Source organism: Photobacterium sagamiensis, assembly GCF_050337085.1.
Taxonomy (GTDB): Bacteria; Pseudomonadota; Gammaproteobacteria; order Enterobacterales; family Vibrionaceae; genus Photobacterium; species Photobacterium sagamiensis.
On record NZ_JAKJSP010000055.1, the window covers coordinates 1 to 48580 of the forward strand.

The following is a 48580-nucleotide window of genomic DNA, read 5'->3' on the forward strand; positions in this document are numbered from 1 at the left end:
CCCTATGGGAACCCTTTTTTTATAAGTTTTAAACCCAAACCACGTTGAGGATATAGAGTTACTTTCTGCGCCGGAGCAGGCCGACAGCGGCAAGAGAGAGCAGGCCAAGTAGTGGGACAGATCCTCCGCTGCTGTTAGTATTAGAGCCAATTTCAGTCTCAGTGTTACTTTCAGTCTCAGTGTTACTTTCAGTATCAGTGGCACTTGCAGTCTCAGTGGCACTTGCAGTCTCAGTGTTACTTTCAGTATCAGTGTTACTTTCAGTATCAGTGTTACTTTCAGTATCAGTGGTATTTTCAGTCTCAGTGTTACTTTCAGGATCAGTGCTAGTCCCTTTCTTTAGTTCGTCATTAAGTTCGAACGGGTCCAGGCTGAAAGTGGCTGGTGCTTGACCCGTTAAATCAACGCCCGTTGTCGATTCTATCCAATCCAGATAAGTTGATAATTGCGTATACAAGCCATTAAATTGTTCACCTGAAACGCCTGAATTTTTCCCATCACAGTCTGGGCCATTACTGGTTACCCCGACAACACGCAGGCCTTTATCAGAATCTGATATATGGAGCGGATTTTGCCAGATTAACGGACCGCCTGAGTCACCGATACAAACGTCTTTTTTCAGTGCAGGATCATTAGAGTCAGCGCAGACAAAATGAGCTTCATCTTTTACGGGGTACGGTGTATCACATAGTAAATCGGGGATACCGGCAAGTTTTACGACTTGTAATTCACTTGGCGGCAAATCAGTCTCGGTGGTATCACCCCAGCCTGATGCAATCAGGGTTGCTTGAGAATAAGCGCCAGAGACCCAGGTAGTGGCAAATTCTTCATCAGCCAGAGCTTGTTCGGCTAAGGTGGCCACTTTTATCGGCTTAGCCACATTATAAAGAGAACGATCAACCATCATAACGGCAACATCTTTATCTAAACTTTCATCATGAACAGCTTTATAGGTAATATTGAAGATGTATTTATTGTCAATACTCGCGGTATTGCCCTGCGGTATGTAGCTGGTACCGGCAATGAGGGTGTTAGATATTGATGGAGCAATACAATGCGCGGCAGTGACAACCCAGTATTCGGAAATAACCACAGCGCCACAGCCGGAGATATAACTGTCCGCCGTGAGGATCGCTGCTTGCCAAGGCAGCAGGTTATTCGCATAGTCTGAAGCATTGTCACCGTTGAGAACCTTAGCTTGTGGAGTAGCCAGGGATTGCTCGGTTTCCTGCGCCATGGCTGGTGGCAGCATCATGGCCATGAACACCGCGGTTAAAGAGAGTTTTTGATTTATCATCCTGATACCAAATGTACTGCGTTTAATGAGAACATATAGACCTGTGGTCCTAATGACTATGATGGCTATACCCGGACCACTTCAAAATGCAGAGTTCAGCGAGAATTCAGTGGCTTTTAGGCAAGGCGGTATTATTAACGAATAGCAGCTCTCTATGTAACAGGATGCATTACTTTTGCGAATAGCACCTTGCATAACTGTAAAACGCCTCAATTGTTTGCTTTTTTTAATATTTAACAAAGATTGATTATATGAGGGGGGAAATTACGTTTCCGTGCGGTGAATATGACGTCCTGGTCATTTATTCTGGGTATTTTGCCGCTGATATTTGCGTCAGGTGCCGGTCATATCAGTCAGAACTCTCTGGGTATCTCACTGACGGGCGGTCTGTTATTTGTGTTGCTTGCCGGTACTTTCCTCATTCCGGGCTTCTTTGCTGTTATTCAGCGCCGCCGTGAAAAAATCCATAGTGGCTCAACCAAGCTGGTGGAATTAGCTGACGAGTAATATCAATTAGCGTTATTAAATAAAAAGGGTTCCCAATGGGAACCCTTTTTTTATAAGTTTTAAACCCAAACCACGTTGAGGATATAGAGTTACTTTCTGCGCCGGAGCACGCCGACAGCAGCAAGAGAGAGCAGGCCAAGTAGCGGGACAGAGCCTCCGCTGCTGCTTCCGGTATTCGAGCTAATTTCACTAATAGTACCAATTTCAGTCTCAGTATCAGTATCAGTATTTGTCTCTTTCTCATTCTTTAATTCTTCATTAACCAATTCGAACGGATCCTGGCTGAACGTGGCAGCTGCCTGATTCGTTAAATCAACGCCTGTTGTCAATTCCATCCAGCTTAGATAATTCGATAATTGCGTATATAAGCCATTAAATTGTGAATCTGAAAGGCCCGAATTTTTTCTTTCACAGTCAGGCCCATTACTGGTTACCCCGACAACACGCAGGCCTTTGTCAGAATCTGATTTATGGGCCGGGTTCTGCCAGATTAACGGCCCGCCTGAGTCACCTGCACACACATCTTTTTTCAGTGCAGGATCATTAGAGTCAGCACAGACAAAAAATTGATCGCTTGCAGGGTTATACGATGTTGTACATTGTGAATCGGGGATGCCGGCAAGCTTTACGACTTGTAATTCACTCGGCGGTAAATAAGTCTCGGTGGTATCGCCCCAGCCTGATGCAATCAGTGTTGCTTGAGAATAAGAACCAGATACCCAGGTAGTGGCAAATTCTCCATCAGCAAGAACCTGCTCGGCCAAAGTGGCGACTTTTATCGGCTTTGAAACAGTGTAAAGTGAACGATCAACTTTCATCACAGCGATATCGTTATCAAGTTGGCTCGATACATTATGTCCATTATAGAGCGGATGCCGGTATTTCTCCGTCTCGATAATGTTAAATACGTATTTGCTGTCAAGACTTGCGGTGTTGCCTTGCGGGATAAAACTAGTACCTGCAATGAGAGTGTTAGAGATTGATGGATCAATACAATGTGCGGCTGTGACAATCCAGTATTCGGAAATAACCACAGCGCCACAGCCGGAGACATAACTGTCCGCCGTGAGGATCGCTGCTTGCCAAGGCAGCAGGTTATTCGCATAGTCTGAAGCATTGTCACCGTTGAGAACCTTAGCTTGTGGAGTGGCCAGGGATTGTTCGGTTTCCTGCGCCATGGCTGGTGACAGTGACAGAGCCATGAATATTGCGGTTAAAGCCAGTTTTTGATTCATTGTACTGATACCAAATGTACGATGTTTTAATTGGATGGTATAGAAATGCGTCATTTATATCTATTAGGAATATTATTTCTGTGAATGCCATTCAAGTTAATGTGAAATCCCTCAATCATTCGTATTTTCACAAGATCGAACAAAGATAGATTATCTTGCGCTGGCACAAAGTTAGGTGTGCTGACCCTCGCAACGGGTGGGGCTCCTCGGTAGAATAGGGTCTGTTCAATGCACCCTCAATATAAATAGGCGATTATGACTTTTAAACGTGTGATTGGTTTTGGCGTGGCGGGTAACTTTGCCGGCCATTTAGAGCAGGCTGGAGAGGCGAATGATTTCCTGACTGTTGAAGTCAAAGAACAAATTCAGCCGAAAGCCATTTTTCCGTTCTATGTGCCTTCGGAGAGCGCCGGGTTCTTATCCACTTATCCGCTCTCAAGCGATACCATTATTCCGCCAAATGATGCCGATAACTTACAAATAGAGCCTGAAGTTGCTCTGCTATGCGATATTGAATATCAGGATAACCGTGTTGTTGCTCTCAAGCCGACACGGTTTGCCGCTTATAATGACTGTTCGATTCGCAAACCGAATGCGAAGAAAATCAGTGAAAAAAAGAACTGGGGTGCGCATACCAAAGGTATCGCAGCCACCATGTTTGATATTGACGGGTTATCACAAGGTGGTGTGCTTGACCGCTACCGTATAGCTAGTTTTCATAAACGTGGAAATAAAGTTTCTCGTTACGGTGAAGATAGCCCTGTGGTTGGCTATAGCTACTTCCATGAAAAACTGCTGAACTGGATTGTTGATCGTATGAACCATCAACAGGATGTCGGCCCGACAGAGAACATTGCTGAGCATTTAGCAAACGCGCATTACCCTGAGCAGGCATTAATCAGTATCGGGGCAACGCGTTATACCGAATACGGTGAAACTCATTTTTTGCAGTCGGGTGATACCAGTATTGTCGTTGTTTATGATGGTGAGAAATACAGTCAGGAAGATGTTTCTCGAATGGCAACGAATAATGTTTTCGCTGAAGATAGCCTGTCAGCGCTTGTTCAACAGGTTGCTTAAATAGATTTGATTTTGAAAAAGAAAAAGCCTGACTTTCAGGCTTTTTCTATTGGTAGAAACGATGAATAACGTCCACTCTGAAACGAGATCAATCTTGCTCCAGGATGATTTTAGGATGGCTTGCTTAATCGCAGCCCGAGAAGTGAATTTGCCTGATTGGTATCTCGGGGCTGGTTTTTTGCGAAATGCTATTTGGGACCATTTACACCAAAAAACTGAGATGACACCGCTCAATGATGTTGATCTGGTCTATTTTGACCCGAGTGATACGTCTCTTAAAACCGAACAAATTATTACGGCAAAGCTGGTGGCAATGTGCCCTGATGTTGAATGGGAAGTTCGCAATCAAGCTCGCATGCATGAAAAGCATGGCCATTCGCCTTACCAAAATACTTCTGATGGTATCTCGCGGTGGGTTGAAGTACCGACTTGTGTCGGAGTAAGACTTGAACTCAGTGATGAGTTTACCTTTACGGCACCGTTCGGGCTGGAAGAAAATTGGTTATTAGATGTAAAAATAAATCCCCAAAACCCTCAACCGGCGATTTATCAGCAGCGTATTCAATCAAAGAACTGGCAGCAGATCTGGCCGAAGCTGAATTGCATCTTTTTCTAGATTCGCCAGAAGAGCTCAAGGGAGCCATTGGAGTGGGTGGAGTGCCTGTCTTCCTTAAACTCGCGGGTGCCTGTTGCAAGGCTCAGACTTAAGCCCCATTTAGGTTTGTAATAGACAAAGCCGGCGACAGCGGTCGCTTGTAAATGCTCAATGTTATTATCTGGAACTTCATCGGGACGATCCCCTTCAACGGTGATGTCATTAAAGCGGTAACGACCTTCAATACCCGTAAACAGATAATAGCCCGACGCGCTGGTCGAAAGCACGCTGACATCGAAGAACTTGCCAGGGGTAAAACCGACACTGCCAAAATTGGAATCTAAATGGGTGCCCCAGCGTCCAACAGCACCTAAAGCTGCTTCACTCTGATAGTTGCCGACATTGATCCGGCCTACGCCACTTACATCATATTGATCCATTAACCACGCCTGACTGCGGCTTAGCAGGCGGTGTCCCTGATAGCCCAGATTAAAGACGATCTGATTTTCAACCTGGTATTCCCACCCCTTGGGTTCATCCGATCTAATAAGGTAATGGATGAATTTCTGTCCTTCTTCCGCAAGCGCATTGGGACCGACGGTACCGAACATGAAACTATATTTATCGACCTGTGCCGGGGAGTATTGATAGATACCCGTTTCGAAAAATAATAACCCTGCGTAAGGATGTTCGTCGGGTACCGGCTCGGTTGCTTCAATATCCTCCGGCGTCCACATCTGCTGGCCAATACGGAAATTCCAACCCTGCGATGCGGCTGAATTTAACGGTAATAAACCGGCTATTTGACGAACAGGCGATGGTGCGGCCAATTCAAGCATATTGCTGGCCGCTGAGTTAAACTCAAGAAAAAGGCCGTTGGTATAGTTCTGATCGGTAGTGACAATACCATCGTTATCAATAGCAAAGGAAATGCTACCTGAGTTGTATGCCATAACTGTTGGTGAAAACAGAGAAGAAACGGTAAGGATACCCAGATAAATTTGTTTCATTTACAATCCTTGGCTACAACAGACAGGGTAAAAGATCAGACCGGGTTGATTGACGTTGCTAATTGGTCAAATATTTATCTAATTGTCTATTCAATATAGCGAATATTATTATCAGGCTGGTGAACAAAATTGTAACTTGATGCGAATACTAAAGTTACCAGTATACAAATTATTAAAGGAATACGGTATGTCGACAACATCCTCATCATTAGTCACGACTAAGTGGGTAGCTGAACATCTGAATGATTTAAACCTGGTTCTACTTGATGCCAGTTGGTATATGCCGGGCTCGGAAAGAAACCCCGAACAGGAATGGATAAATTGCCGTATTCCCGGTGCCAGGTTTTTTGATTTTGATACCAAGGTCAAAGATCCAGATGCTGAGCTACCCCATATGCTGCCTTCTCCCGAGCTGTTTGCTCAAGAGGTTTCTAAGTTGGGTATTACTAATCAGAATATGATCGTGGTATATGACAGTCATGGCCTGTTTTCAGCCCCGCGAGTGTGGTGGATGTTTAAAGCAATGGGGCATAAAAGTGTCGCAGTGCTTGACGGTGGATTGCCTGCCTGGTTGGAAGAGCAGCGCCCGACTGAAACCGGTGAGGTAATAAAACCCGTTACTTTTCATTACGAAGCCAAGTTGTTACCGGAATGGGTCATCAATGCCGATAATCTGAAATTGGTACTTGATGATCCTGATACGGTTGTTTTAGATGCACGTTCGGCTGCACGCTTTTATGGTACTCAGCCTGAACCGAGAGCTGGTGTAAGAAGCGGACATATGCCAAATGCCAAGAGTTTGCCTTTTAGTCAGTTGATTAAAGACGGACATTTTCTTGGATTAAAACAGTTAGAATCAAGGTTTGAGGCGGTTTCAGATTCTGAACAGCGTTTAATTTTCAGCTGTGGATCTGGTGTCACAGCTTGTATTCTGGCATTAGGCGCCGAACTGACAGGGCGTAAATTACTGACCGTTTATGATGGCTCTTGGACAGAGTGGGGCGCAGCGTTGAAGTATCCTGTTGTTCGATAGGTAGCTTTAACGATAGAGGTGGTGCGATATAGTTACGAGAGGTGAGAAAGCCTTTCGCATTATCGCTTAAGTTCTTTTCTTTATTCGCGCGACTGTTGAGTTCTCTCGGTTTTTTCTTTGTACATTGCCCTGTCAGCTCTTGCCAGAATGACGTCGGGATCACTCAAATTACCGGGATAGTAGGGAGCAAGGCCGATACTGAGATCGATGTTAAATGATTTTCTGGTATCGGTTGTGGCTTCGTAGAGTTTATCGATCCATTCATGGTAAAACGTTTGATCTTTTGATGGCATTAATACCACAAACTCATCTCCGCCTATGCGGAAGATCTGACTGCCTATTGGGGCCGTTTTGATCAATTGCCTGGCTATTGTGACGAGCAGTTTGTCACCTTGTTTATGGCCGTAGTTATCATTAACCTGTTTAAAATTATCAAGATCAATATAGGCTAAAATACCGCGCTGCAGATTAATGGCCATGTTGTCGAACTGGCGAAACAGCGCCCGGCGGTTTTGCAATTCTGTGAGGTCATCTTGTAAAGCCTGGCGGCTTAGCTCTCTTTCTAATGTTCGTGCTTTAATGATCTGAGAATTAAGATCGTCGATCAAACTTCGATGTTGATGCAGCATTTTAATAAAACAGAAACACATTAAAAAAACACCGATCTGCATAAAAGCATCATCAGTTTTATTAAGAAGCCAGTGGTCATCGAGTTCGGGGATCTCATCTAATAAATCGGCAATGACTCCGATACCGTAGCTTCCTAACGCGAGCAAAAGCCATAACTTCATCTCTGTGCCAAAATCTTCACGTAACAGCATGGCAATGAGGCTCAGCGTCAGGATTGAAATAACAACTTCAAAGCTTTCACTCGATGCGACGAAGGCAAAAAGCAATATACCGACGCAAGCAAGGATGGTTAATCGCATTGGGAGTTGAGAAATCTTGTGCATGATCTCCCTTAGAACACTAATCATTAATAATTCAGCGACATACTGTCAAAGTGAATGAATATGTACAAGTTGTTTACAAAATCATGTGGGGAAATCACGTGCAGGTCTTTTGTCGCGTTAAAAAAGAAAAATAAATGGGTCGAGATTGACTCTTCCATTTGTTGGTTATTGTACAAAATACAATATTGCTGGCAAAACCGAGGATGAGAAGTGCTCACGATTTGAGCGTCTCATCATAAAAATGAAAATAAGGCTTCAAATCAAAATAAGTTCAAAAACTATACAATCACTTTGGCCCAACTCTTACACTAAAGTTAGTTGATTGATTTTAAAGAAATAAAATACAAACCCTTCTTTCCTATTTTTTTATTGTATGTATGTTGTCGTCTCTTATTTTTGCAATCAATGTTTGATGGGTAGTTGTTTGTCGATCTCTCTGATATATAAGGGTTGTAACAAAATATTTCAGTTAACAACATTGTAACAGAGTGTGTTTTATGTTTATCCTAAGTAATGACTAGGAATTGTTGTGCTACAGCACATAGACATAACAATTAGAGAGGTCGGGAATTATGCTGACAATGGCTAGATCAATGCAACCGAACAAAGCGCTAATTTCTGAAAGGATCCAAAAACTGATTAAAGCGCTATCGAATGGCGTTTATGAACGCGAAGAAACCATCAAGCTTTGCTTGCTTGCCGCACTGGCAGGTGAAAGTGTGTTTCTTTTAGGCCCTCCAGGTATCGCTAAAAGTTTGATTGCTAAGCGTTTGATCCAGGCTTTTGATAACAGTAAATTTTTCGATTATCTGATGACCCGTTTTTCAACACCTGAAGAAGTGTTTGGCCCTTTGTCGATTCAGGAATTGAAAGATAATGGCAAATACGTTCGCCTGATCGATGGTTACTTACCGACTGCACAAGTTGTTTTCCTCGATGAAATCTGGAAAGCAGGCCCTGCCATCCTGAATACCCTACTGACTGTTGTTAATGAACGTACCTTTAAAAATGGTCAGGATGTACTTCCTGTTCCAATGCGTTTGCTTATTACGGCATCCAATGAATTGCCGGAAGAAGATAGCGGTCTGGATGCCTTGTATGACCGGATGTTAGTTCGCGTATTTGTTAATCGAATTCAAGAAAAACACAATTTTAAAGCGATGTTGATGGGTGAGAGCTCAGCGGCTCAGGAGATGGATCCGACCTTAACCATCAAAGATGAAGAATATGAACAATGGCAGGTGCATATTGACGAGGTAACGCTGTCAGAAGAGATCTTTGAAAAGATCTATCAGCTCAAATCGATGATCGAACAGCGTGCTGAAGCTGGTACAGATATGCCGTCTGAAGATAGCGAGTTATATATTTCTGACCGCCGCTGGAAAAAGTCTGTTCGTTTATTGAAAGCCAGCGCGTTTTTTAATGGTCGTGACGCCATTAACCCGCTTGACTTGTTGTTACTGCAAGACTGCCTGTGGCACAGCCCTGAATCACGCCATATCGTACGGTCTCTGTCCCAAGAATTTGCCATTGAAAAAGCCTTTGATCAGAGTATTTCTAAAGCCAATGCAACAGAAGCGCAGAACATTATCGATGAGGTTCATGATGATATTGCCGCGCAGCTGTGTATGACTTTCAGTCGTGAAACCATGATGCGTAAAGAATGCTTTAAACATGACTTCAGCACCGCTAAGCGCTACAACGTAAATCATAACCCGCGAATGATTAAGCTGGTTATGTTGCAGCAGAACCCGTCTGTTTCAGAGAAGGAAAAAGGGGACAGCCGTTGGGTATACGTCGACGGTGATGAGTTTGAGAAGAAGATTAAAACCGGTCAGTGTGATGTGTATGGTTTTGTAAATAAAAATACCCACCTGTGCCGTCTGCAGTTTGAAATTGATGCTCAGCAGCGGCTTGTGATTAAAGATATTGCGAACCGCTCTGTGCTGGTAGGTCTTGCCGGAGCAAAAGGTATTACTGCAGCCCAGCAGCAACAATGGCAACAAGACGTCGATAAAGCTTCAAGCAAAACACTCGATGCAGATCATAGTATTAAGGTATCTCGCAGCAGTTTCCGTGGTGCGCTTCCACATAATTTTATCGATAAAGATCTGCCGGTCATGATCGAACAGAGCATTGCCGATGCTGCTGATTCAGTATCAGATCTTAAACGGGTTATTGATAAAAGTGCCTTACGTATTTCGCATTTATCAGAGTACTTTGAATAAGAAAGGGGGCGGCCGATGGCAGTATCAGAAGGTATTAACCTAGCATTAATGCTCTCCGAGTCAGGGATCATCGATAATGCTGTACATGAGATGATGATGCGCCCCCAGCTGTTAATGGCGGCTGAAGCAAACTCTGGTGTTAAAATGGCGATGAAAAACCAGATCATGAAATGGCGTGGTCAGGTAAAACATCGTATGACCAAGACCAGTGTGGAAGAGCATTTTCAACAGGAAATGGATCTCTACCAAGAGGCCAGAAATTGGGAGCCGGATTATTTCTTTGATCAGGCAGACAAGATCGTAAAGAAGCTGGAAGGGCATTCTGCGTTTTACTTTAAGGCGAAAAGTCTGGTTGATAAAGAGCACCAGAAACACAATCCAATGTTTCAAAGTTATTTTTGTAATTTGTGGTATCAGCATTTATCACGGGCATTGCAAGAAGCGCAGTTGACGGAGCTGGAACAGCATAAAGAGAAGCTGCTGGCTGATTTATATCAGCGTATTGAAACCATGCAGCAGATGGAAGATGTCACTGAAGCGGGGGATGAGAAAAAAGCAGGCCGATTATGGGATATGGCTAAAGCAAACCTGACCCGAACAGATGTCGATACCATGAAATCCATCGCCTGCTTTTTGAAAAAAAATAATGGCTTGAAGGAAATTGCCGAAAAACTTGGCCGTATGGCGAATGAAATTGATGACCCGAATAAAGAGCGGGTGAAGTCAGAAGATTTGCGCATGGTCGAAGAGCGCAGTGACAGTGTCACTGATGATATCGTCGGGATCCATGAAAGTGATGATTTGTCGAAATTGTTGCCCAATGAAGCTATGTTTCTTGCGTACCCTGAGTTGGAAGTTGTCTTCTATAAGCATCTCGTTGATAAACGCCTGATGAATTACCGTGTACAGGGCACACAGCGAAAGCTCCGCAAAGTGAAAGCGTATAAGCGCCAAACCAAACAGGTTGAGCAGGACAAAGGCCCGTTTATTGTTTGTATTGATGCGTCAGGTTCTATGTCCGGTTTCCCTGAACAATGTGCGAAAGCACTGGCTTATGGCTTAATGCAGATTGCTTTAGCTGAGGATCGCGACTGCTACGTGATTATGTTTTCGACCCAGCAAATCACTTATGAGCTGACCAAACAGGATGGTTTAACAGAAGTACTGAACTTCTTATCTTATTCTTTCCATGGCGGAACTGATCTGGGTCCTGTGTTGGATCAGTCGATTGATTTGATGAGTAGCGGGAAATATAAAAACGCTGATTTGGTTGTACTATCAGATTTTATTGCCCCGTCACAACCGACAGAGATGCTCAAGCGAATTAATAAGCTTAAAGAGCAGAAAAACCGATTCCACGCTGTGAATTTATCCCGTTATGGTAATCCGGCATTAATGTCGGTATTTGACCACTGCTGGTCTTATCATCCATCGCAACTCGGTCGCTTATTGAAACGGCGCTGAGAAGCGCCTTTATCATTTTCTTCTAATGATACAACGACCTCAATTCGTTATTAAATTTGACTGAATTTCCAGCAGTCAGTTATGTCAGTACTTGTTGTTGTGGCGTCTCATGCTAATCTGCCTTAAGACATACCATTAAATCAAATAAAGGGTGAGGGAAGATCATGGATTTTAACTTTTCACAGAATGAAGCTCGTGTGATCGGTTGTTTGCTTGAAAAGGAAGATACCACTCCTGATCAATACCCATTGACATTAAATGCGCTGACAACAGCCTGTAATCAGAAAAGTAACCGTGACCCGGTATTGGCATTGGATGATGCCACGGTACTTGATACTGTTGAACAGTTAAAAGAAAAACGTATTATCAATGATGTTTCAAGTTTTGGTAGTCGTGTAGCCAAATTCCAGCACAGATTCTGCAATACTGAATTTGGTTCATTACAATTTACCAAACAAGAACGGGCAGCGATTTGCGTTATGTTACTGCGCGGGCCGCAAAGTGCTGGCGAAATTCGCACACGTACCAATCGCTTATGCAGTTTTAGTGATGTTAAAGAAGCGGAGGCTGTACTTGACGGTCTGGCTTCACATCCCAAAGGTCCATATATCGTTAAGTTTCCTCGTGAAGCGGGTAAGCGAGATTGCCGCTATATGCATTTGTTCAGTGGTGAGATAGATCTTGAAGCGTTAGCGACGCAAGCGTCACCGGTCGCAGCTTCATCCGCTACGGCTGAACGTCTGGCTCAGCTAGAAGAACAGGTATCGGCGATGAAACTTGAAATCACCGAACTAAAAGAGATGCTTGAGTCGTTGACATCATAATTTAGCTTTTAGTATTTCATCACAGAAGTTTTGACGAGTGCAGTCAGCAAGCTTCGTCATTCCGTAAAGTGAGGAACGAACTTATACGGAATCTAAGGTGTACACGGTTAGAATTGGATCCCGGATATCTCGTTCCTCAATTCCGGAATGACGTATTTAGGAGCTTCAACTGTTCAAAATACCACCAGAGATGCAACAGCTGCGCAGCTGGTCATTGTACAAACAATGATTGATGACCCCACTGAGTCTCAACCTGTATTGTGGTCTGTTTATCTCATTCGAACGGCGTCGAACAGTTTATATTGTGGCGTAACAACTGACGTACAGCGCCGCTTTACCGAACATCAGGGCAGTAAAAAAGGGGCGAAATACCTAAAGGGGAAAGGTCCTCTTACTTTAGTCTGGTCTGAAGCTGTCGGGGATAAGCGGAAAGCAATGCAACTGGAATACCGGATCAAGCGCTTGTCGAAGGCGAAAAAAGAAGCGATTGTGGCTAATTGTTTTCCGTTAGAGGCGATATAAACTGCAGGAATAGCGCTGCGTTGAACCGAGAATTGTTCATGCTGACATAATAACGTATCATCGTGTATCTGCTATGGATTGGTTTGATATTGTGATTATTAAGCTTCGACTGTTTATTTTTTCGTTATGTTGCTTACCTTTAACTGTAATGGGAACAGTGGTCGGTACTTCAGACAGCTCGCGAGAAACACGTGATGTGCTGAGAGAAAAGTTGATAGGGATCTATACAACGTTTCAATTGAAAGAATCGATTATTCAGGGCTGTGATCGTTTAGATAATGATGTGAGTAAACAGCTGAAACTAGCTTTTACTGAATATGGCACTGTTGCCAAAGATTATATTGACGAAGGAAAGAGACTTTTGACGGAAGAGCTTTCTGCCGTCGATGCGATGGAATGGAAAGCGGTACTTGCTGATTCTCAAAAGCATTTCCAGTCAAAATTTAGTCAAATGCCCTTATCCCAACTGACTCTTGAATGTCAGCAACTGACAAAAGAGATGACTGAAATTAATCAACGCGTTATCACATTGAAAAAACAATAAAAATTGCAGTATATTCTTCTCGTTACTACACTTATTTATATACCGGTTAGGTGTTACTCTTATGGCGCAAAAAGCCACGATTTACAAAGCCAATATCAATATTGCTGATTTGGATCGTCATGTTTATCTAGATATGACCCATACTATTGCCTGTCATCCTTCAGAAACGCTGCAGCGTATGATGCTGCGTCTTTTAGCGTGGGGCTTGAATGCTGATGAAAACCTTACCTTCACAAAAGGGGTAAGTGCTGCTGACGAACCTGACCTTTGGTGTAAGAGCCTGAGTGATGAAATTGAATTATGGATTGATCTTGGCTTGCCGGATGAAAAGCGTATCCGTAAAGCATCCAATAAATCTAAGCAGGTTATTATCTTCGCTTATGGCGATCGAGCGGCACCAATCTGGTGGCAGCAAAACAAGAACAAAATTACCCAGTTTGATAATATTTCGGTAGTCTACATCAAGGATGAAACTCTGGCTGAGCTTGAAGCACTGATTGAGCGTTCTATGCAGATTCAACTGACTATCGAAGGTGAACAAGGCTGGTTAAGTTCAAATAACGGGGATTGCACTATTACACCTGAATGGTGGCATCGCTAGTTCTACCTTGCTTAAATCGTATCGCAATGAGGGGATTTACCTGTAGCGGTTCGCATTGATACGTTTTTCAATGATAAATACAGACACCGCATACAAAACATTTATGTTTTGTATGCGGTGTCTGGCTTTTGAGCACATTACATCAATCAGGATAAATCCTTTTATGCTTGTACAGACGGTCGTTGCGAAACGCGCTCGTACCAATCTTGAATATGAGGAAACATTTCATCAATTGTGATTTCGAGATTTTTAATAAATCCGCACATCACAAAAGCTGTGATGTCGGCAACAGAAAATTTGTCTCCTGCAATATAAGCCGAGTTAGCTAACTGTTCATCAAGCGTCGGAAGGAATTCAACCACGCGCTGGCGCGACTCATGCCCCCAGCTTTCAACACAATTCTCTCTGTCTTTATAGATACCGGTAATATTTCGAAATGCTTGCATGGCCGTGCACAATCCTTGAAGTTCGACGACACGTTGCCACATCTCTACGTTAGCACGCTCTAGCGGGGTATCACCGAAAAGAGAAGGGGGCGATGGATAGATTTCATCGAAATAGCGACAAATAGCAATGGATTCGCAGATCGTCGTGCCGTCATCCAATTCTAATACCGGAATGCGGCCATTTATGCTTTTGGCTTTGAATTCATCAAAAAGGTTTTCTCCGCCACGAATATCAACGTTAACCCGTTCGATCTCAATTCCTTTTTCAGCAAGAAAAATACTTACTCGACGAGCACTCGGAGCGGGAGCCAGTTCGTAAATCTTCATGTTGTTCCCTTTATCTGATGTTCGGCTAGATTAAAACTTATGCAATGGTGGAGTGATCAGTCAAGAAATAGAGCGAATTTTAGAAGCTTAGGATTGGTGATGGCATAAGGCCGATGCTCGCGGAATAAGCACCGGCTTTTTATATAGTGTCTTATGCCGATTGGCATTCAGCCTTAACGGCATTTAAGCCTTGTTGCCAGAAAGCCACTTCCATACGGGTCGCAGTCTTGAAGATGTCGCATAAACGCTGACCTCGCGGGCTGTTTAGTGGAATATCTGCGATCATTAAATCAAGACGTTCCATACCAGATTTTGCCCCATTCTGGAAATCGTCACCACTGTATAGCTCGATCCAGCTATGGTAGGGATTACCTTCCATAACTGTATCTTCATGTTTGATCAGCTGCTGACCAATTTCTGCATAACCGACTGCACATGGTGCAAGGGCAACGTACAGATCAACCAGATCACCAGCCATGCCGGTTTCCAGTACATAGCGCGTGTATGCCACGGTGCCAAAATCTTCCTGCTCAGCTTCCATGTCCCTTTCAGTCAACCCCCATTGCGCGCAGTAGGTCATATGGTGGCAGGTTTCATTTTCGATTAGGGCATGCAAGCTAGGCAATGGCGCGCGCATTTCTTCTAGGGTCTGCGCTTTATAAATTGCCAGCGCATAGGCCCGGGCATAATGCTTTAAGAACAGAAAATCCTGTTTCAGATAGTGCAGATAGGCTTCGTGGTGTAGTTGTCCGTTCGCAAGCTGATTTACAAAACTGTGTTGCGTATAATCAATCCAGTTTTGCTGACAAGCACGAATTAGATCCTGATGATTCATTTTTGATTTAACCTTTAGAACAACGAGGGGCTTCGTACTGAGTGCCGAAGCCCTGATTGATAACTGACTGAGCTGTTGATTTACAGAACTATAGTTATAGCGTCGGCACGTAATCCTTTGCTTGCGGTGCTTTATCGATAATTTTGTGCTGATACATAAATTGTGCGAAGTCATCGTAACGCGCTTCATCAACGGCTGACGGACGCAGTGCGAAACGAGGCAGGGTGTCTCGCCATGCGCGGCGGTTCAGTTCGTTGTTTAGCGTATCGGGAGCGTAAGCAACAAACTCTTTCCATGCCTGGTCGGGGTGATTGATAATGTACTGGGTTGCCAGTTCAATAGCCCGGTTAAACTTCTTCAGTGTGACTCGGTCGTAGCTGTTTTTGTTTGCGACGACGATTAACTCATCGTATGGAGGTACACCGTGCTCTTCGGGGAAGAACGCCTTGGCTTTGTAGCCTTCCAGCTCAAGCTGATTAGTTTCAAAGTTACGCAGCCCGCCCCAGATAGCGTCGACTTTGCCTGAAGCCAGCGATGATGACAGCGCCCAGCCAACATTGATGATTTGAACATCTTTGTATTCGACGCCTTCGCTGTTTAGCATGGTACCGATCGTTGCTTCTTCGTTACCCGCAATGGCGATGCCTATTTTCTTTCCTTTTAAATCTGCCAGTGAGTTAATTTTGTTGTTATCCAGTACCATCAACGTATTCAGTGGCGCGGCGATTAATGTGGCAGAGCGGATCAAAGGCAGACCGGCTGCAACATCCATAGTGAGGCTGGCTTGGTAGGAAACGGCTAAATCAACTTTGCCAGCCGCCACTAATTTGGCCGGCATACTTGGATCCGCCGGTTCCTGGATGGTGATGTTTAGTCCTTGATCTTTGAAAAGACCTTTCTCTTTTGCTATTACAACCGGGCCATGATTAGGATTGACGAACCAGTCGAGCATTAACGTCATATTTTTTGTTGATGCGCTAAAAGCGGGTGCACTAAAGACAGTTGTGGAAAGCGCCAAAGAAATCAGGCTTTTAGCCAGCATTTTTTTCATAGTTAATGTCCTTTTTAATTTTATTAGTATTGAGGTTGTTGCTTATGTTGTTTCTAACTTGCTGTGTAGTTGAAATATTTCGTTAATTTCGCGGTTTAATTTATTGCTTGGATTGCCATGGTATAGCTCGTTTAAGCAGCCAATCGGCAGCAAAGTACAAGCCGATCGAAAAAGTGGCCAGGATCAATAAAGCGGCAAACATTTCATCGATCATCATGCGGGCATTGGCTTGCAACATCAGGTAACCCAAACCTTCACTGGAGCCCACCCATTCACCGACAACGGCACCAATTGGCGCAACAACAACCGCGACACGGATCCCCGATGCCAGAGCTGGTAAAGCCGCAGGTAAGCGCACATGCCATAGCAGTTGCCACTTTGAGGCGCCCATGGTTTTAGCCAGATCCAGATAGCCCGTAGGGGTGTGTCTTAATCCGTCGTAACAGCAGGTAGTCACGGGAAAAAAGATGATTAATGCCGCCATCACGATTTTGGAGGCAATGCCATAACCCAGCCACAGCATCAGAATAGGCGCGATGGCAAAGACAGGGATTGCCTGGCTGGCAATTAAAATAGGCAGCAACCAGCGACGCAGCGGATCAAAGAGCAGCATCTGGAGAGCAAAAAACAGGCCCATAGACAGGCCGAGCAATAATCCCAGCACCACTTCAGAGGCGGTTACCCAGGTATGATTGAGCAGAACGTCATAGCGTTGGATCAGCTTTTCGAGTACAGCCATCGGACCCGGTAAGATAAAACTCGGTAATTCAAATACCATCACTGCCAGTTGCCATAACCCGAGGATCACTGCGCTGCTGATAACCATGCGAGTGAGAGGATGGGAAGACGACTGCGACAGAGTTTGCTTTCGCAACACAGACTGGACATTCAGCTGTGGGTGTGAAGATTGCAAGTCAGCCATAATCTTGCTCCAGTTGCTCGATAATCTGTTGCTGGAATATCGCCAGTTCAGCATCAAATTGGCGTGGGGCAGCTGATGACGGTATCGGGAGTGAACTGACAGCAGCAGGAGAGCCTGTCATCAGCAATATTTGGTGACCCAAGCGCAGCGCTTCTTGAGGATCATGGGTGATCAGCAAAACGGTTTTATCAGCCAACAGCTCAGCCGCCAGGTTCTGCAGTTTATGGCGGGTAACAGCATCGAGGGCCGAGAAGGGTTCGTCCATTAACAGCAGCGGTTTATCCTGCATCAGGGTACGGGCCAAAGCGACACGCTGACGCATTCCGCCAGACAAGCTATCGGGATAAGCACCGGCATAATCGGCTAGGCCAACTTTGCGTAATAGATCGAGTGCGCGAACTTTATCATCAGCACTCGGCTTACCTTTCATTAAACGAACACTGAAACAGACGTTATCTAACACACTCAGCCAGGGCAGCAGTAAATCTTGTTGCGCCATATAGGCCACCTGGCTTGCTGGTGTTTTTCCATTACAGGTTGTGAGCTCTCCTTGCCACTGTGCTTTGTCGTCCAGCAAGCCGGCCAGTAAACGCAACAGAGACGTTTTTCCACAACCACTTTTGCCGAGAATACAGGTCCACTTACCCTTCGGTAAGGTTAAATTCAAATTCACAAACAACGGAGAGTGGCTGTTGTGATAATGGAGCTGTCCGTGAGTTAAGCTCACTTCAATCCCGGATATTGCCGATACTGCTACCGTCATGGTTTTACCGTCATGCTTCGTTATTTTTTAGTTAGGCGTCAGGGGTGAAATGACCGGCGAAGAAATGGTGCACAGGGCCATGACCGGAACCAATTTCCAGCTCATCAGCATGAAGGATCGCGTTTGAAATATAGTTTTTGCCATGGGCTACCGCGTCGAGTAGTGGGTAACCTTGTGCAAGATAAGAAGCGACTGCCGCAGACAAGGTACAACCAGTGCCATGGGTATTTCGGGTGGCAATGCGCTTAGTACTGAATCGGTGCACATCATTAGCCACAATCAGAAGATCGGTGCTATTTTCTTCTTGTTCCAGATGTCCGCCTTTTAGCAGTACAGATTTAGCACCCAGATGGCGCAGTGCCTCAATCATGGCCTCCATGTCACTTTCAGCTGTGGGACGCTCGCAGTTAAGCAGGGCGGCAGCTTCAGGCAGGTTAGGGGTGATCACATCGGCAAGGGGGATCAGTTCATCTTTTAGGGTTGAGATGGCATCTTGCTGTAAGAGTAAATCACCGCTGGTGGCCACCATAACAGGATCGACAACCAGATGTGCAGGCCGATACTGGCGCAGTTTTTTCGCAACAGCGCGAATGATCGTGGTATCACTCAGCATACCGATTTTCACGGCTTTAACGTCTAAATCGCTAAATACCGCATCAAGTTGTTGTTCAACAAATTCTGGGGAAACAGGGAAGATGCCAGATACACCTTGGGTGTTCTGGGCTGTTAGTGCGGTGATCACCGAGCAGGCATAACCGCCAGTAGCAGAAATGGCTTTAATATCGGCTTGGATCCCTGCACCGCCACCGCTGTCAGAACCTGCGATGGTAAGTGTAATTGGTGTTTTTGAAATTGCTGTCATGACTACCCCTAAAAATGCTGCGCAGGGGTAACAGGTGCCGTGGAGACTGTGCCAGGAAAACTTGGCCAGAAAGAGAGGACACTACTGTTAGTTCCCTACGCCAGTGTTAACTGGATCAGGTTCAACGGGTCCCACCGAAGTGGTCTCAGCCTTATGGCTCCCCGACTAACTACTTGTTCAATAAACGGTATAAATTATATTCAAAAGTGGAATGTAAACCGTTTAGGCATATATCCTAACACCTTTTTCTGGCTTGGGACCATTTTTATTATGATGCTCAATAGCTTCAGCATCATTCCTGATTCGTTTGAACTATTTTTAGATTCAGATGGCATCCATCGACCATTATTTATGATTCACTTACTCAAGCCCACTCGATTAAATGGGCAGTAGCAAATCAATGTCATGTCTTCGTTGAGCCTGTAATTAAATCTTGGTAAACCACCGCCTCTGGCGGTGTGCCTCGAAAAGACTCCGCCGTTCAGGCGTGCAGAAATGAGAAAATGGCAGAGCCGAGCTCTCATAACACATTATTGCAACTATCACGTCGTATTTGTGCCTAAATATCGAAAGAAAGCCATTTATGGCTCTATTCGTCGAGATATAGGCAAGATTTTGAGAGAGCGGTGTAGGCAACAAGGCGTGGAGATAGTGGAAGGAAATGCGATGAAAGATCATATTCATATGCTTTTGATGATTCCACCGAAATACAGCGTTGCAAACACAATTGGCTTTTATCATACCACCGGCTTTGCCGGTGGTTCATGATTAACAGAGTCTTTTATAATAAAAGCGCCACTCTGGAGTAAGTAGAATGGCGCTATGCAATGTATCTTTATGACTGATTATCTATGTACTTGTCGTTGGTCAATAACTCAACAACGATATTTACATTATCGCTCACTTGTTTTGTTACACGGCCAGGGAACGCTTCCTCTAGTTTGTCCAACTTGTCATATTCTGTATGCCAAATTTTACCCCACTTGGTTTCCGTTGCTCGGTCATGCATGACTATTCAACCCGAGGTAGACAAAAGGCCCGCCAATTAATGACGAGCCCGACAGTTTAAAGTTTGCCCTCAAGCTCTAATTGCAGGGCATTAAGAACGATAAATTCTTCCTCTGTACAACAACGAGCTATTGGAACCCATTGATCCCCCGTCTCGTCTGTTGCCCGAAACTCAGCTCGAAGCTCATACTTTCTATATGTTAAAAACACAAAAGGCAGGCAGATGAAAAAAATCACGAAGCCGGCCGGGGGGACAAAAGCCCAGGTAGCTGCTGAGAGCACCAAAGCCAACGATAAGCTCCTTAACAGATTGTCCTTGAGACTCAATTCTCTTAACTCAATCTTCTTGATTTTTCGTAAGCTATAGCTATCTTTCCTGACTTTCAGATCAAATGAAGTTACCTCAAAATCTTCAGCTACGTACGGCTTGCGAAACCGGATAACGTTCATCAATGTTCGCCTGTTCAGGTTGCTTCTTTTCACCTTCTTTCTCCATGTAGTAAATGTTTTGAAAAACTAATCTAATCATGGAGTTATGCAGCAAACACTAGAATATATAATACATGTGTATTTAAAAGTCTATTGGGATAGCTCACATTTATAGGAAAGTGGAGCTTATTTGACGTCCTTGCTGCTTGTTTTTTAGCCGCTTAGATTTTCTACCGCCACATAGTGCTACTAAATCGAAATGGAGGTGGGATCGGCATGACAGAATGACGTCATTAATTAACTGACGAGTGGTTATTGAAGGCGAATGGAAAAACAAGCAACTGAACTTGACGTTATTGTCGTACTGATTTCTAAAAATGACGGACTGCCTCATGTACCCTGCTTCAGAACTTAAACGTTCACAATAACCAACTGAAATTAAAAGGAAAAAAAATGTATTATTTTTGCAGCATAACCTGATTATTTCTGACTATTATTAATATGCTGGTCGTTTTATTCTTGTCATATAAACATCGACTTAGCATGCAGTTTGCAGTGAACAGGTCACAATTATCTTACTTGTTCATTCATTTTATGTGTGATGCCAGTTGGAGATAGATTATGAAATACAAAATTGTCTGCGATAAACATGAGTTTGAATTTGAGAATAAAATAAACCTTCTTCTTGGACAGGGTTGGAAACTCTACGGTGAAATTGTCGTTAGCCTGGTTGGTTCAGAAGATAAATTAACCTGCTGGTATACCCAGTCGATGGTTAAAGATGATTAAAGAATGTGACAACAATTCTTGTAAGGATACGGTTTTGCTGGCCATCATATCGAGAGCGTTCTCATGTCTGTCTATACCATGATTTTGGAGTATGATGCTGCGACATATATATCACAAGTGGAAGCCAGTGATGAAAAGGCGGCCTTGATAGAATGGGCTGAAGAATTAGATGTCTGTGCTATAGATGGTTTTCCCTTAGATAATGCGGAGCAACTATTAAAGAACCTGGAAGAACAAGTCCTGTCACCGGTAAAAAAGCTGGTAAATGTGTGGAATTTAACTTTTGTGGTAGGGCATGATCTTGCAATATTGCATCTGATTAAAACTGAATTGCAGATCAATAGTTGAATGATACGAGTTAGCCTTTGTTGAATCATGCACCACAAGGTGCAGTGTTGTTCAAAGTAAAAGAAGTTGTGGAGGAGGGGGCCAGCCCCCCTCCGGATAGTTGGTCTCTGAATTAACGGATAGGTGGGGCGTACAGAATCCCGCCATCTTGCCAGAGTGCATTAACACCGCGTTTCATTCCAAGCGGAGAGTTCGTTCCGACCGTACGCTCGAAACTCTCACTGTAGTTACCTACTTGTTTGATAATGCGGTAACCCCAGTCGTCACTTAATCCCAATCCTTTGCCTTTCGGCCCATCTAAACCAATGAGGTGGCGGATATTCGGATCATTAGAACTCTTCATATCATCGACACTAATAGAGGAAACACCTAGCTCTTCCGCTGCTAGCATGGTGTAAAGCGTCCATTTGACAATGTTGAACCACTGATCATCGCCTTGACGGACGACCGGGCCCAACGGCTCTTTAGAGATGATTTCAGGTAAAACGACGGCACCAGAAGGATCCTGCAAGTTCAGGCGTAGCGCATAGAGGGCTGACTGATCGGTTGTCAATACATCACAACGTCCGGCATCAAAACCTTCAACCGTTTGAGTCCCTGTATCATAGATGACTGGTGTATATTTCATTTCTCGATAGCGGAAGTATTCTGCGAGGTTAAGTTCTGTTGTGGTGCCAGACTGGACACAAATTGTTGCACCATCAAGCTCTGTTGCACTGTATACGCCAAGGTTCTTTTTAATCATGAAACCCTGGCCATCGTAGTAATTCACGCCAGCAAAATTGACCCCCAATGTGGTATCACGATGCATTGTCCAAGTGGTATTACGAGCTAACAGGTCGACTTCTCCTGACTGCAGAGCAGTAAAGCGTTCTTCCGTTGTTAGCGGGATATACTTTACTTTTGTTTTATCACCAATGGTTGCAGCTGCAACCGCCTGACAAAACTCTACATCCAGCCCTTCCCATTCGCCTTTTGCGTTCGGGTTAGAGAATCCCGGTAAGCCATTGCTGACCCCGCATTGAACATAGCCTTGTTTTAGGACTTTATCTAAGGTTTGAGGCTTATTGGTACTGGTAGGTTTATTTGCCAGTTGCTTTTCAAGGCTGACAATTTTGTCTTGTAGTGGTTTGATGATATCCGGTTCAGAAGTTGTTGCAGCAGGCAGCTCTGATTGCTTCATTTGCTGCTCAAGCGTTTGGATTTTTGCTTCGAGTGATTTGATTAGTTCTTTGTCCTGAACGTTGCTCTTATCACAGCCGGAGAGTATTAATGCTAAGGCCGAAATTACGAAAGAGAATTTTATCGTTTGCTTCATAGTTACGTCCTGCCATTTCTAAATAAATAAGAGAGATCAAAATTATTTGATTTCTTATGAAGAGCATCGATGTAATAAATCTATATTATTCGTATCAATATTCAGTATAGGAACAGATTGTAATTCTTCTAGTAATCGAGTATTTCTTCAGTCATGGGGGGCTCTCTGTGTCAGGATTGATGCTCCTCTTGTGAATGAGGCTGTATTGGCACAAACACTTTAAGAAAATGGATTTAGATTACAAAGAAATGAAATATTAGGATTAATCATCCCCTTAGATAGCCCCAAGGGGATGATTATTAAGGTATGTCTAAGGCTGTTTCTTTAGCGCTTCATCAATGTCCGCGGCATTGTGTCGCTCGGGAACCTGTTCCCACTCTTCACCCCAAGAGCGGTTCACAATTCTGCCGCGCTGTACGGCACTGCGTTCTGAGATCTCATTCGCCCAGCGTTGCAAGTTGGTGTAACTGGCGACATCTAGGAACTCTGCCGCATCGTAAATTTCACCAAGTACCAAATTTCCGTACCAAGGCCAAATTGCCATATCAGCGATGCTGTATTCGTCACCGGCAATAAATTTGTTGCTTGCCAGTTGCTTATCAAGCACATCCAACTGACGTTTGGTTTCCATCGCGAAGCGGTTGATAGGGTATTCAAACTTCTCTGGTGCGTACGTATAGAAGTGACCAAAACCACCGCCAAGGTAAGGCGCAGAACCTTGCAGCCAGAACAACCAGTTCATAACCTCAGTACGAGATTTGATGTCTTTTGGTAGGAAATAGCCGAACTTATCCGCCAGATAAAGCAAAATCGCCCCCGACTCAAACACATTGATTGGCGCATCACCTGAGTGATCCACCAAAGCAGGAATCTTCGAGTTTGGGTTCACTCCAATGAAGCCTGATGAGAACTGATCCCCATCGCCAATTTCAATTAAGTAAGCATCGTACTCAGCTTCAGAGACACCCAGTGCCAGCAACTCTTCCAGCATGATGGTCACCTTTTGCCCATTAGGTGTTCCCATTGAGTAAAGCTGCAATGGGTGCGGGCCTACAGGAAGGTCTTGTTCATGTCTTGCGCCCGAATCAGGTCGATTAATACTCGCCCACTGACCGCCACTTTCATTATCCATTGTCCAAACTTTTGGTGGTGTATATTCGTTTGCCATTGCGTTTCCTTATCTGTATTAGGCTCTACATACATAGATATCTGGTCTTTTTTGCCAGTTAAAACCTTTCAGCCGCTTTTTTAGTTAGAACCTTTGGTTATTAGAATATCTTGCTCGACATAAGTGTAGTGTCACGCGAGTAGTTCTGGAGCATGTCTAAGAAAACACCAGATCATGTTTAATGGGAGATGCTAAGGAGCGCTGATGAACAGTGGGATGGTATCCCAGCTTCATTATTATGACGGAGTAATTACTGTTTTGTGCTTTGGATGTTAGATCAAAAAATTGAAGAATAGATCATCTTCTACGAGTGAAGGTGACCTATTTATTGGTGGTTAATTCGATTTAGGTGTGAAATTGGGATTTTTGTCCTGATTCAGAATACAGAACTCGTTGTCTTTAAGAGCGAATTCAAGAGCGGTTAGGGATGGGATGTCCATTTTTACCCAAGTAAAACTACTTCCAAAATCTATTATGGAGTGAGCATCAGAACCACGAACTACCGTGATATGAGAAGCCGCTTTTTTCAGTTCAGGATGGACGGTATCGAGGTGAGTAGTATTAAGGAACTGCGCAGCATCAATTAGATTGAGTGATTTCTGTATATCTGGGTTAACGTTTCGAACATTTTCTAGCAGACCTTTTGATCCCTCGATATGAGCAGGGATTGCAACTCCACCTGCCTGTTTGATTTTTGTGATAATGGTTTCAATTGACTCGGTAGTCGATGTTCTTTCGGGATCACCAAAATCATCGAAAATGCCGCACGCGCCAAGTAGCAATGTGATGTGATTTGAAGCGACGCTTGGGTCAAAAAGTGCCAGTAAGTGGATACGGCTGGCGCCGGTTGATACTGTGATTTCACATCCTGGAAAAATATGTAGCGGCCGATACCATTGTTCTGACTTATCCAGGTTGATATATGTTTCTTTCAGTTTGTTAACCCAACTGCCGGAGTTGTGGTCAGTGACAGCCACACAGTCTATTTCGGCTTGCATTACAGCTTTTAGCCACTCAACTTCATTAGGGATTTCTTGATCACGGTAATCAATAGAGGCTGGGGTATGAGTATGGAAATCAAATTTGTACCACTGACTTCCAATAGTCGGTTGAGGCATTAATGCCATTCCTTATTAAGATCACCAAAATTGGCTGACTAATTTTAAAAGTATATCGGTGTTCTTTTTATGATCGTTATCGCATATTCCCATTTAGTAGAGGCATATTTTGGCTCTGAGCACCTCAATGCCGATGAGATGAAGACATCCTTAGAACAAGCGCGCATGCGGGAGGGCTTAAGCTAGACGGCTAAACTGTTCACATCATTATCTGTATTGATTCACACACGAACTGACAGTTCGAGGTGTTAGGTTCAACTTCATCTGAAATCTCTACGCTCGGAAACTCCCAATGCGAGCTAAATGCCGTTCTCGGCCTTGAAATTCCAAACTGAATAGTCACGCAGGGTGGGAAGACGGAAACTGAATCGCTCTTGCCCCAAAGCTATTTAGAGCATTTGTTCATTCGTATTCTGTTAATACTGGTTTGCCATAGCTTTATTCATGCTTATTTTATGAATAAATCTCACTGTGTCGTTATCGAATGGGCAACAAGGGTGTTGCTCACTTTCTACCATTTGCGCTCGTTGTACAAAATTTGATGGTGGGTGGTACGGTTGATTGTTAATGCTCGGTTACGGATACGGAAAAAGCGCTAGAGGAAGCTAACGCCCTTTCGCCTCCATAGCACCTTACGCGTTAGATTTAATATCGGATACTTTGAAAGTTTCACAAAGCCTGATAATGATTTTACGAGAATCTAGATTGTATGGTTCTAATCAGATTGACACTCAATAGAGACATCATTTCAAGTGCATCAAACCTGTAGGCTGATGTCTGCCTATTTACCCAGTTGTAATTTGAGAAATCAAAAGAGTAGAGATTAAGCTTGATTAAACGAGACAAGGTTTTGCACGAGCACGTTATAGAACTGATATTAATCATCTGATTTTAATGGCTTTTTATGTGAGGGGATACGTTCGTGTAAGTTCTCGCTAAATACCAACGCTTGCTTTTCACAGCATCAATTCTCAAAAAACATGTCAGTAATGTGCATGAATCTCATTGATATATAATAATTTTATTACTATATATAAAACAGGTTGACTATTAAATTGATTCAAAAGAATTTATTTCCTAGAGCGGGTATCGTTTTAACCCCCGGGTATCGTGAACAAAAAGAGAATAATGCGAAATGTTTAAAAAGCTTATTGTCGTCACAGGTATTTTGTTGGTCTTAATCATCGTCGGTTTTGTCTGGTGGCAGCCCGCCCCGAAGATGGAAGAAGGGGCGAAGACAACTGACCTTCCGTTGAAGGTTGCCCGCTATTACTGGCCGGGAACGTATTGGGTAGAAATCGCCGATAAAAAAGGCTGGTTTGAAGAGGCTGGCCTGAATGTTGAGCTTATCGACTCTAATCCCGACTATTGGGGGTCCTTGCAGGATACGGTTGATGGAAAAATAGACGTTAGCAACTTCACCTTGTTTGATCTAATGCGTTTTAACGCAGGGGGAGCTGATCTTGTTCTGGTCATTAATGGCGACAACTCCACAGGCTCAGAGGCCATTGTAGTGAGGTCTGCCATTGCAACACTCGCGGACTTGAAAGGGAAAACCATCGGCGTTGATGTAGGGACCTATTTGGAATACATACTGGATGTCGTACTAAGACGGTATGGGTTAATGTCCGATGATGTTACTAAAGTAAAGATCGCCGGCGAGAAGGCGGCAGAAGAATTCGAGAAGGGGAAGCTAGATGCTATTGTCACTTGGGAGCCTGTTGTATCTGAGGCGATAGAAAAATGGAATGGCCGAAAGCTCTTTGATACTTCGGCGATTCCTGGCATATCCCCCAGTGGTCATACTTTCCGTCGTAGCTTCATTAAAGAAAGGCCAGCTGATGTTCAGGCCTATGTCAATGTGTGGCACAAAACGACGCAATTCATCAAGGAAAATCCGGACGAGGCATTTGGCATCATCGCCGCGATTTATAATATCACTCCGGGCGAGGCACTGGCGTTTGCGCGCTTAGCCCGAATACTGGATACCCGAGAAAATCTGACCTCCTTCTCTTACGGCGCGGGGTTTGAATCGCTGCACGGTACAGCCCGGCAGATAAATAACTTTCTTATAGACCATGATGTGACTAAAACGCAGCTGGACAGCACGGAATTTATTGACGCTACCTTCATCCGAGCTCTCAAGCATTCCTTGCAGCAAGAAGCGCTATGAAATTTGCATCCAAGATCACTCTATCCATTGTAATGATGTCGCTCATTGCCGTGCCGATACTGGTACTTGGCACTTTTTATTCTGCCAGAACGGTACTTCAGAAAAACATTGCCAAAAATTATCAGCAAATTGCGCATCATCAAATGCTGAGAATTGACCGTGTCCTCTATATCGCTTATCGGGATATCCAGATGATCGCAGAAGACGTAATGTTACAGGCGTTTCTGGAGCCTAAAAAAGAGAGCGAAGGAATAATCTCAGATTTGATCTTCAAAGAGTGGGAAGAACGTACCTTTCTGACAGGTCCATGGGACCAGTTAACCTTGATTGACGGTGAGGGTTCAATCCTCATGTCGACAGATAAGGAGAGTGTTGGAAAGCATATAGAGGAATATCCGACAAGCAGTGTCGCCTACCACAATGCCATGAAGGGGAGGGAGTACTATTCTGACTTGGTGCTGCCCGGGAAGAGCGGCAGGCCCACGGTTATGTTTACCGCGCCGATTAGAAGCAATTGGGGGGATAATTATATTAAAGGTGTGGTTATCGGTCATTTTGCCTGGCCCGTGATTATGCAGATGCTGAATGAAATAGCCCCTCCGGCCATTGCATACCTTTTCAACAGAGAGGGGTTGATCATCGCCAGCCCGTCAGCTTACGCTGATAAAATCTTGCAACCCGGTCACATCGATCACGAACGGGTAAAAAAGGTACTTGTAAATGGTGATGAGGGAAAAGCTGTTATTGAGAAAGGCAGGAGCAAAGCCTCCGAGGCTGTGTTGGCAGTATCTTCTTTGCAGAATGGGCTATACGGCTATAGGGGGAGCGGCTGGAAACTGGTGCTGGAGGTCCCGCTTGAAAAGGCGCTGGCGCCCGTTAACCTGCTGGCAAGAAAGATCGCCGCTCTCGCAGTGATTGTTATGATGTTTCTGGTAGTAGGCCTCTATTACGTCGGCAGATTGCTTGCCCGACCGGTGGAGATACTGACTGAAACGGTAGAGGAAGTTTCGCTCGGTAATCTGACAGTACAAGCTGAAGTAAGCACAAAAGATGAAGTCGGGGAGCTGGCTTCATCATTTAACAGGATGACCGAAGCACTGCAGAGGACGACGGTTTCGAGAAATTATGTAGATAACATCCTGAAGACGATGCCTGGTTCCCTGATCGTCATGAACCCTAGTGCAGTCATTGTCTCGGTGAATCAGGCCACCCTCGACCTGTTGGGCTATGAGGAAAAAGAGCTGATTGGCCAGCCGCTTGGTATCATTTTAGAAGAAGAACCCATTTTTCAGAAAAAAAGCCTTGATGTCTTAATCAAGCAGGGTTTTATTACCAACATTGAGAAATCCTATCTTGGCAAGGGTGGCAACAGGATACCGGTGCTGTTCTCCGGTTCGGTGATGTACGATGGTGAAGGAAAGGTTCAGGACATTATTTGCGTCGCAACGGATATCAGAGAGCGCAGGGAGCAAGAAGAAAAATTGCGTCGAACCAGTCGAGCCCTGAGTGCTATCCATGCCAGCAATATGCTTCTGACACGGTCTGAGGATGAACAGCAACTGTATGAGGGTGTTTGTCAGACCATCGTGGAGAAAGCCGGATATCGATTTGCCTGGGTAGGTCTGGTGCAACAAGATAGGGAGGAGCGGGTACTGCCTGCAGCCTGGGCCGGTGAGGAACAAGGTTACATCAATGCACTGGAGCGATGCTGGCAAGATGAAGGTCAGGCACCCTGTCCGGTGGCTATGGCGATCCGAACGGGTACGCAATGCGTTGAGATGGACATCAGGAGTGAGTCCGATAGCTTTCTCTGGCGCAAGGAAGCCTCCAAACGTGGTTATGGCGCTGTGATCCGGTTCCCTCTTGTGCTGGAAAAAGTGGCATTCGGTGCTCTTTCAATCTACAGCGCAGAGATAAATGCCTTTGAACCGGAAGAGATAGCATTGTTGCAGGAACTGGCCGGTGATCTCGCCTATGGCGTTATGGCATTGCGGACACAACAAAAACACAAAAAAGCCGAGGAAAAGATCACCCATCTGGCCTTTCATGATTCTCTGACTGGCCTACCTAACCGGACAACGATAATGCAGTTGCTGAACCAGGCCATCGACCAGATCCGCCTGCAGGGAGGGGCAGCGGCTATCTTGTTTGTCGACCTGGATAATTTCAAATTAGTTAACGACACACTCGGGCATGCAGCCGGTGATGAATTGCTTTGTGAAGCGGCTGAGCGAATGAAGAGTGTCGTACGAGCCAATGACATCGTGGCGCGTCAAGGGGGGGATGAGTTCATTGTGCTTCTTACACGGTACGGAAGACAGACGGATGAGACCACACTTAATCAGAAGGCGATTATTGTTGCGCAAAGAATTCTGGAAGAGATGCAAAAACCCATCCTTGTCATGGGGCATGATGCATATGTTTCAGCCAGTATTGGTATCAGCCTGTTTCCAGATGATGCAGAAGAAGCTGCTCAGGTGATACAAAATGCAGATAACGCCATGTACAGGGCCAAGGAGCTGGGGCGTGATAATTATCAGTTTTTCTCCAGGGAGCTATCAGAACGCCAGAAAAAGAAAATGGCACTGGCAACAATGTTGCATAAGGCAATAGAACGACAGGAATTTGTACTCCATTACCAGCCGGTCGTTGATTTAGCCAGTGGCAAAATGCTTGGTGTGGAAGCGCTTATTCGCTGGGAGAAAGAAAGTGGTATTTTGATATCACCTGCAGATTTCCTGCCTGTCGCGGAAGATACTGGCTTGATATTGCCGATAGGCGAGTGGGTCATTGAGGAAGCCTGTTGCCAGGCTCGAAAATGGGCTAACAAGGGGATTTCATTGCAAATGGCTATAAATATGTCACCTCGACAGATGTGGTCTGCTGACATTGGCCATGATGTGCTGCATATAATCAATAGAACGGGTGTATCAAAGAATTTACTGGAATTTGAAGTCACCGAGTCCTCTATGGTTAAGGAGGCTGAACGAACAGAGAAAGCACTGGAGTATTTCAAGAAAAATGGTATAAAAATTGCCCTGGATGATTTTGGTACGGGTTATTCTTCACTGGATCGACTGAAGCACTTGCCTTTCCATAAACTCAAAATCGATAAGTCGTTTGTAGATGGTATTCCTGATGATGAAGATGACGTGGCCATCATATCCGCAACGGTCAAAATGTCACAAAGTCTGGGACTTTCATCCCTGGCTGAAGGGATTGAAACGGTTGAACAGTGGCGTTTTCTAAAGGATCTGGGGTGTGATTTTGGCCAGGGATATTATTTTTCAAAGCCTGTGACGGCAGCTGAAATAGAACGCTTGTATCAACAGGAACAACATTGGATGGTAGAAACAGAAATGATGGAAACAGAATAAGCGGTTTTGTCGCAAAGTTATGAAGAAGTACAAGCGTACTGATTTTCAAATACAATTAGGCTGCTAGCGCGTAAAACTGCTCCCAAACAGATAAGTCTACAGGGTTGTCGAGCTGTCCATTTTTAATCATTGACCATAGCTCCACGCCTGCGAGGGTGGCTTTGGCTCCTTCATCAGATTTCCATCCCAGGCACTGATGCATCTTGCCTTTCACTTTCCGGTGGCTTTGCTCGACTAGGTTGTTCAAATACTTAACTTGAAGCACTTCAATCAGGTTGAGCATCTTCCCCATCAACCAGAGTTGGACGTTGATATTATGCAGCGCTAAAGCATTCGCACCACTCTTATCAATCACGACCTTTTCAGGTAATCCGTTATGGCCTATCGCCTTGTTGAAGAAGGCGCGAGCTGCTTTCTTGTCACGGTGATCACATAGTAAAAAATCAATGACATTGCCGTATTTATCAACGGCTCGGTAGTAATACTTCCATTTACCTTTGACGTTAATGTATGTCTCATCCATCCGCCATGATGACGCGACTGGTTTTTTCATTTGTCGAGCACGATGCTCCAGTAACGGGGCGTATTTGATGACCCACCGATTGATGGTTGAGTGATCAACATAAATACCTCGCTCAACCATGATCTCTTCGATTTCGCGATAACTCAGTTTATAAGCAAGGTAGTAGCGAATGGACAGGAGAATGATTTCTGAAGGAAAGTGCCGGGCTGAAAAATGGATGGTCATGCGATTACATTGAGTGGAAAGCTTCGGTGATCATAACTCATAGAGTGACTTTGCGACAAAACCAAATTGCGTGCATTGAACAAGTAGCCTGTATTTCTAAATGGGGACTCATATGTGTGATAGGCATCAATCCGAGGACAGTTCTTCCGCTCAGGAGCGGGCTATGACTTAGAGGTGATAGTCATATTCGGCATTTGTGTAAGTAAGAAGTATATGTACTCACCAGCTTACGTCTGATAAACGCTGAACTCAATTTAAATGGCCTGCCTTAATTTTAGAGGCGTTGTAATAAAATAACATCTAGTGGTCATTAATTTTAATTGCCAGAGTATAGCGTTTCTTTTAACCTTGACTACTCATCACATTTATCTTTAGCAGTTATGAAAATCTACATACAAAAGCAGAACCAGATCTTGTTTATTAACTTATTTTTAATAAACAGTATTTACATTCTATTGATAGCTCTGTTTTTTGTATTTACATCAGAGTTGTTGTTGTGTTTTTGTTTTCTTATTGTGTGATTATTGTTTGTTTTGCGGTGTTCTAGTTTGTTTCAATTACGTCACACTTTCAGTTTAACTGGTTGGTAACAGTGGCGTATCTGTATGGTTACATTAATGTGCATCTGTCACATTATGAGAGCCATTTTCAGTTTGTTCTTTCTGTATGCCTCATATTCATCTCATCGAATCTCCAATACCCTATACGCATAATAAAGGATTGATAACGATGAAAAAGGTCTTGTTCAAAGTTGCTGCTCTTTCACTGGCCCTTGCTACTGCCGGTGTCCAGGCAAAAGACTATGAAATTGTGAACGTCGTGAAAGTATCAGGTATCCCATGGTTCAACCAAATGAACAAAGGTATCGAGCAAGCTGCAGTTGACTTCGGTGTCAATGCGCGTCAATTGGGCCCTTCAACGCCAGATCCTGCTCAGCAGGTAAAAATCATTGAAGATCTGATTGCCAAAGGGGTCGATGCTATAACGGTCGTTCCCAATGATGTCACAGTACTTGAACCCGTATTCAAGAAAGCGCGTGCGAAGGGTATCGTTGTACTGACCCACGAATCGCCAGATGGCCACAGTGCCGACTGGGATATCGAAACGATTGATAATCAAGCTTATGCCATGGCGACAATGGATGAGCTTGCGAAAAACATGGGAGAGAAAGGTGGTTATGTAGTTTATGTTGGCTCTTTAACAGTTCCTCTACATAACAACTGGGCAAATCTTGCAATTGATTATCAGAAGCAAGCTTATCCTGAAATGTATGAAGTCACTAGCCGTATGCCTGTCGCAGAAAGTATTGATGCTTCTTTTGCGGCTACGAATGATTTGATGAAAGCACACCCTGATATGACAGGTGTTGTTTCTTATGGCTCGCTTGGTGGTATCGGTGCTGGCGAGGCAATTAAGAAGAAACGCGCAAAAAATAAAATGAGCATAGTAGGCATTATGATGCCAAGCCAAGCAGCACCTTACTTGATGCGTGGTGAGATTGACAAAGGCTTCTTGTGGAACCCTGCTGATGCCGGTTATGCCATGGTGGCCATTGCGAAACAAATGCTGGATGGTCAAAAAGTTGTTGATGGCGTAACAGTGAATAATCTTGGTGTCGCTGAAATCGATAAAGAAAACCGTGTGATTAAGTTCAATAAAATCCTCGAAGTGGATAAGTCAAACGCACGTGAATTAGGCTTCTAATCGCTGTATCGGAATATATTGTTCAGGGCAGTGCAATGCTGCCCTTTAGCTGGAAATCCATCATGTCAAACGAAGCATTCATTACCTTAAAACGGGTATCCAAGCACTTTGGTTCAGTTAAGGCCCTTGACGGCATCAACCTGACCTTCAATAAAGGTGAAGTACATTGCCTTGCGGGGAAAAACGGCTGTGGAAAAAGTACGTTATTCAAGGTGATCTCTGGGGTTCATGATCCTGAAAAAGGCGCCGAGATTATTCTTGGTGGAAAAAGCTATTCCCGCCTTAATCCACAGCAATCCATAGAACATGGCATTCAGGTTATCTATCAAGATTTGTCCTTATTTCCCAACCTGACTGTCGCTGAAAATATTGCTGTGCAAGATCATATGGCTTGGACAAAAGGTCTAGTTAAGCAAGCACGCTTAAATACGATAGCTCAAGCTGCGATGGACAAAGTTGGCGTGTTACTGCCTTTGACTAAACGCGTTGATCAACTTTCTATTGCAGAATGTCAATTGGTGGCGATATGTCGTGCGATGGCCTCTGATGCCAAACTGGTCATTATGGATGAGCCAACGGCTTCACTGACTCGCACCGAAGTAAATAGTTTAATTAACGTTGTCGCCGATCTTAAATCCAAAGGTGTCACTGTGGTGTTTGTCAGTCACAAGTTGGATGAAGTGATGGAAATTTCAGATCGTATTACGGTGATTCGCGATGGTAAAACTATCGGTACTTACCCAGCTGAAGAAATGAACAGTGATGAGTTGGCCTTCTTAATGACTGGGCAACGATTTGAGTTTTCGCCATTAGGTGAATATCAGCGACAGGGGGAAGTGAAGTTAGAGGCAATTAAACTGACGAAGAAAGGTCAGTTCAATGATATCAACCTCCAAGTGCGTGCCGGTGAGATTGTCTCTATCACTGGCTTGTTGGGCTCAGGACGGACTGAATTGTGTTTGGCCCTATTTGGTATGACACAGCCAGATAGCGGTGAAATACAGATCAATGGAAAACCAGTCAAACTTCGCTCTAACCGAGAGGCAATCGCCCATGGTATTGGTTATGTGTCGGAAGATAGGATGAGTACCGGTCTGGTGATGGAACAATCCATTCAGGATAATACCACTGCGGCAGTCCTGCCGAGGCTGAAAAAACCTAACGGGTTTCTGGATCATACTAAGGCGAAAGGCTTGGTAAAAAAACTCATCTCTTCTTTATCTATTAAAGTGGCTGACCCAATGTTACCTGTTACTAGCTTGTCGGGCGGTAATGCTCAGCGTATCTCCATTGCCAAATGGATTGCGGCAGAGCCGGATGTTTTGATCCTCGACTCACCGACGGTCGGGGTCGATGTCGCCAACAAAGAAAGTATTTATCAGATAGCCAAAGATCTAGCGGCAAAGGGTATGGCAATCATTATGGTAAGTGATGAAATTCCTGAGGTGTTTTATAACAGCCACCGCGTCATTGTGATGAAAGATGGGTGTTTTATACGTGACTTCCACCCAGTGACCTCTTCCGAGCAAGAAATTATGGAGGCCGCTAATGCCTGATCAAATTCGTTTTCACTGGGATGCATTAATAAAGCGCCATGAGTTTTATCTCGCGGTATTGATTGGCTTGATAGTCGTGGGATTGGGCGTTACCACTGAAGATTTCTTTACGCTGGGGAATGTCTTCGACATGTCAGTGAGTTCAGCCATCTTAGGTATCATGGCTTGTGGGCTTTTTGTCGTACTGATAGCTGGTGGTATTGATATTTCATTTCCGGCCACAGCTGCGATAGCACAGTACGTCATGGCGACGTATGTACTGTCTATTGGTGGTAACTTCTTCATCGCATTCTTGATTGCGGCCGTTGTCGGTATTCTGCTCGGTCTAATCAACGCCATATTGGTGTACAAGCTGAAAGTGCCGGCCATCATCATTACGATTTCAACATTGAACCTGTTTTTCGGCCTGCTGATTTATTTCAGCAACGGTGAATGGCTGTACGGTTTCCCTGATTGGTTCATGGAGGGCATTGAGCTGTTCACCTTTATCGGTAGCGATGGTTACGATTATGGCTTATCACTCCCGATTATTACCTTAGTGGTCGTTGTTTTGTTCACCTCATTTTTGATGTCTAAAACGCGCTTGGGGCGTCAGATTTATGCGATGGGCGGTAATGCGGATGCGGCCAGCCGAATTGGTATCAATTTGTTTGGTATTCATTTGTTTGTTTACGGTTATATGGGAGCGCTGGCGGGCATTGCTTCGGTAGTTCAAACCCAAATTACCCAGTCAGTTGCGCCAAACTCATTAATGGGCTTCGAGCTCACGGTGTTAGCGGCGGTGGTGTTAGGTGGGACGAGTATGACCGGTGGTAAAGGCACATTAATGGGTGTCGTGCTTGGTGTGACTTTGTTAGCCATCATAAAGAATGGGTTAACACTGCTAGGTGTACCTTCATATTGGCATACTGTCGTCACGGGTCTCATCATTGTATTCAGTATCAGTATGACTGCGCTGAATGAAAAGAAACAAGTATTACAGGGGGCATAATGGATCAGGTACTGAACGCAATGAAGCTTCCAACGGACAGGAATATTCGTTATCTGTTAGTCATTCTTGTGGGTATTTTTGCCGTCATGGCTATCGCAAGTGGAGACACGTTCTTCTCGCTAGCAAACTTACAGTCAATGTCGTCACAAATGCCGTTATTGGGGATGTTAGCACTCGCAATGGCAGTGTGTATGCTTACTGGTGGTATTAATCTTTCCATCATTGCGACCACCAACGCATGTAGCTTAGTGATGGCAAGTATTATCACGATGGGCCCGGATAATGGCATGGTACTGTTGTTGGCGTTAGTTGCCGGGTTAGCAACCGCGATTGTGATTGGTCTGCTTAATGGTGCATTGATTGCCTATGTTGGGGTTTCTCCAATACTGGCAACACTAGGGATGATGACATTAATCAATGGACTGAACGTACTGATCTCCGGTGGGAGTGTGATATCGGGCTTCCCTGAGTCATTGTTAGTGCTGGGTAATGGTTCGTTTTTCGGCATCCCAATGCCACTTATTTTATTCGTGTTTTTTGCTATTGGCCTGTGGGGTTTACTGGAACATACCAGCCTAGGCCGCACCATCTACCTTATGGGGTCGAACGAGAAAGCAACCCGCTTCTCGGGAATCAACACACAAAAAGCCGTTCTCTATGTGTACGCTATTTCATCGATTCTTTGTTGGGTTGCCGCGATGATTATGATGGCGAAATTCAACTCGGCAAAAGCCGGTTACGGGGAATCATATTTATTGATAGCCATCTTGGCATCGGTGTTAGGGGGGATTAACCCAGACGGTGGCTTTGGGCGAATCATTGGTATTGGCCTGGCATTGATTGTACTGCAGACGTTAGAAAGTGGTTTGAACTTACTGGGTGTAAGTAGCTACCTAACAATGGCTCTTTGGGGTGGCATTCTGATCTTATTTATTGCCCTACAAAAACGAAAAGCTTAGTGGAGAGAACAAGATGAGTATTTATTTTATTGGCGTTGACGTTGGTAGTGGCAGCGCACGAGCTGGTGTTTTCGATGCCTCAGGTCGAAAAGTCGGTGAAGCGAAACGTGATACACAGATATTTAAACCCCGTGCTGATTTTATCGAGCAGTCGTCTGAAGACATTTGGCAAAGTGTCTGTATGGCGGTCAAAGATGCAGTTTCGCAAGCAAACATTGATCCAATCCAAGTGAAAGGTATCGGTTTTGATGCAACCTGTTCTCTGGTTGTATTAGACAAAAAAGGCCAACCGCTTACCGTGAGCCCTACAGGTCGTAGCGAGCAAAACATCATTATGTGGATGGATCATCGAGCCATTGCACAAGCTGAGCGTATTAATGCTACTAAGCATCCGGTATTGGCGTATGTGGGAAATCGCATATCACCTGAGATGGAAACGCCGAAGCTGCTTTGGCTAAAACAAAATATGCCAAATACCTGGTCACAGGCGGGGTACTTTTTTGATTTGCCGGACTTCTTAACTTGGAAAGCAACGTTTGATGATAGTCGCTCGCTTTGCTCGACAGTATGTAAGTGGACATACCTTGGTCATGAAGGGAAATGGGATACACATTTCTTTGAGCGTATAGGATTAGAAGATTTACTCTCTGATGGCGCTAAATCCATAGGCGATACGATTAAGCCAATGGGCGAGCCGGTTGGGCAAGGCCTGACCGCACATGCCGCTGATGACTTAGGTTTAGTCCGAGGTACGCCGGTAGGTACTTCAATCATTGATGCTCATGCTGGTGGTATTGGTGTCCTTGGCGCAGCAGGTATGACTGGAGAAAATGCTGATTTCAACAAGCGCTTGGCGTTGATTGGCGGAACTTCGTCTTGTCATATGGCAGCTTCAAAGACTGCGCGTTTCATCGATGGTGTATGGGGCGCTTACTATGGGGCAATGATCCCGGGTTATTGGCTAAATGAAGGTGGGCAGTCAGCGACAGGAGCATTGATTGACCATGTGATAACATCGCATCCGCTATATGAGTCGTTAAAAGAACAAGCAAAAAATGCAGGTACTACCGTCTATCAGCTACTGAACGATCACTTATTGAAGCTGGCTGGTAGTAAAGAGGACATCGCGTTTCTGACTAAGGACATTCATGTCTTACCTTACTTTCATGGAAACCGTTCACCACGCGCAAACCCAAATTTGACCGGGACGATTACAGGGCTAAAAATGTCGAAGACAATCGACGATATGGCTTTGGCATACCTTGCCACAATTCAGGCTATTGCGTTGGGGACAAGACATATTATCGAAGTGATGAATCAGTCTGGCTATGAGATAGATACCATCATGGGATGCGGAGGGGGAACGAAGAACACCATTTTCATACAAGAACATGCGAACGCTACTGGTTGTGTAATGTTACTACCAGAAGAAAGTGAAGCTGTATTATTAGGCTCTGCGATGCTTGGCTCAGTAGCATCAGGTTTCTATGCAGATATTCCAGATGCGATGAATGCAATGAGTCGTATTGGAAAGACTGTGACCCCGCAAACGGACAGAATCAAGCGCTTCTATGATATGAAATATCAGATTTTCCATCAGATGTATGAAGATGATATGAAGTACAAACAGCTGATGTCTGAGTTCTAAAATACTACTCTCGTCATTTCTTATGATACGGCCTCTTTATTGAGGCCGTTTTTACATGAAGAATGGATGTGTATTTAGCCAGCCTGACTACTTACACAGTGGTTTCTGATTTATTTAAGATTCTGTCCGGTAATGTGTCCTTTCCGGTCTCACATGAAATTCTTTCCGGGCAAATGGGACTGAAGAATAGATGTTATCTTGTTGTTTATTAGTGTCATTTTGCTTTGACGGTGATTTTCTGAAAATCACTTTTCCGGTTAAGCATAGACATCAATGTCATTAACCTTTGCGGTACTGAACTAGGGCATGATGATATAACACCACCCAGAACTTTGATTGGGTGCAATCAGCTGTCGTGAAATATCTAATAGAGATGCCTTCAATCTAGCTTTTTTGGGGGGCGCTCTTTCTCGGAAGTTACTTTACAGACGAATTTAGAGTGTTTATCTGAAATCAATCCGTATACGGGGTATAAGTATGCCATCGATGTAACATCCAAATGTTTCATATGGGGCTAAACTACCTTAATATCATCAAGGGCTTACTACGCTTAGGAATACATCATGGAGTTTTTGCTGTTTTTGGGTGGCTGTTACATTATTTATGTTTTGTTTTTCAAAAAACAAAAGAACTCGAAACAAATGTCAAATCAACCGCAAAAAGTGAAAAATGATTGGGATAACTTTAAGATTGAAGCTTCTTCTCAGAGAAGTAGGTCTCAAAAAGAATCAAGTATTAACGAAGAGTTAGATGATGATCTTGCAACATTTACTATCTCCTATGGCTATGAAGAGGAGGTAAGCAAAAATAAAGCAGTAGGTCGTTGGATAAGCCCTGGTGAATCGGTAGTTGTAAATGGTCGAAAAATTACTAGTGGTAACTTCTATTTTGGGGGACAGCTGAGCTCTTTAGATGGATATGGTACTGAAGCCTCTCTCATTGACGATTCGCTACAAGTATCCAGTACATCAACATTGGACTCACATACACTTGAGGATGATTCCGTAGGGTACTGGCCTAAATATATATCACTATCTGCTAGATGTCGTGGTTTATACCTTGATTGGCTTGCGAGTGATAGAAGCAAGCCAGACATGCCGATTGGCTATATATTCATTTATTTTTACGGGCTAGAAAGACGTGTCGTGGTTGATGCAACTCAGGGGAATGTTGAAGACTTTGAATACATTTCATTATTTGATGAGCTGCAGCGACTGAGAGCGATATATTCGCATAATCCTTCTTTCTTTAACTACTCAACCCGTTTACTTGAACTGATGTGCCTGACTCAGCCTGATATTGTATCTCTTCAAGAAAATGAGTTTTCACCAGGCAGTGATTCCCTATTATTCAAGCATAATTTGGCTACAACCGTTCATGACGAAGAACCAATCCCCGCAGAAATGGCATTGGCTTGGGTTAAGTTCTATCCAGAATATAATCTCAGAACCCCGGCAAGGCGCTGTGATGTCGAGTTCGCGAAGCTATTTAAGTCGAAATACACGGAAAAATTTGGAGAAGGTTTAGTCGTCAAACCTAATAAGACTAGGTTGAAGCTTGAATACTGGCCCGCCAGTAGTTCGATCCGAGGTGTAAAGATTGAGCCGCAGGACTTACCTGATCCAAGTGTATTGAAGGCTCCAGTGAAAAAGCTTATTGCGATAGCAGACAGCTGTACAAATGAGCTTGATGCATATAGTCGGTACCTTGGTAAGAAAGGTACTTCGAAAAACGACGTCGCTGCAGTGATGTTGTTGCCAGGTGAATTGGCCAATGCAGAGTCATCATCTGTTATTGGTGAATTCAAAATTTGGGCTGACACAAGTATCTCTGTTAACAAAGGACTTGTAACAGTTGCCGACTTTTGGGCGCATACTGGAACTCCTCTCCCTGTCAAAATCAACAAGAAAGAAACTGAACTTATTCAAAGTCTTGCCCAGAAAGCAGGTTTCGGAATTGCACCTGACTCTCGATATCATAATGCAAAACTTACCTTAGACGGTAAGGTAGTGTTGTTTCTTGGAGGTCATGGTGACTTCTTTGAACCATCAAAAGCATTCAATGAAGTGGGTATGGCACTGCGACTTGGATCCATGGTTGCGAATATTGACTCGATGTTGATGAATCAGAATTAAATGTGCTTCATCAGTTAATAGCTCACAATACTAAGCTTTCACCAACTGAAAAGAGTTCATTAAATGCTTATCTAACTTGGCGATTAAATACTCCTGCCAATATGACAGGCTTAAAAGCACGGTTGGAAAAGCTGGGTGATAAGGAGAAAGCTGCGGTCAGTCATATCCTCATAGGTGTTTCCTTAGCCGATGGAAAAATTGATCCAACAGAAATCAAACAGCTTGAGAAACTTTATACAGCACTCGGTCTTGATAAATCTCTAGTAACAAGTGATATCCATAGGTTCTCTTCTAGCAAAGCTAGTACTCAAATCTCACCAATATCAACCACTTCGGTCAACTCCGCAGTGCAAGATCAAGATAAGCCTCGCTTTGAGTTGGATGAGGATATCTTGGCTCTACATGAATCGGAGACAAAAGATGTTCAAAGTATGCTAGGAGCCATCTTTGTTGATGAAGAACCTGAACCACAGAATGAGAAACAAGTGGAATCATCATCGGGACAAAGCGCTGGTGGATTAGAAGCTTCACACCATGAGCTTTATCAGAGTCTTATCTCGAAAGAAAAATGGGCACGCAAAGAAGTTGCTGAACTCTGTCAGAAGCTTGGTTTGATGATAGATGGTGCAATTGAAACTATTAACGATTGGTCTTTTGACATGGTAGATGCTCCGGTTCTGGATGATGACGATGACATCTATGTCGACTTAGAAGTAGTTGAAGAATTGGAAGGTTAAGCATGGCAGAAAAACGTATTCGTCTCAAAGAACGAGACGCGATTATTCAATCTTTAAAATCTGGTGTTACTCCTAAGATAGGTATCCAGCATATTCAGGTTGGTCGATCAAATGAGCTTAAAGCGTTGTATCAGGATATAGAACGGATCACTGAAGGTGGTTCCGCATTTCGCCTCATAATTGGAGAATACGGCTCAGGTAAAACATTCTTCTTAAGTGTTATTCGTTCCATTGCATTAGAAAAGAAGTTGGTAACTGTAAACGCTGATCTTGCACCTGATAGACGTATTCACGCATCATCAGGTCAAGCACGTAATCTGTATTCAGAGCTTATGCGCAATTTGGCAACTCGGAATAAGCCTGACGGTAATGCTCTCACCAGTGTTGTTGAGCGGTTTGTGACTGAGGCTAGAAAAGAAGCAGAGGCAAAAGAAGCCAATGTGTCTTCTGTAATCCACGAAAAACTGGCTTCGCTCTCAGAACTTGTTGGCGGTTACGATTTTGCAAAAGTTATTGAAGCTTATTGGATTGGACATGAGCAAGATAATGAAACCTTGAGATCAAATGCTATTCGTTGGTTACGTGCAGAATATTCAACAAAAACTGACGCGAAGAAAGATTTGGGGGTTCGTACAATAATTTCAGACTCATCATTTTATGATGCTTTGAAATTGATGAGTTTATTTATTCGACAGGCTGGTTACGAAGGCCTTTTGGTTAACCTAGATGAAATGGTAAATCTGTATAAGTTAAACAGCACTCAGGCTCGTACTTCAAACTATGAACAAATTCTTAGAATTCTGAATGACTGCCTGCAAGGCACAACAGAACACCTTGGTTTTTTGTTGGGTGGAACCCCCGAGTTTTTACTTGACCCGAGAAAAGGGTTATATAGCTATGAAGCCCTACAGTCACGATTAGCAGAAAATAGATTTGCCCAAAGAGCAGGTGTTATTGATTATTCTTCGCCAGCGTTGCATCTAGCCAGCCTTACACCAGAGGAGCTTTATATTTTGTTGAAGAATCTTCGTCACGTATTTGCAGGCGGAGATACGTCGAAGTATTTAGTTCCTGATGAGGCATTGAAATCATTTCTACATCACTGTAGCAAAACTATTGGTGATGCGTACTTTCGCACGCCAAGGAATACCATTAAGGCGTTTTTGGATATGCTCGCAGTATTAGAACAAAATCCTTCAGTAGTATGGTCACAACTGGTTGAAGCATCAATAGTTGAAGCGGATCGTCCTAGTGATGTTGAACTTGACGTTATTGGAGAGCAAAACTGTGATTCTGAGGGTCTAATAGACTTCAAGTTATGATGGATGAATATCAACTTCTCGACACCCGAGTTCAACGGTGGGTGTTTAAGCAAGGTTGGCCTGACTTAAGAGAAATCCAAAAGCGAGCCATTAACCCGATTTTATCTGGTGATCGAGATGTGTTGATTAGTGCATCTACTGCTGCGGGTAAGACAGAGGCATTCTTTCTTCCCGCCTGTAGTGCAATTGCTGATATAGAGGAAGGTTTTGGTATTCTCTATATAAGCCCTCTTAAAGCTCTTATTAATGATCAGTACCGTCGATTAGAAAGTCTTTGTGAAGTGCTAGATATGCCTGTTACACCTTGGCATGGTGATAGTGCACAGTCGAAAAAGAAAAAGGCGAAGAAAGCACCCTCTGGCATTTTGCTTATAACACCTGAATCATTGGAATCAATGCTTGTAAGAGATGCTGGCTGGGTGCAACAAGCTTTTGGCTTTCTTAAATACATTGTTATTGATGAGTTTCATGTGTTTATTGGTTCAGATCGTGGGCAGCATTTACTTTCATTATTGAATAGGCTAGAACACCTGCTTAATCGGTACTCTGATCCGATTCCACGAGTCGCATTAAGTGCAACACTAGGTGAATTAGATAAAGTTCCTTTATCCTTGAGACCGAATCAGAGCATGCCATGTGAAACCATAACTAGTAGCAAAAGCCATGCAACACTTAAAATCCAGGTTCGTGGTTATATAGAGCCCTTGGACTTACAACCCGACGATTTACGAGATTCGGCTGAAGATCAGATTTGCGAGGAGTTATATAGATTATGTCGCGGTGGTTCTCATTTGGTATTTGCAAATAGTCGCAAACGAACTGAAAGTATTGCCGCTCAACTGAGTGATTTATGCGAGCAAAATATCGTTCCCAATGAGTTCTTTCCGCATCACGGCTCGCTATCTAAAGAGCTTCGGGAAGAGCTGGAAGCTCGGTTGCAAAAGGAAATGCTACCAACGACCGCTGTGTGTACCATGACGCTTGAATTAGGTATCGATATAGGTAAAGTTAATTCGGTTGTTCAGGTCACTGCTCCACATTCTGTATCTAGTCTTCGGCAACGAATGGGGCGTTCCGGTAGAAGAAATTCTCCGGCAATTCTTCGCATGCTTATCTCTGAAGATGAACTTACTAAAAGCTCTAGTATTATCGATAAACTTCGAATGGAGTTGGTTCAATCGTTGGCCATGATTCGATTGCTGATTGCCAGTAAATGGTTTGAACCTGCTGATACAAGCCAAATGCACTTTTCGACGTTATTGCACCAAGTGCTAGCCGTAACCGCCCAGTGGGGAGGGATACGAGCAGATCAGCTTTATACATTACTCTGTACGAATGGCCCTTTCCAAAAGACAACGATCCAGCATTTTAAGTTGTTGCTATCCCATATGGGCTCTTGTGAACTATTGACTCAGCTATCGAGTGGCGAACTTGTGCTTGGTATTCAGGGAGAGCGGTTAGTAAACCAATATACTTTCTACGCAGTATTCAAAACACCAGAAGAGTTTCGTGTCGTGGTCGGCAATAAAACCCTAGGTACATTACCAATAGACTCGGTCGTCATCCAGGGACAGCATATTATTTTTGGTGGTCGCCGTTGGAAAGTGCTCGATGTAGATAGCGATAAGAAAGTAATTCATGTGGAAGCTACTAAAGGTGGCAAGCCTCCGTCTTTCGGTGGAGATGGGATGTCTATTCATGATGTTGTTCGTCAAGAGATGTTCCAAATATATTGCGAGGGTGATTACCGCATACAAGTTGGTCATGGAAAGGTAGATTACATAGACACAGCAGCTAAGAGCCTTTTTAAGGAAGGTGTATGTTTCTTTAAGGATAGTAAGCTAGAGTCAAAATCAATTATTCAGCAGGGACAGTACGTTTATATCTTTACCTGGATGGGTGATAAAGTTGTCAATACGATATCAGCAATCCTTTTGCAAAGTGGTTTCAAAGCCGGGGCGTATGCTGGAGTCATAGAGGTAGAGATGGCTTCCATTGATGATGTAGTCCAATGCCTCAAAAGTACTGTTAAAACTGGATTACCAACAGAAGCAGATTTGGCTAAAATGGTTGATGAAAAGCATATTGAAAAATATGACGAGTACTTACCTGATGAACTACTTTGTGAAGGGTATGGGTATCGTGCATTTGACTGCGAAAAAGCTGAGGCTTGCTTAACTAAATTAGTTATGTGACGTCGGATAATGACCCGGAGATTCATTGGGTTGATAGCCATCAGTTGGATAAATTAAATGTTTTTATCGATGAACACATTGAACGTATTGATGGCGAAATCCTTTCATTTGTAACCGTTCCTCCGTATTACTAGACGGGGGAATTAATTTACTAATCTCACTTCAAATACTTTGCATTCGCCCAACCATAGCTATTTTTGAACTTAATCATTTTCCAATCTTCATGAGATATTACTAATCTAAAGACTGACACAAAAACTCAAAAAGGAGAGTAGATGGCTCCCTGGTCGCGGCTCCCCCCCAAATAATCATCTTTGAACCTGTCCAAATTGCCTTATGTGAATATCTTTCTATTGGTGCGAGTGAAATAGATGTTGGTTCCCAAGTATTATTGATGGCGTCAAAAATGCCACCTGTATGCAAATACAACAATACCGGTTAAGGGACAACTTAAGGGACAAAATACAAGTTAAAGGACAATTCCATTGAAATCTGTCATCTATATGTCCCCGTTGAGTTGTTTTTTTAAAAGCACCTGACTACGCTAACAAGCGTCATATACATTGTGTTGCCAAGCTATGGGGGCAGAACGAGGCGGACTGTCCTCTGGTTTGTTTGGGATAAGTTGTATCGCTGGAGCAAAACCTAGCCTGACAATAGAATCGCTTTTACTCTTTTTGATTGGCAATCTCATATCCCATGGCTTTGTAACTTTTGGCTCTTTTATCAAACATTCTTTGTAGCATTGGTAACTTGATATCCACGTAATCATAGATAACAGTGTCGTGTTTACCATCGGATTGCCGATGAATACGGCCTGCATATTGGGCTAGTGTTCCTCGCCAGGAAATAGGCATCGTAAGAAATAATGTGTCGAGGCGAGGAAGGTCGAAGCCTTCACCGATGTATTTACCTGTTGCGACGATTACTTGAGCATCTTGTAATTTCTCATTTGCGTCTTCTCGCTCTTTGGCTTTCATCGCTCCTCGAAGCACTACGACGCTTAACTTTTGGGCCTCTAATAGCTTTAAGAGTAAATTGGCATGCTCTCTTCGTTCTGTCAGAAGTAGTGGGTGGCGACCAGCTTTAGTTGCTTCAGTCACATCACTTATGATCTGTTGGTTTCTTCCATGATTTTCCATAATCCAGTGATAGACGGAAGCGATGTGTGGTCGTTTTTCTAGTTCACTGAGTTCTGGCGGTGGTTGGCTGCGTACATGTTTTATGTGGACGGTTTGAGTAAAAGAATTGCTATGGCTTGAAATGACTTTATGCCTTACTGGGCCTGCTAGCATAAACATGATCTTTTGATGTCCATCTTGCCTATCTGGTGTTGCTGTTAGTCCATGTACGTATTTAGCATTTACTTCATTGATAACCATCTCATATCTTGCCGCTGAAATGTGGTGGCATTCGTCGATTTATACTTTTTGGAATCGTTCACAAGGTAGGTGGGAGGTTTTTCTAGGCCGTATATGTGGGGGCTTTCGAGGTGATCGTCAAGCAAACATTGTGGGAAACCCCGAATCCTTGTTCACTAGCACGGTGTTCGCCACATTGGACATAAGCTATACACTACTCGATACTTATAAGTCACCCATAATGTTCACCAGTTTGGATATCACGCGCCGAGCAGTTCAGTCTGCATGATATGGCCACTGATGCTTTGCTTTGAATGGGCTTGTTGCAAATAATCAGATAAGACAGATCTACCCAGTGATGGGCTTAATGATTACTGGTAAACAACCTCAACATTGAAGAGACGATTCATGAAGGCGGATCTCTCCCGCACAAGGGTTTTACGTTCATCATGACGAAGCCAGAAATCAAACTGGCCTTTGTTCAACATCCGTAATGCTTCGAATCCCTGGATTGTTGACCAGGCTCGCTTTCGTATTTTAAAACCGCCGGTGGCTACAACGAGCTTCTTGATGGGGGCGTGATCGGACTCGATGCCATTATTGAGGCACTTCACTTGCCGCTGCTCGACATCCGCTCGCAGTCGTCCCTCCTTCTTCAAGCGGGCAATCGCATTGGCGTATGAGGAATGCTTGTCGGTGTTTAACGTTTTAGGCTGATTATCTAAGTCATAACATCTCAAGCAGCGCCTAAGAAACTGATAAGCAGCTTCTTTATTACGTTTGTGAGAGAAATAGAAATCCAGCGTTTCTCCTTGTTTATTGATGGCACGGTAAAGGTAGTGCCATTTCCCTTTCACTTTGACGTAGGTTTCATCGAGCTGCCACGATGAGTCAGTGCGGATGAATTGATGGCGACGTAATTTCTTACGTAATGCCGGGGCATATTCAATGAACCAACGATAAATGGTCGAACGATTAACCGAAATCCCTCGTTCTGCCAGCATGTCACTGAGGTTTGCGTAACTCATTGGTGTCGAACCATACCAACGAAGGCACCAAAGAATGATTTCAGGGGCAAAGTGTTTCCATTTGAATTCGGGGTTGGTCATTGAGTCGCTAGATTAGATGGGAAAGAAGGAACTCTGAGCCGAGACTGAATTTTTTGCAACAAGCCCCCATGCATTGCGTTTTTTACGTTGCTGATCATTGTGTTAACCCATTTGAAATACGGCAACTCTACACAATCAGCACCCCCGCCGGTCACTATTGAATAGTGAAAACTTTCCGCATCCTCAATACCACGAAAACAAGCAAGGCCATCAGATATAACCAGTGATTTAGGACATAAATGAGCTTTTGCCCAACGAGTAAGCTCTTCTTTTTTAAAGCCTTTAACTGCGCTGAAACGCATTCGTATTGGGTGACCTTCTTTGTTCAACGATACTGCGGCAACAAAAGTACGCTTTCCCTTAGCACCGCGTCCTCGAACACCACGATGGACACCGCCCCAGTAAACATCGTCTAGTTGCACATAACCATCCAAAGGTGTTTCATCATCACGTTCTTTCATCGCTTGCATTAGCTTTTGTTTCACTCGCCAAGCCGTGTTGTATGAGACACCGAGCTGCCTTGAAAGCTCAAGAGCAGAGATGCCATTCTTTTCTTGTGTTATTAGGTAAATAGCTAGAAACCAGATAGTTAAAGGTAGTTTAGAATGCGCAAAAAGAGTGCCTGATATTAATGAAGCTTGATGATGACACTGGTTACATTGATATAAGGCGCGTGACTTTAACTGACAATATTTTTCATGATGACAGTTAGGGCAGCGGTAACACGTTGGCCAGCGCATATTAAACAAGCGGTTCTGGCATTGTTCTTCAGTACCATACTCTTCAATAAAGCGATGAATAGAAATGCCTTTTTGGAACTGAACCTGATTTTTAGCCATGCTCATATCCTCATCATTTAACTAATCTAAATGTAGTTCATGAGAGCTGAGCATTAGTGGTAATCAGAAATTTCTAAGATGTTTATGTCGCCATTCTTTAACATTGATTCATCATCTTTTTGCGAAGGTTAATCGACAACAGCATAACAAACAGTATCTATTACGTTAAATCGGAGCGGAACTGACGTGATCATGTAACGGCCAAAGACAAGAAAGGCCGCCAGTGGCGACCTATCAGACGAATCTGGGCTGTGTTAGCAGCAGAGCATTTTGAGGGTGCAAGTGACATTTCTATCTTGGTTGGCAAACATATTGTATAGCAAGGTTATATCAACAAATTGGATTTATGTTCAAGCTCAAACTATGCTTGCCTTGTTGCATATAATGGGTGGTAGATATATGACCTCCTATATGAAGCTGACTTTTCTTTAACCTCTGGCTGTAAGGCC

General features: G+C 43.9%; 39 protein-coding genes, 3 pseudogenes and 1 riboswitch. Of the genes and pseudogenes, 24 read left to right on the plus strand and 18 right to left on the minus strand.

Annotated features, from left to right (window positions below):
• Positions 1-58 precede the first annotated feature (58 nt).
• On the minus strand, positions 59-1297 hold the full coding sequence (locus L4D76_RS22650; protein ID WP_428443137.1) for a trypsin-like serine protease: 1239 nt from the start codon (positions 1295-1297) through the stop codon (positions 59-61).
• 255 nt (positions 1298-1552) lie between these two features.
• Between L4D76_RS22650 and L4D76_RS22655 the strand changes: the two are divergent.
• Positions 1553-1804, plus strand: a pseudogene (locus L4D76_RS22655) (efflux RND transporter permease subunit); the annotation flags it as partial.
• An 89-nt stretch (positions 1805-1893) separates the two neighbouring features.
• Here L4D76_RS22655 and L4D76_RS22660 read toward each other — a convergent pair.
• Positions 1894-3039: a S1 family peptidase gene (locus L4D76_RS22660; protein WP_428443138.1), complete on the minus strand. Its 1146-nt coding sequence runs from the start codon at positions 3037-3039 to the stop codon at positions 1894-1896.
• A gap of 255 nt (positions 3040-3294) precedes the next feature.
• On the opposite strand from L4D76_RS22660, the gene L4D76_RS22665 reads away from it, so the two are divergent.
• Positions 3295-4119, plus strand: a complete 825-nt coding sequence (locus tag L4D76_RS22665; RefSeq protein WP_428443139.1) for a DUF5718 family protein — start codon at positions 3295-3297, stop codon at positions 4117-4119.
• Between the two features lie 115 nt (positions 4120-4234).
• Positions 4235-4735 carry a nucleotidyltransferase family protein gene (locus L4D76_RS22670; RefSeq protein WP_428443140.1) on the plus strand — a complete coding sequence of 167 codons (501 nt, stop codon included), beginning with the start codon at positions 4235-4237 and terminating at the stop codon, positions 4733-4735.
• Here L4D76_RS22670 and L4D76_RS22675 read toward each other — a convergent pair.
• Complete coding sequence (locus tag L4D76_RS22675) at positions 4732-5724, minus strand: lipid A deacylase LpxR family protein (RefSeq protein ID WP_428443141.1); 993 nt, start codon at positions 5722-5724, stop codon at positions 4732-4734. The two genes, L4D76_RS22670 and L4D76_RS22675, sit on opposite strands and share 4 nt — an antisense overlap.
• Before the next feature lie 187 nt (positions 5725-5911).
• Here L4D76_RS22675 and L4D76_RS22680 point away from each other — a divergent pair, with 187 nt between their 5' ends.
• Positions 5912-6757, plus strand: a complete 846-nt coding sequence (locus L4D76_RS22680; RefSeq protein WP_428443142.1) for a sulfurtransferase — start codon at positions 5912-5914, stop codon at positions 6755-6757.
• An 80-nt stretch (positions 6758-6837) separates the two neighbouring features.
• On the opposite strand, the gene L4D76_RS22685 is transcribed toward L4D76_RS22680, so the two are convergent.
• Positions 6838-7710, minus strand: coding sequence for a GGDEF domain-containing protein (locus L4D76_RS22685; RefSeq protein ID WP_428443143.1), 873 nt, complete (start codon positions 7708-7710; stop codon positions 6838-6840).
• Between the two features lie 572 nt (positions 7711-8282).
• Here L4D76_RS22685 and L4D76_RS22690 point away from each other — a divergent pair.
• The 6 genes from L4D76_RS22690 to L4D76_RS22715 all read left to right on the plus strand — a co-directional run bounded on the left by L4D76_RS22690 (position 8283) and on the right by L4D76_RS22715 (position 13893).
• On the plus strand, positions 8283-9938 hold the full coding sequence (locus L4D76_RS22690) for an ATPase RavA domain-containing protein (RefSeq protein ID WP_428443144.1): 1656 nt from the start codon (positions 8283-8285) through the stop codon (positions 9936-9938).
• Positions 9939-9953: 15 nt separating this feature from the next.
• On the plus strand, positions 9954-11402 hold the full coding sequence (gene viaA / locus L4D76_RS22695; RefSeq protein WP_428443145.1) for an ATPase RavA stimulator ViaA: 1449 nt from the start codon (positions 9954-9956) through the stop codon (positions 11400-11402).
• Between the two features lie 164 nt (positions 11403-11566).
• Positions 11567-12226 carry a YceH family protein gene (locus tag L4D76_RS22700; RefSeq protein WP_428443146.1) on the plus strand — a complete coding sequence of 220 codons (660 nt, stop codon included), beginning with the start codon at positions 11567-11569 and terminating at the stop codon, positions 12224-12226.
• Between the two features lie 225 nt (positions 12227-12451).
• On the plus strand, positions 12452-12748 hold the full coding sequence (locus tag L4D76_RS22705) for a GIY-YIG nuclease family protein (protein ID WP_428443174.1): 297 nt from the start codon (positions 12452-12454) through the stop codon (positions 12746-12748).
• 73 nt (positions 12749-12821) lie between these two features.
• Entirely contained in the window at positions 12822-13292 is a 471-nt protein-coding gene (locus L4D76_RS22710; protein ID WP_428443147.1) for a hypothetical protein, read from the plus strand.
• Positions 13293-13353: 61 nt separating this feature from the next.
• On the plus strand, positions 13354-13893 hold the full coding sequence (locus L4D76_RS22715; protein ID WP_428443148.1) for a YaeQ family protein: 540 nt from the start codon (positions 13354-13356) through the stop codon (positions 13891-13893).
• Positions 13894-14054: 161 nt separating this feature from the next.
• On the opposite strand, the gene L4D76_RS22720 is transcribed toward L4D76_RS22715, so the two are convergent.
• The 6 genes from L4D76_RS22720 to thiD form a co-directional block, all read right to left on the minus strand.
• Positions 14055-14666, minus strand: coding sequence for a glutathione S-transferase family protein (locus L4D76_RS22720; protein ID WP_428443149.1), 612 nt, complete (start codon positions 14664-14666; stop codon positions 14055-14057).
• 151 nt (positions 14667-14817) lie between these two features.
• Positions 14818-15501 (minus strand): TenA family protein, encoded by a 684-nt coding sequence (locus L4D76_RS22725; RefSeq protein WP_428443150.1) that lies wholly within the window; start codon positions 15499-15501, stop codon positions 14818-14820.
• Positions 15502-15595: 94 nt separating this feature from the next.
• Entirely contained in the window at positions 15596-16552 is a 957-nt protein-coding gene (locus L4D76_RS22730) for an ABC transporter substrate-binding protein (protein WP_428443151.1), read from the minus strand.
• A 100-nt stretch (positions 16553-16652) separates the two neighbouring features.
• A complete protein-coding gene (locus L4D76_RS22735; protein WP_428443152.1) occupies positions 16653-17474 on the minus strand; it encodes an ABC transporter permease in 822 nt (273 codons plus the stop codon).
• A complete protein-coding gene (locus L4D76_RS22740; RefSeq protein ID WP_428443153.1) occupies positions 17467-18237 on the minus strand; it encodes an ABC transporter ATP-binding protein in 771 nt (256 codons plus the stop codon). The genes L4D76_RS22735 and L4D76_RS22740 overlap by 8 nt, the downstream gene beginning before the upstream one ends.
• Positions 18238-18268: 31 nt before the next feature.
• Positions 18269-19099, minus strand: coding sequence for a bifunctional hydroxymethylpyrimidine kinase/phosphomethylpyrimidine kinase (thiD, locus tag L4D76_RS22745; RefSeq protein WP_428443154.1), 831 nt, complete (start codon positions 19097-19099; stop codon positions 18269-18271).
• Between the two features lie 75 nt (positions 19100-19174).
• Positions 19175-19273, minus strand: a riboswitch (TPP riboswitch).
• Positions 19274-19594: 321 nt separating this feature from the next.
• Between thiD and tnpA the strand changes: the two are divergent.
• Positions 19595-19834: pseudogene (gene tnpA, locus L4D76_RS22750) on the plus strand (IS200/IS605 family transposase); the annotation flags it as partial.
• Between the two features lie 330 nt (positions 19835-20164).
• Here tnpA and L4D76_RS22755 read toward each other — a convergent pair.
• Complete coding sequence (locus L4D76_RS22755; protein ID WP_428443155.1) at positions 20165-20590, minus strand: hypothetical protein; 426 nt, start codon at positions 20588-20590, stop codon at positions 20165-20167.
• A 567-nt stretch (positions 20591-21157) separates the two neighbouring features.
• Here L4D76_RS22755 and L4D76_RS22760 point away from each other — a divergent pair.
• Positions 21158-21325, plus strand: a complete 168-nt coding sequence (locus L4D76_RS22760; RefSeq protein ID WP_428443156.1) for a DUF1737 domain-containing protein — start codon at positions 21158-21160, stop codon at positions 21323-21325.
• A gap of 63 nt (positions 21326-21388) precedes the next feature.
• Entirely contained in the window at positions 21389-21673 is a 285-nt protein-coding gene (locus tag L4D76_RS22765; RefSeq protein ID WP_428443157.1) for a hypothetical protein, read from the plus strand.
• Between the two features lie 112 nt (positions 21674-21785).
• Here L4D76_RS22765 and L4D76_RS22770 read toward each other — a convergent pair whose 3' ends face one another.
• From L4D76_RS22770 to L4D76_RS22780, 3 genes are all read right to left on the minus strand, one after another.
• The gene (locus L4D76_RS22770; RefSeq protein ID WP_428443158.1) at positions 21786-22991 is read right to left on the minus strand and encodes an amino acid ABC transporter substrate-binding protein; all 1206 of its coding nucleotides are present in this window, start codon (positions 22989-22991) and stop codon (positions 21786-21788) included.
• 310 nt (positions 22992-23301) lie between these two features.
• Positions 23302-24159 (minus strand): glutathione-dependent disulfide-bond oxidoreductase, encoded by an 858-nt coding sequence (gene yghU, locus L4D76_RS22775; RefSeq protein WP_428443159.1) that lies wholly within the window; start codon positions 24157-24159, stop codon positions 23302-23304.
• Positions 24160-24494: 335 nt separating this feature from the next.
• A complete protein-coding gene (locus L4D76_RS22780) occupies positions 24495-25286 on the minus strand; it encodes a PHP domain-containing protein (protein WP_428443160.1) in 792 nt (263 codons plus the stop codon).
• Positions 25287-26412: 1126 nt separating this feature from the next.
• On the opposite strand from L4D76_RS22780, the gene L4D76_RS22785 reads away from it, so the two are divergent.
• Together L4D76_RS22785 and L4D76_RS22790 are read left to right on the plus strand one after the other, a co-directional pair.
• Positions 26413-27450 carry an ABC transporter substrate-binding protein gene (locus L4D76_RS22785; protein WP_428443161.1) on the plus strand — a complete coding sequence of 346 codons (1038 nt, stop codon included), beginning with the start codon at positions 26413-26415 and terminating at the stop codon, positions 27448-27450.
• Positions 27447-30827, plus strand: a complete 3381-nt coding sequence (locus L4D76_RS22790) for an EAL domain-containing protein (protein ID WP_428443162.1) — start codon at positions 27447-27449, stop codon at positions 30825-30827. Before L4D76_RS22785 ends, L4D76_RS22790 begins: the two co-directional genes overlap by 4 nt.
• A gap of 55 nt (positions 30828-30882) precedes the next feature.
• Here L4D76_RS22790 and L4D76_RS22795 read toward each other — a convergent pair whose 3' ends face one another.
• Positions 30883-31575, minus strand: coding sequence for an IS6 family transposase (locus L4D76_RS22795; protein WP_428443163.1), 693 nt, complete (start codon positions 31573-31575; stop codon positions 30883-30885).
• A 729-nt stretch (positions 31576-32304) separates the two neighbouring features.
• Here L4D76_RS22795 and L4D76_RS22800 point away from each other — a divergent pair.
• From L4D76_RS22800 to L4D76_RS22840, 9 genes are all read left to right on the plus strand, one after another.
• On the plus strand, positions 32305-33279 hold the full coding sequence (locus L4D76_RS22800; RefSeq protein WP_428443164.1) for a substrate-binding domain-containing protein: 975 nt from the start codon (positions 32305-32307) through the stop codon (positions 33277-33279).
• Between the two features lie 62 nt (positions 33280-33341).
• Positions 33342-34835, plus strand: a complete 1494-nt coding sequence (locus tag L4D76_RS22805) for a sugar ABC transporter ATP-binding protein (RefSeq protein ID WP_428443165.1) — start codon at positions 33342-33344, stop codon at positions 34833-34835.
• On the plus strand, positions 34828-35826 hold the full coding sequence (locus L4D76_RS22810) for an ABC transporter permease (RefSeq protein WP_428443166.1): 999 nt from the start codon (positions 34828-34830) through the stop codon (positions 35824-35826). Before L4D76_RS22805 ends, L4D76_RS22810 begins: the two co-directional genes overlap by 8 nt.
• The gene (locus L4D76_RS22815) at positions 35826-36785 is read left to right on the plus strand and encodes an ABC transporter permease (RefSeq protein ID WP_428443167.1); all 960 of its coding nucleotides are present in this window, start codon (positions 35826-35828) and stop codon (positions 36783-36785) included. Before L4D76_RS22810 ends, L4D76_RS22815 begins: the two co-directional genes overlap by 1 nt.
• Before the next feature lie 13 nt (positions 36786-36798).
• The gene (locus L4D76_RS22820; protein WP_428443168.1) at positions 36799-38433 is read left to right on the plus strand and encodes an FGGY-family carbohydrate kinase; all 1635 of its coding nucleotides are present in this window, start codon (positions 36799-36801) and stop codon (positions 38431-38433) included.
• A gap of 563 nt (positions 38434-38996) precedes the next feature.
• Positions 38997-40568, plus strand: a complete 1572-nt coding sequence (locus L4D76_RS22825; protein WP_428443169.1) for a TerB N-terminal domain-containing protein — start codon at positions 38997-38999, stop codon at positions 40566-40568.
• 2 nt (positions 40569-40570) lie between these two features.
• Positions 40571-41305 carry a tellurite resistance TerB family protein gene (locus tag L4D76_RS22830; RefSeq protein WP_428443170.1) on the plus strand — a complete coding sequence of 245 codons (735 nt, stop codon included), beginning with the start codon at positions 40571-40573 and terminating at the stop codon, positions 41303-41305.
• 2 nt (positions 41306-41307) lie between these two features.
• Positions 41308-42627, plus strand: a complete 1320-nt coding sequence (locus tag L4D76_RS22835) for an ATP-binding protein (protein ID WP_428443171.1) — start codon at positions 41308-41310, stop codon at positions 42625-42627.
• Entirely contained in the window at positions 42624-44822 is a 2199-nt protein-coding gene (locus L4D76_RS22840; protein ID WP_428443172.1) for a DEAD/DEAH box helicase, read from the plus strand. The genes L4D76_RS22835 and L4D76_RS22840 overlap by 4 nt, the downstream gene beginning before the upstream one ends.
• Positions 44823-45490: 668 nt before the next feature.
• Here L4D76_RS22840 and L4D76_RS22845 read toward each other — a convergent pair.
• From L4D76_RS22845 to L4D76_RS22855, 3 genes and pseudogenes are all read right to left on the minus strand, one after another.
• Positions 45491-46243, minus strand: coding sequence for a DEAD/DEAH box helicase (locus L4D76_RS22845; RefSeq protein WP_428443175.1), 753 nt, complete (start codon positions 46241-46243; stop codon positions 45491-45493).
• 311 nt (positions 46244-46554) lie between these two features.
• Positions 46555-47292: an IS6 family transposase gene (locus tag L4D76_RS22850; protein WP_428443173.1), complete on the minus strand. Its 738-nt coding sequence runs from the start codon at positions 47290-47292 to the stop codon at positions 46555-46557.
• A 65-nt stretch (positions 47293-47357) separates the two neighbouring features.
• Positions 47358-48131 (minus strand): annotated as a pseudogene (locus tag L4D76_RS22855) (IS1595 family transposase); the annotation flags it as partial.
• Between the last annotated feature and the right edge of the window lie 449 nt (positions 48132-48580).

Excerpts from the sequence above, each read along its gene's own strand:
- L4D76_RS22825 (WP_428443169.1), top strand. The coding sequence starts at position 38,997 with ATGGAGTTTTTGCTGTTTTTGGGTGGCTGTTACATTATTTATGTTTTG.
- L4D76_RS22690 (WP_428443144.1), top strand. The coding sequence starts at position 8,283 with ATGCTGACAATGGCTAGATCAATGCAACCGAACAAAGCGCTAATTTCT.
- L4D76_RS22760 (WP_428443156.1), top strand. The coding sequence starts at position 21,158 with ATGAAATACAAAATTGTCTGCGATAAACATGAGTTTGAATTTGAGAAT.
- L4D76_RS22710 (WP_428443147.1), top strand. The coding sequence starts at position 12,822 with ATGGATTGGTTTGATATTGTGATTATTAAGCTTCGACTGTTTATTTTT.
- thiD (WP_428443154.1), bottom strand. The coding sequence starts at position 19,099 with ATGACAGCAATTTCAAAAACACCAATTACACTTACCATCGCAGGTTCT.
- L4D76_RS22780 (WP_428443160.1), bottom strand. The coding sequence starts at position 25,286 with ATGGCATTAATGCCTCAACCGACTATTGGAAGTCAGTGGTACAAATTT.
- L4D76_RS22665 (WP_428443139.1), top strand. The coding sequence starts at position 3,295 with ATGACTTTTAAACGTGTGATTGGTTTTGGCGTGGCGGGTAACTTTGCC.
- L4D76_RS22725 (WP_428443150.1), bottom strand. The coding sequence starts at position 15,501 with ATGAATCATCAGGATCTAATTCGTGCTTGTCAGCAAAACTGGATTGAT.
- L4D76_RS22680 (WP_428443142.1), top strand. The coding sequence starts at position 5,912 with ATGTCGACAACATCCTCATCATTAGTCACGACTAAGTGGGTAGCTGAA.
- L4D76_RS22660 (WP_428443138.1), bottom strand. The coding sequence starts at position 3,039 with ATGAATCAAAAACTGGCTTTAACCGCAATATTCATGGCTCTGTCACTG.
- L4D76_RS22815 (WP_428443167.1), top strand. The coding sequence starts at position 35,826 with ATGGATCAGGTACTGAACGCAATGAAGCTTCCAACGGACAGGAATATT.
- L4D76_RS22810 (WP_428443166.1), top strand. The coding sequence starts at position 34,828 with ATGCCTGATCAAATTCGTTTTCACTGGGATGCATTAATAAAGCGCCAT.
- L4D76_RS22840 (WP_428443172.1), top strand. The coding sequence starts at position 42,624 with ATGATGGATGAATATCAACTTCTCGACACCCGAGTTCAACGGTGGGTG.
- L4D76_RS22720 (WP_428443149.1), bottom strand. The coding sequence starts at position 14,666 with ATGAAGATTTACGAACTGGCTCCCGCTCCGAGTGCTCGTCGAGTAAGT.
- L4D76_RS22805 (WP_428443165.1), top strand. The coding sequence starts at position 33,342 with ATGTCAAACGAAGCATTCATTACCTTAAAACGGGTATCCAAGCACTTT.
- L4D76_RS22670 (WP_428443140.1), top strand. The coding sequence starts at position 4,235 with ATGGCTTGCTTAATCGCAGCCCGAGAAGTGAATTTGCCTGATTGGTAT.
- L4D76_RS22795 (WP_428443163.1), bottom strand. The coding sequence starts at position 31,575 with ATGACCATCCATTTTTCAGCCCGGCACTTTCCTTCAGAAATCATTCTC.
- L4D76_RS22765 (WP_428443157.1), top strand. The coding sequence starts at position 21,389 with ATGTCTGTCTATACCATGATTTTGGAGTATGATGCTGCGACATATATA.
- L4D76_RS22685 (WP_428443143.1), bottom strand. The coding sequence starts at position 7,710 with ATGCACAAGATTTCTCAACTCCCAATGCGATTAACCATCCTTGCTTGC.
- L4D76_RS22770 (WP_428443158.1), bottom strand. The coding sequence starts at position 22,991 with ATGAAGCAAACGATAAAATTCTCTTTCGTAATTTCGGCCTTAGCATTA.
- L4D76_RS22735 (WP_428443152.1), bottom strand. The coding sequence starts at position 17,474 with ATGGCTGACTTGCAATCTTCACACCCACAGCTGAATGTCCAGTCTGTG.
- L4D76_RS22675 (WP_428443141.1), bottom strand. The coding sequence starts at position 5,724 with ATGAAACAAATTTATCTGGGTATCCTTACCGTTTCTTCTCTGTTTTCA.
- L4D76_RS22715 (WP_428443148.1), top strand. The coding sequence starts at position 13,354 with ATGGCGCAAAAAGCCACGATTTACAAAGCCAATATCAATATTGCTGAT.
- L4D76_RS22700 (WP_428443146.1), top strand. The coding sequence starts at position 11,567 with ATGGATTTTAACTTTTCACAGAATGAAGCTCGTGTGATCGGTTGTTTG.
- L4D76_RS22740 (WP_428443153.1), bottom strand. The coding sequence starts at position 18,237 with ATGACGGTAGCAGTATCGGCAATATCCGGGATTGAAGTGAGCTTAACT.
- L4D76_RS22820 (WP_428443168.1), top strand. The coding sequence starts at position 36,799 with ATGAGTATTTATTTTATTGGCGTTGACGTTGGTAGTGGCAGCGCACGA.
- L4D76_RS22650 (WP_428443137.1), bottom strand. The coding sequence starts at position 1,297 with ATGATAAATCAAAAACTCTCTTTAACCGCGGTGTTCATGGCCATGATG.
- yghU (WP_428443159.1), bottom strand. The coding sequence starts at position 24,159 with ATGGCAAACGAATATACACCACCAAAAGTTTGGACAATGGATAATGAA.
- L4D76_RS22790 (WP_428443162.1), top strand. The coding sequence starts at position 27,447 with ATGAAATTTGCATCCAAGATCACTCTATCCATTGTAATGATGTCGCTC.
- L4D76_RS22850 (WP_428443173.1), bottom strand. The coding sequence starts at position 47,292 with ATGACCAACCCCGAATTCAAATGGAAACACTTTGCCCCTGAAATCATT.
- viaA (WP_428443145.1), top strand. The coding sequence starts at position 9,954 with ATGGCAGTATCAGAAGGTATTAACCTAGCATTAATGCTCTCCGAGTCA.
- L4D76_RS22730 (WP_428443151.1), bottom strand. The coding sequence starts at position 16,552 with ATGAAAAAAATGCTGGCTAAAAGCCTGATTTCTTTGGCGCTTTCCACA.
- L4D76_RS22785 (WP_428443161.1), top strand. The coding sequence starts at position 26,413 with ATGTTTAAAAAGCTTATTGTCGTCACAGGTATTTTGTTGGTCTTAATC.
- L4D76_RS22800 (WP_428443164.1), top strand. The coding sequence starts at position 32,305 with ATGAAAAAGGTCTTGTTCAAAGTTGCTGCTCTTTCACTGGCCCTTGCT.
- L4D76_RS22705 (WP_428443174.1), top strand. The coding sequence starts at position 12,452 with ATGATTGATGACCCCACTGAGTCTCAACCTGTATTGTGGTCTGTTTAT.
- L4D76_RS22835 (WP_428443171.1), top strand. The coding sequence starts at position 41,308 with ATGGCAGAAAAACGTATTCGTCTCAAAGAACGAGACGCGATTATTCAA.